Consider the following 57,635-nt stretch of genomic DNA (forward strand, 5'->3'; position numbering starts at 1 on the left):
GCTTAAAGTCGCCATAATATCATCTTCTGTGACAGGTGTTGGTTTACGTTTCACCTTGGTATCTGCCTTTTTGAGCAAGCTTGTCGCTAAAGCAAAATCGCCATCTAAAATGGCTTGGTCAGCAGGCGTCAACATCGCTGGCGCTTCTTTCTTAACTAAACTTTGCACGGTTGCACTGGCTTCATCCAGCAAATCAATAGCAGAATCAGGTAGGTTTTTGCTGGTCAAATAACGGTGAGCAGATTTAACAGCTGTCAAAACAGCGGCATCTGAAATGGTAACATTATGGAAGTCCTCATAAGATTTCTTCAAGCCCAACAAAATCTGATAAGCATCTTCAACACTTGGCTCTTCAATCGTGATTTTCGCAAAACGACGAGAAAGCGCAGCATCTTTTTCAAGGTGTTTTTGGTATTCTTCTTGTGTTGTTGCACCCACCATGTGCAAGGTACCACGCGCCAAGGCAGGTTTTAGGATATTTGCCGCATCTAAGGTGCTGTCAATGCCTGACCCTGACCCCATAATCGTGTGCACTTCATCAATAAACAAGATAATATGACCATCTGCTTCAATATCTGAAATGATTTGATTCATGCGCTCTTCAAAATCCCCACGAAAACGCGTGCCAGCAACCACACTCATCATGTCCAATTCCAAGACACGCATATCTTGCAATTCATATGGAATCGCTCCATTGATAATGCGTTGCGCCAAACCATAAGCCAAAGCTGTCTTACCAACACCAGCTTCTCCCACCAAGACAGGATTGTTCTTAGTTTTACGGCTAAGCACTTGCACCATTCGTGAAATTTCTTTGTCACGTCCGATAACGGGCTCAAGCTTTCCTTGACGTGCCATTTCCGTCAAATCACGCGTAAAATCAGACAGTTCTCCTGCAGTGGATTGCGGTTTAATCATGTCTGAAAAAGCACCGCCCATGCTTGCTTTTTTCGGTTTACAAAGCTCATGAATGGCTTTGATATTTTCCTTGGTAAAGCCCGCATAACGTGCCAAGCTCTTACGCAAATCAATCAAACGAACCGAATCGCCGTCTTCTTTCTGCTTGAAACCAGCCACTTCCAATAAACGTGTCGCAAACAAATCCAAGTTTAACAACATGGCATAAAGTACGTGCTCTGTCCCAACTTCAATGTCGTCCGTCACAACACTAATCTCTTGTGCAAAGTCAAGAACATCGCTAAGCGCTTTTGACTGTTCCACAAAACGCATCTGCTCAACACGTTCCAACGGTGACTTATTTAGTGCCAAAACAGCTGCTGCTTCGTATTCTTCATAAGGAATACGACTTTGGTATTCTGCAAAGGTAAGACCTGCTACTGAATCATGTACAGCTACCATGGCCAATAGCACATGCCAACTCTCTAAATAGGGGCTTTCAAAACGTGCTGCTTGATACTGCGCGACATTGAAAACCTCCTGCATTTTTAACGAGTACTCACTCATAAATGAAATCCTTTTCTATCTAATCTTTGTAAAATTCGGCGCAACATCCGCGCTCTAATCTCTGGGGCGTTTTCTCCGAGAACCTCATCTGAAGCCGTTGCCAAGATTAAATTCCCTTCACGCTCGCTGATAATCTTTTCTTCAAAAAGCTGCTGAATCAAGTCCGTAAAGATCTGTTCACTAATGCGCTCCCCAATATGTGCCATCAGATTACCAAACATTTGATGACGGTCTGAAAAACGCACCCTCGCGATGCGAATATAGCCACCCCCACCTCGCTTACTTTCAACCGTATAGCCACGACTTTCGGTAAAACGTGTCTTAATCACATAGTTAATTTGGCTAGGAACGACTTGAAAGGTATCAGCCAAGTTTGAGCGTTTGATTTCAGCAATACCTGATTGAGCTAATAGCTGCTTTATATATTCTTCAATACAGTCCGATGTATTTTTAGCCACTAGACTCCTCCTTTCAAGCAAAAGACCTCAAAGGTCTGTCTTTGACTATAATTGACTATTATTATATCAAAATTATGGTCTTTTATAAATGAAAAGCCCCCAAATATCATGAAACTCTTAGCAAACTTTCCAGGCTATTATTTTCATGCTATAATTATTCATTTTTAGTTGTGTTTGTTTCTAATATAAGATAAAATAAAATCTGAAACAAACGAAAGGTTATAAGTGACTAAATGAATTATCTCATTACATTTCTTATTGCTATGGTACCTCTTATCGAATTGCGTGGTGCCGTTCCTTACGCTATCGCAACTGGTATCCCAATGTGGCAAGCACTTATTATCGGGGTCTTTGGTAACATGATACCTGTGCCAATCATTTTTTTCTTTGCCCGTCGTGTGCTTGAATGGGGAGCAGATAAACCTGTTATCGGTGGTTTCTTTACATGGTGCTTGAAGAAAGGTCATAGCGGAGGTCAAAAATTAGAAGCAGCTGCTGGCGACCGTGGGGTCTTTATCGCTTTACTTTTATTTGTCGGTATTCCAATTCCTGGTACAGGAGCTTGGACAGGGACTCTAGCAGCCTCAATCCTTGACTGGAATTTCAAACAAAGTGTTATTGCCGTTATGCTTGGAGTTATCCTCGCAGGTATCATCATGGGAACACTAACCGTCTTTGGTCTAGGGGCAATCAGCTAAAAAATCAATCAAAAGAGCTTAGGGGCAACCTAAGTTCTTTTAAACGTCTTAACTTCTTATTTGAAAAATACTTTCTACCAAATAAAAAAAGTCTGAGCTACTAGCTCAGACTTTTTAGTTAGACACCGTTTCTTAGTTGTTAAGAGCGGCTGCCATTGTTGCTGCAACTTCTGATTCGAAGTCGTTAGCTGATTTTTCGATACCTTCCCCAACTTCGAAGCGTTCGAAAGTTGTCACTTTAGCACCTACTGAATCAAGGTATTGTTCAACAGTTTTGCTGTCGTCCATGATGTAAACTTGTGCAAGAAGTGTATATTGTTGGTCAACTTTAGTGTTGTCAAGCATGAAGCGGTCCATTTTACCTGGAATGATTTTATCCCAGATTTTTTCTGGTTTGCCTTCTGCTTTAAGTTCTGCTTTGATATCTTCTTCTGCTTGAGCGATTACCTCATCAGTCAATTGTGATTTAGAACCGAATTTCAAGTGTGGAAGAGCTGGCTTGTTAACCATTGCACGTGATTCGTTGTCTTGGTCGATTTTGTGGTTCATTTGAGCCAATTCATCGTGGATGAATTCTTGATCAAGTTCTTCGTATGAAAGAACTGTTGGTTTCATCGCTGCAACGTGCATTGATACTTGTTTAGCAAGAGCATCATCGCCACCTTCTACAACTGTGATAACACCGATACGTCCACCGTTGTGTTGGTAAGCACCAAAGTATTGGTCATCAGTTTTTTCAACAATAGCAAAACGACGGAATGAAATTTTTTCTCCGATAGTTGCTGTTGCGTTAACATAAGCAGCCTCCAAAGTTTCCCCTGAAGGTAAAGTCACCTTAAGAGCTTCTTCATTGTTAGCAGGTTTTTGTTCTGCGATAGCTTTAGCTGTTGCTTCAACTAATTCAACGAATTGAGCGTTTTTCGCAACGAAGTCTGTTTCAGCGTTAACTTCAACAACTGCTGCAACATTTCCGTCAACATAAATACCAGTCAAGCCTTCAGCAGCAACGCGGTCAGCTTTTTTAGCTGCTTTAGCCATCCCTTTTTCGCGAAGCAATTCAATTGCTTTTTCCATATCACCATCAGTTTCAACAAGGGCTTTTTTGGCGTCCATGACACCAGCACCTGATTTTTCGCGCAATTCTTTTACTTGAGCTGCAGTAATTGCCATTTCTTAAGTCCTCCAGGAAGTTTGTTTTTATAATAAAAACGAGACAGAGCGGTTTGCTTTCTGCCCCGTTTTAAAGCCTATTTAAGCCTATCTAAAGCCTTAAAAATTAGTCGTTGTCTCCTTCTACAACTTCAACGATTTCTTCGATTGAATCAGCTTGTGCTTCTGATGCAAAATCAACATCTGCATCTTCACCTTGACGTCCTTCGATGATAGCATCTGCCATTTTAGAAGTAATCAATTTAACCGCACGGATAGCGTCATCGTTTGCTGGGATGATAACATCGATATCATCTGGGTCAGCGTTTGTATCAACCATTGCAACAACAGGGATACCAAGTTTTTTAGCTTCTTTAACAGCGATTTGTTCTTTATGTGGGTCAACAACGTACATTACGTCTGGGATACGAGGCATATCTTCGATACCACCCAAGAATTTTTCAAGACGAGCACGTTGTTTGTTAAGAAGAGCAACTTCTTTCTTAGGAAGAACTTCAAAAGTTCCATCTTCTTCCATGCGTTTGATTTCTTTCAAACGAGCGATACGTTTTTGGATAGTGTCCCAGTTTGTAAGAGTTCCACCCAACCAACGGTGGTTGATGTAGTATTGACCAGCACGTTCTGCTTCTTCTTTAACAGCATCAGCAGCTTGTTTTTTAGTACCAACAAACAAGATAACAGCGTCGTTTGCAGCAGCGTCACGAACGAAGTCGTAAGCAGCGTCAGCCATTTTTACAGTTTGTTGAAGGTCGATAACGTGGATACCGTTACGTTCTGTGAAGATGTATTTAGCCATCTTAGGGTTCCAGCGACGAGTTTGGTGACCGAAGTGAACACCAGCCTCAAGAAGTTGTTTCATTGAAATTACTGCCATGAGTAGTTTCTCCTTTTTATAATGTTTTTTTCCTCTTCTAGACTTCATCTTGCAAATCCACTCGTGATGAGCAACAGAGTCACAATACATCTAGAATGAGTATTTGTTGCATAATACAACAAGCTGATTTTACCACATCTACCCTTTTTTGACAAGTCAAATATCCTATCACCAAGCGTTTATTTAGAGGGTGGGATTATTAGTCTAATTCGTTTTATTCAGACACTTTAACGATAACAAAAAACAGATGATTAACCACACAACTAACGTGATAATCTGACTAACTGAAATAACTTGATCTCCAAAAACACTATTCCTAACTAAATCGCCAGATGGAACAAATGGCAAAAATCTATATACCTTCAAAATGATCATCGGAATTCTTCTTGCTGGAAAAAGAATGGGGAAAATAGTAAACCAATCATCAAAATTAACTGTGTTGTCAGAGTCATTAAATTAGGACTTGAACAATGCTACAAAGAATGATTAGCGATTTATTCCTGATATAACTCCACGTCATTAAACTCATGATTGTTGTAGATTACTTTTCAGCCAACTCTCCATAACTATCGTTTAAAGTTTCAGTAGCCACACTGTAATACGAAATCAATTTCTTATCAATTCTATCTGCCATCCATTCAAATAGCTTAGAAACCTTTTGATTATCCAATTGACACTCCACTTCACCATTTATATTGATCGCATATTCAAATGGAAAATCCTCTAAAGTCCGCTTCGATTTAACTAAAAATCTTACGATACTTTTTGAATTAACCGATAATTCCCTTACATTTCCATATGTTTTAACTTTTCCATTTTCAAATAAGTAGTACTTATCTGCATACTTTTCAACTTCTAAGATATTATGCGTTACTATAACAACTATATGCCCTTTAGAAGCTAGCTCTTTTAGATATGACCATAGTTTATGCCTTCTTATTGGATCAACATCATTCGTTAGTTCATCCAATAAAATAATTTTAGGCGGAGAAATAACAGCCATCGCAAACGATGTTAGTCGTTTTAACCCACCGGAGAGCTTTTCCCCAGTTTTATTTTCCCTCTTTTTTATATCTAATTTTTGGAGTATCCCATTAACTTCCTGTTGTAGTACTCCATTAGAAAGTCCCCTTATTCTACCGATTGCAGTTACTGATTGTTTAATTGATATTCCTTTTAGTGGAGCATGCAATTGAGGCATCATCGAAATATTCATTCTGGATAAAACTGGATTTTGAGTAAGAGAAATATCTCCAAAATAGACTTCATGTTTCCTGTGTCGATGAACAGACAGCAATAAACTCAATTACGTATAAAAAAATAAAAAGCCCGACAAAATCGGACTTTTTATTTCGTATCTTAAAAGGCGGTAGACGGATTTGAACCGACGATCAAGCTTTTGCAGAGCCGTGCCTTACCACTTGGCTATACCGCCATAACAAATAATATTCTACCTTAAAATCTAAATGGCGTCAAGTAGATTTCTTAAATTCTGAACTTATCTTACCGATTCTATTTTCCTTGTAAAATACGGGATTTATGCTATAATACTAAAGATCTTTGGAGGCGTTTTATGAAAAAACTAAGTCCTAACAGTCACATTCGCGTACTCAGTCCGTCAGATTCAATTGCTCGCTTGGGTGGATTTGAAGCCAACCTTTCTGCCAAAGAAACGTTAGAAAATCTAGGATTTCGTGTGTCATTTTCAGAACATTACTTAGAGTCTGATATGCTCTATTCTTCTTCAATCAAGAGCCGTGTTGCTGATTTGCACGCTGCTTTTGCTGATGACTCTGTTGATGCTATTCTGGCTACGATTGGTGGTTTTAATTCTAACGAACTGTTGCCCTATCTTGACTACGACTTAATTGCCAAACACCCTAAAATCATCTGTGGCTATTCGGATTCGACAGCCTTTTTGAATGCTATTTTTGCTAAAACTGGAAACCTCACTTACATGGGACCGTCATATTCTAGTTTTAAAATGAAAGAAGGTCAAGATTACCAGAGCAAGGCTTGGTTAAACGCCACGACAAAATCAGCTTACGACCTTGTTCCAAGTCAAGAGTGGTCAAGCGACCCTTGGTATGACCCAACACAACCACGTCATTTTATGCCAACAGAATGGAAAATTTACAACGCAGGGAAAGCTTCTGGCACCATTATTGGTGGAAATTTATCTACTTTTGGACTTCTTCGCGGAACACCGTATGCCCCACAGGTAGAAGACTATGTCCTTTTTTTGGAACAATCCGAAGAAGACGGTTATTACGAATTCACGCGCAATTTGGCAGCAATTTTGCAGGCTTACCCTCAGCCCAAAGCCGTGCTTATCGGACGATTTCCTAAAGAATGCCAAATGACCCAAGATATCTTGATCTACATCTTGGACAAACACCCGATTTTGAAAACCATTCCTGTCATGTATGATCTTGACTTTGCCCACACCCAACCGCTTTTTACCATTACGATTGGAGCAAAAGCTAGCATTGACACGGACAGCTTCAGCATTTCCATTCGGGAATAGGCTTTTTCTCACCATTTGAAAGGGCTTGTGCTGTGGTATAATGGTCATACTGACTATTTTTACATATTGAGGAAAACAGGACTAATGGATACCGTCAACAAATACTTTTCCCTAAGCGTGCGTTATGCGATTCGGGGAATTTTTGCATTTGCTTTTTTAGTTGCCGTAGGATTTTTAGGATGGACTTCTCCGCTTGGGTTGATTATCATTCTAGTTAGCTTTTGGCTGTTTAGAAAAGCCATTCTAGCATTTGGTTCGACACTTTTTAAGTTCATCACGCAACATAAAAGGGCAGTTATGCTCGTGGCAATTGCTTTTCAAATACTCCTGCTATTCTCGGCGAGATTACTCATCCGAAGAGATGCGGCGGTGGTTTTCACAGGAGCCTTTCACTACCTTGCCGAAGATTTAACCGTGAACTACATCACGCGCAACCCCAATAACCTCTTTTTGTTCTTGTACGAACGGCTGTTTTTCAATCTTTTTCATGAAAATGGACTGTGGGGCATGATGGGGTTAAACATGCTTTATGTGAATGCCTCAGCCTATATTATCTATGCCACGGCCAAACGCTATGGCAATCAGAAGATAGCTGATCGTTGCTTTTTCTTCTTTACCTTCCTGTTTCTATTTTCGCCCTTTTTTATGAGCATGTACACGGACGTTTTAGCTTTGCCGCTGCTGTGTTTGCAGACTGCCTTGGCGCTTGCTTTACTACAAACAAACCAAAAGATACAACTCCTAAAAAACGCTACTCTTTTGGGAATCGTGACAGGAGTGACTTATTTCATTCGTCCGACTGCGCTTGTCTTAATCATTGCACTTTTTATGATACTTGGGCTAAACCGTTACTGGAAGAAAGGAATTATCATTTTCAGCCTTTTTCTCGTCAGCTTTGGTAGTATTTATGCTGGCGGCAAATACTTAGAGAGCCACCAAACCGAAATTCAACTGCTCAAAGGTAAAGGCTTAGCCAAATCAGCCCTGCTCTTTGTGGATTTGGGACTGACATTTTCAGGAACAGACCAAGCGGATATGAAAGCGGGATTGTTACAATACGTGGATGAAAGCGAACGGGACAACTACAACAATGGGATGTTTGCCACGGAAAATATCATCAAAGACATCAAGCGTCGCTTAAACGACTACACACCTGTCACTTTTGGGGCACATTTGGTGGTGAAATTGGGAGCAACACTCATGGATGGCAGCTTGGGGTGGACGTATTTTGAAAATCCTGACGATGAAAAAACGCCTTACGTTTCCCCTCTTTATTCCTACACCAAAAACAATGCCTTTTTAAAAGCTGTTCGGCGATTCTGGATTAGCTCAGACACGGTGGAATACCAGCTGTCCTTTCTCATCAGGCAAATCATTTGGTTAATCATGATTATCGGTATGATCAAAGCTACGCGCTTCTCATTTGAAAGCAATGATTTTTTGCTGCTGGCCTTACTTGGCGGCTTAGCCTTCCTCATGATTTTTGAAGGTGGGAAATCACGTTACCTCATTCAATTTATCCCACAAATTCTCCTGCTGGCAGGCAGAGGCTGGGAAAATAACGCTCTTTTTCCAAAAATAAAAGACCTCGACAGTTAATGTCGAGGCTTTTTTGTTAGCCATTACCAAATAATCACACGGTCTTCTGGAGCACGCCACATAGGGTCGCCAGCTTTAACATCAAATTCTTCATGGAAATCATCGAAGTTAGTTAAGGTGACGTTAGTACGAAGCTTGCCAGGAGCGTGAACGTCAATGCTTGCCAACATTTGCATGTACTCTGGACGAGCTTTCATGCGCCAAATGGTTGCAAAATTGATAAAGAAATCACGCGCAGAGAAATCGTCATCTTGTTTGGCTGCCTCAAGTGCGCAAGCCACACCGCCAAGGTCTGCCACGTTTTCAGAAACCGTCAATTTTCCGTTGACTTTCGCTCCGTAAGAATCCAAACCATCAAACTGCTCAACAATTTTATCCGTACGTTCCGTGAAAGCCTTGTAATCTGCTTCTTGCCACCAATTGTTCAAGCTACCATTTTCGTCAAATGAAGCTCCGTTGGTATCAAAGGCGTGAGAAATTTCGTGGGCAATCACTGCTCCGATACCACCATAGTTGGCAGATGAACTTTGTTCCAAACTGTAAAATGGTGCTTGTAAAATAGCAGCTGGAAAGACAATTTGGTTTTGTTGTGGGTCGTAGTAAGCATTGACCATGTGGGCTGGCATATGCCATTCGCTACGGTCAACAGGCTTGTTCCATTTGCTCCAACTATGAGCGATTGAAATCTTAGCAAGATTTTGAGCATTTTCAACCAATGACAACGATTCGTCAATGATTTTCTTGGTATAGGTTTCAGGCAATTTTTCAGGGTAACCAATATGTGGCGTAATCGTGTTGAGTTTGACGATGGCCTTATCACGCGTTTCTTGAGCCAACCAATCTGCTGACGCCAAGCGTTTTTTGTAAACATCAATCATGGTAGCCACTTTGTGTTCCACATCGGCTTTGGCTTCTGGTGAGAATTTTTGACCTGCATACCACAATCCTAGAGCTTGGTTGTAAGGTCCTGAAGCCAAATAATAAGCCGCTTTTTTCTTGTCTATGGCTTGTGGCGTTCCTGAAAGGGCTCGACCATAAGTGCCTGAAAGCACACGAATCTCATCAGTCAAATAGCCATTATAATTATCTGCAGCTGAAAGCACCAAATCAGCCTTTAACAAATCCCAATTGTCTTCTGAGTAATAGTCAGACGCAAACTCTGTCCAAAAACGTTCCTCAGGTACAATAACCTTGTCAGGCACCTCACCCAAAATACGTGTGAAAATCGCATCCAAAGGCAATTCTGGAGCAAGTTTGACAAAATCTGCCCAATCATAAGGGTGGTATAATTTGACGTATTCTGATGATTCTTCACGTGACAAAACGTACTTAGCTAGTTTGGCATCTAAGGCAATCACCTTGTCCAACAAATCGCTGATTTCTTCAGCTGAAAAACCAAATTTTGCCAACAATTCTTCTTGCATGTGACGCCAAATAGCCAGTAATTCTTTCCCTTTTTCGTTATCTTCTGCATAGTAAGTGGTGTCTGGCAAAATGGTTTCAGGAGCCTCAGCCCACAAAACATTTAATTGAGCGTTCATGAAATCAGGTGCCACACCAAATGGAAAGGCGTTTGGTTTGCCAGCCAATTCAAACTCCGCAATCTTACCTGAAAAGTCTGAAAAAGAACCCAAATCTTGGTATTCTTTGATTAAAGGAAGAACGGGTGCAACGCCCACTTCCTCACGTTTGTCGTAGTCTGCAGCCATGCGGTGCAACTTCACAAAGTTTTGCAAAATACTATCATCAGGCACATCCTTGCCACTAAGCCACTTGTCTGTGTTTTCTAACATAAGGTCTTCAATCTCATCTGACAAGTCTGAAAAACCACCTGTGCGAGGCTTATCATCAGGGATGACCGCTGTTTTTTCCCATTCGCCGTTGACGGCATCATAAAAATCATCTTGATATCGAGTCATAACAAATCTCCTTTATTCTGATTAGAACTATTTTATCAAAAAATGCACATAATAGCAGATTTAAAAACGCCTGACTCAAATAATAATAGCAGACATGATAGCGCTTTTTTGCTATACTAATTTTTAAGGAGGCTTTTATGACAACAAAACATTACAATTGGGCAACTTTAGGAACAGGGGTCATTGCTAATGAGTTAGCACAAGCCCTAGAACAACAAGGACGAAAGCTTTATTCTGTCGCTAATCGTACTTATGATAAAGGACTCGCTTTCGCTGAAAAATATGGCATTGACAAGGTTTATCAAAACATTGATGACGTTTTTGATGACCCTGAAGTTGACATTATTTACATCTCAACACCACACAATACCCATATCAATTTCTTGCGCAAAGCTTTGGCCAAAGGCAAACACGTTTTGTGTGAAAAATCAATCACTCTAAACGCTGACGAATTAAACGAAGCCATTAAACTGGCCGAAGACAATCATGTCGTGCTGGCAGAAGCCATGACTATTTTCCACATGCCAATTTACCGTCAATTATCTGAAATCATTGCCAGTGGAAAACTTGGAGAATTGAAAATCATCCAAATGAACTTTGGTAGCTACAAAGAATATGACATGACCAACCGTTTCTTCAATCGCAACCTCGCTGGTGGCGCTCTGCTTGATATCGGTGTTTACGCTCTTTCATTTGTTCGCTGGTTTATGACTTCAACACCCAACCAAATTGCTTCTCAAGTCAAACTTGCCCCAACAGGCGTTGACGAACAGGCAGGTATTTTGCTGACAAATGACCAAGGCGAAATGGCAACCTTGACCTTGAGCCTTCATGCGAAACAACCAAAACGTGGGACCATCGCCTATGATAAAGGCTACATCGAGCTTTACGAATACCCTCGCGGTCAAAAGGCTGTGATTACCTACACTGAAGATGGGCACCAAGAAGTCATCGAAGCTGGCAGCACGGCACTTGCCCTTTCTTACGAAGTCGCTGATATGGAAAAAGCCGTTTCTGGTCAAGAAAATGTCATGCACCTTGACTACACCAAAGATGTCATGGACATCATGACCAAACTCCGCCAAGATTGGAACCTCACTTACCCAGAAGAAGAATAAGCATAGTTATCCACAAATCCATCTCTGACAAGGTCAAATTCAAGTTACTTTTGCAGTAACTGTGTTTTGGCATCGTCAGGGATGCTTTTTTGTTCTTTTATCCACTTTTACACACAAGTTATGAACAACCTGTGGATAACCATGCTCATATTTTGGGGATAACTTGTTTATAATTGTGAAATCCGACTCTCAAAACCCTTGATAAAACAACATAAGGCGTGAATTGTCTTGTGGATAACACAAAAAAAGCAGCTCGTTTGAACTGCTCTTTTTAAATCAAATCATCGCGGCTAACTTGTTCAAAATTTTCCGTGCCATCATTTAATTTATCCCAAATAACCACTTCGCCAGCTTTCAAAGACTTCTGAACATCGATAATACGCTGATTTGAAGACCCACGAAATTGCAACATCAAATTCTTCCTGGTGATGTCAAAGCGACCATCCACCAAAATGTCAATCAAACTCAGCATTTCCAGCTTATCTGGGGTTTCTTGCATCATTTCTTCCCAAGTGTACCCTGTCCAAGACCAAATGTCTTTTTCTGGCAATTCACGGCGCACGCGCTTAATCAAGGGCAATAAAATCCCTGTATTCAAGAAGGGTTCACCGCCCAAAAGCGTCAAACCTTGGACATAAGGTTGTGCCAAATCCGCCATGATTTGCTCTTCTAGCTCCTTGGTATAAGGCATTCCTGCTTGAAATGACCAGGTCGCTGCGTTATAACACCCCTTGCAGTGAAACATACAACCCGACACATACAAGGAATTCCGCACACCTTCTCCATCAACAAAGTTAAATGCTTTGTAATCAATGATACGCCCTTGGCTTAATTCTTCTGATTTCCATTCACCAGGCTTGGGAGTATTCCAATTTGCTTCTTCCATCCTAGCCTTCTTTCTAATCTAATTATTTGACTTATCCAAAAGTTATTCTTCAGCCAGATTGATCCAATAACGCTCAGTTGACTCACGGACATCTTCTAAAACACCACCATTTGCTAAAATCACCTTTCGGCTGGCAATATTATCCGTGTGACAAGTCACCAAAGCTTGTTTGATGTTTTTCTTTTTAGCTTCTAGTAAACCTAGATGAAGCTGTTTCTTAGCCAATCCCTTATGACGCTCTGACGGACGAATCGAATACCCAATATGTCCCCCCTTATTTAAGAGATTATCATTTAGACGTAAACGTAAATGCAAAAATCCTAGAACCCTTCCGTTATCATCAAAAGAAACAAATTGAATCGCTGGAACAAACGTTGACGGCACATCAATACCCATTTCACTTAATTGATTTCTTTCAATCCAGTCCTCATAAACAAAGTTATCCACAGACCAAAAACCGCCGTCATGAGCAGATTGACTTGCCTCAAATTCTTTCATCATGTCAATAACAGCTGCTTTATCTGATAATTCAGGTCTTCGTAATTGCATAAACGGTACCTCTATTTACTTTTCTTTTTAGCTTTTTCTAAAAACTGCGCTTTCAACTGACTAACACGCGCTTTTTTGTCAGTTTTCACATTTGAATGTTTTTCATGAAAACGTTCCACTTGTTGCATCCCTTTATAATCTAACTGGTATTTTCCCATTTGCTAATATCCTTTCTAGTCAGACCTCTAACCTGACCCACCAAAATAATAAAGAAGCAGGGACGCATGGTCTCAGCTTCTCATCTTATCAATCAACGACGACTCCCAAAATTAAGCACGGTGTTTGCTATAACCCCCAGGATTTTTAATAGTAGAGCCATTCATGTGTTTAACACGAGCAGAAATTTCTTTGTGGCGACCATTAACCATTGGGCGAGCTTGCGGATTTCCTAGGTAACCACATGTTCGTTTGACAACATCAACGGTTTTAGGGTCGCTATTACCGCAGTTTGGGCAGACAAATCCGCGTTCTGTTGGCGTGAAATCTCCTTCAAAACCACATTGGTAACAACGGTCGATTGGGGTATTGGTACCAAGATAACCAATACGTGTATATGCATAATCCCAAACAGCTTCCAAGGCTTTTGGATTTTGTTGAAGCACTGGGTATTCACAATAATGAATGAAACCACCAGTTGCACCAGCTTCTGGATAAGCTTTTTCAAAATCTAATTTTTCAAATGGTGTTGGGTTCTTACGCACATCGTAGTGGAAAGAATTGGTGTAGTATTCCTTATCGGTAATGTCTTTCACAAGACCAAATTTCTCTGTATCCAAGCGGCAGAAACGGTCAGTCAAGCTTTCAGATGGTGTTGAATATACTGAGAAATGATAATCAAACTCATCTGACCACTCTTCACAGAATTGTTTCATTTTGCGAACGATATCAACCGTAAAGGCTTTAGCTTCAGCATTGCTTTCCCATTCAGGACCATAGAAAACGGTACCCACTTCGTAAAGACCAATGTAACCAAGTGAAACTGTTGCACGGCGATGACGGAAAAGTTCGTCCACATTGTCGTATTTGCCAAGACGTTGACCAAAGGCACCGTATTGATACAAAATAGGGGCATTGGCTGGCGTTGCTTCTTTGACGCGTTCGACTCGGTAAACCAAAGCATCTTTGGCAATACCCATGCGTTCATTGAAAATATCCCAGAATTTGTTCATATCGCCATTTGATTCCATAGCAATACGAGGAAGATTGACCGTCACAACCCCAAGATTCATACGACCTGAGTTGACTTCAACGCCATTTTCGTCTTTCCACCCTTGCAAGAATGAACGGCAACCCATTGGCGCTTTAAATGAACCTGTCAATTCAATGATTTTGTCATAAGACAAGACATCAGGATACATCCGTTTTGTCGCACATTCCAAGGCTAATTGCTTGATATCATAGTTTGGTGTGCCGACTTCTAGGTTAAGACCACTCTTCAACGTGAAAATTAATTTAGGGAAAATGGCTGTGCGGTGTTCGCTACCAAGCCCTTTGATGCGGATTTCAAGAATGGCTTTTTGAATTTCACGTTCAAACCAGTTAGTACCAAGACCAAAACCAAGTGAGGTAAACGGTGTTTGCCCATTTGACGTGAACAAGGTATTGATTTCGTATTCAAGGCTTTGCATCGCATCATAAATGTCTTTTTTCGTTTTGGTACGAGCATAGTCTTCACGAAGGTCTTCTGCTACCCAATCTTGAGCGTCTTTTAAGTGTTTTTTATAATTCAATTCAGCGTAAGGTGCCAAAAATTCATCAATGCGGTCTGCCGTACAACCACCGTATTGGCTAGAAGCTACGTTCGCGATGATTTGCGAAATTTGGGCTGTCGCTGTTTGAATTGATTTTGGACTTTCTACCTCAGCATTGCCAATCTTAAAGCCATTGGCCAACATCCCTTTAAAGTCAATTAAACAGCAGTTAGTCATTGGGGTATATGGGCTATAATCAAGGTCGTGGTAATGAATGTCCCCTTTTTGATGCGCATTAGCCACGTGTGATGGCAACATTTTAAGACCAATTGATTTGCCAACGATACCAGCCGTCAAATCACGTTGTGTGTTGAAAACTTCGCTATCTTTATTGGCGTTTTCATTGACAATGGTTTGATCCTTGTTCAACAATTTATCAATGGTAAAATTGATATCTGTTGCTTGCGAACGCGCAAAATCGCGCTTGGTACGGTAATTGATGTATTCTTGTGCGATGGCATATTCATTAGCTGCCAAAAGCTCATGCTCAACGATATTTTGAATTTCATAAATTTTAACATCGTCTTTAAAGCGGTCTATAATTTCCGCAATGATGTTATTTGAAATGGTTTCTAATTTTGCCTCAACAAGTGGGGATAATTTAGTCACATTATTACTTGCTTTTAGTAAGGCATTGTATATCTTTTCGGCTTCAAAATTAACAGAACGTCCATCACGTTTGATGACTTTGATTGCCGGTTGATCTGTTATTATTTCCTTTTCCAATGTAATCATAAGAATACTCCTTTGCCCGTCTATTATAACACGTTGACTCTAAAAAAATCAATATCTTGTGGCAAATCTTTTAGAAGAACACAAGATATTGATTTTATCGTTATTTATAGTTGTTTTTTACTTCTTACGATAAATCGTAAAGTCAGATACTTTTTTGACCGAAACGGTTTCGTAATTTGATTTTAAATCTTTTTGAACCACCTCAGGCAATTTCTCGTTTTTATGAACGATAACATAAGTCGCCACGTTTTGCAACAACTCATCTTCAAACACTTTTTGATTGTCATCTTTTGCTGTATTGACAAGCGGTGATGAAAATTGCGAACTACTTGGTAAGCCACTTTCTAAATAAATCTTAGAAGAACTATCCCAAACATAAATAGAATCTTCATCAGAAGTATTTGATGCCAAATAAGTAGCAATCGTTGAACGCTGGCTATTATCACCAAAAGTGATGATATTTGACACGATTGGACGTCCTATCCCAACAATCAAAACCAAAACAGGAAGGTAGAGGAACGTTTTCACATAAAACTCAAATGCACCTTTAGTGTTTCGAGAAGACTTTTGACGGCGATTTGAAGAACGAACCATATAGCGTTTGTAACGCTCGTCAAGTGCCACAGCAGTCAAAATCAAGCCAAAAGGCATCGCTGCCAACAAGTGATAGAACTCATACGTCTGTGATACCAAATCAAGCAGCAAAAAGCCGATAAATACCACGAAAATGAGGTATTTGACCATGCGGTCTTTGTTATCTTTAAGCACTTTGTTAAATGAAAGCAAGCCAAACAACAAGCCTGAAAAAAGCAGCAAGCCCACTTGGAAGAGCAAAGTCAAAAAGAAATTATGGTCACTTGTAGCAAAATAAGTAAATGGGTAAACAATGGCTTGTGAAATATAAGGCGATAAAATTTGCAAGTTCAACACAAAGTAACCAACAGTGTACAAAATGAGAATCATCCCAAAAATAATACACAGTAATTGGTAAAAGCCTCGCGCCAAATGTTTTTTTCTTGAGTTATAAACAATAATCGCAATAAAAGACAATAACCAAAAAACCAAGGTTCTTGGGTCTAAAAGCATTGACGCTGACCCTGCAAAGCCATACAAAATAAAGGCTTCATCTTTAATCAGACCTGCAAAGTATTTCGTCAAGAACCATAAAGACACCAATACAAACGGCATGGCAAATTGGACAGGATACAAGCCGCCAAAACCAAGAGCTACATTTAACAAGTAGAAAACACCACTCATACCCACGGCAAATCGTTGATTAGACGTGAAGTAATGGATGAGTTTGTAAAAATAAATCCCTGACACATAAAAAATGAGCACTTGAAGGGGAACCAGCCACAAGGTTGACCCTAGATAGTAAGCTAAGGCAATCAGGGTGTAATAAAGAAAACCACCTGTCGCAAACATATCTGTAAACGGCAACTGCCCTTTAGTAAACATGAAACCAACGTACAAATTTTGAGATTGCAAACTATTGGCCCAGTCCGTAAGTAAAGGATTGGCTACGGATAAGCATCCCACAATAATACTGATGATTAGCAGAAAAAACTTATGGCGTCTAGGAACCTTGGTGCTGATAGCCGCACCTTGCCTTTTAGGAGTAAAACCACTCGTACGTGACAAGCGACTATAAGACGGCACGCCATTTTGATTTAAATTCACTTCCTCTGATGTATTCACTTATTTTCTCCTTGAATTTCGTCCTTAATAAGTATAACAGAAACTAAACATTAGTCAATTTGATGATTATACCATAAAAAGCTAAAGGATGGCTAAAATAATTGAAAATAGGCTAAATCTCTGAACAAGAAAAAAGAACCGCACATCTTACGTGCAGTTCATCAGGAATCGCTTCATCCAGTATGATTAGTCTTCATCAATGAAGCTATTGAAAACTTCTTCAATCATATCCCACTCAGCGTCAGAGTCTTCAGGGATTGGTTGAAGGTCGCCTTCTGTTCCATCTTCATTTTCAGTGAAAGAATAAGCTTGGATTTCAATTTCACCTTGCTCATCTTCTTCAGCACCAGCAGGAACCAAAAGAACGTAATTCTTACCAAATTCTTCACGACCATCGATGGTCAAAAGAATTTCAAATAAGGTTTCATTTCCGTGCTCATCGACTAAGGTAATAACTTCATGTTCGTGTTCATGATTATGTGCCATGGGCTTTCTCCTTTAAAACATTCTATCCAAATAATTTTGTAAAATAAGCTGCGCAGCCAATTTGTCAATCACTTTTTTACGTTTGCCTCGACTCACATCAGCTTGTTCTACCAACATACGCTCTGCCTGTACGGTCGTCAAGCGTTCGTCTTGGTAATCCACAGGGATACCAAATAAATCCGCAATCTTGTCACCATATGACTTACTGACCTCAACACGAGGACCTTCGGTATTGTTCATATTTTTAGGCAGACCAACAACAAATTTATCGACTTTATATTCTTTAACCAGCTGACCTAATCGGTCAAAGCCAAATTCGCCAGCTTCTTCATCGATTTTGATAATCTCGACACCTTGAGCGGTAAAACCAAGTGGGTCACTAATGGCAACACCAACTGTTTTTGAACCGACATCTAGTCCCATTATTCTCATTTTAAATCAATTCCATTTCCTTTGAGATAATATCGAACAAGTTCTTCAACAATCTCATCACGTTCGTATTTGCGAATCTGATTTCTAGCATTGTTATAACGAGGAACATAAGCAGGGTCCCCACTCAAAACGTAACCTACAATCTGATTAATTGGATTGTATCCCTTTTCATCGAGAGAACGATACACTGTTGTCAAAGTCTCGCTGATTTCTTTTTTGTTTCTATCGTCTAAATTGAAGCGTACAGTTTCATCTGTAAATCCCATACTTACACCTTCTTTCTAAAACAGCTATCACTAACTATTATAGCCTATTCAAAAGGATTTCACAAGAATCTAACTTTATTTCAGTAAACTTTATCACCCTTTTTTCACACCATGCAAAAACACCTCAAACATCAGCCCACAAAGCCTACGTTTAAGGTGTTCTTATCAATCTGTTGCTGGCTAATCCTAACCATCAGCCCACTGTTATATGACCTTGAAAAACACCATCATAGTGCGGCACGAAGACGGGCTTCTGTGTTTTCTACATTACGAATAGAACGTGGTAGAAAAGCACGAATGTCATCTTCCTTGTAACCAACTTGAAGGCGTTTTTCATCAATCAAAATCGGACTTTTTAGGATACGTGGATTTTCTTGAATCAAGTCAATAACCTCACTCAAGCTCAATTCATCTAAATTGCAATCCAAGGCTTTGGCATAGCGGTTTTTAGAGGAAACAATACTCTCTATACCATTTTCTGTTTTTGTTAATATAGCTAAAATTTCTTCTCGGGTTAGCGGTTCTTTTCCTAAATTCTGTTCTTTATAAGGGAGCTGATGAGCGTTTAGCCAAGCTTTCGCTTTCTTACAGCTTGTACAACTAGAAATCGTATAAATTTTAATCATGTGTACTCTCACTTTCTATCCCATGATACTTGTATTATAGCACACTAATCTGAACGAAAACATGGGACCTAAGACCGATTTCTAACGAAAAACTGTTATTATTCTTCAATTTCGATCGTATCTTCGAGGTCAAGAACCACTTCGTCTGATGGTTCTTTTTGAGTTGGCTCTTCGTTGTCACTAGCAACTGGAGCATCAGGAGCATCAGGAGCATCAGGAGCATCAGCATCTTCAATTAAACCATAATGCACGCGCACTTTATGGTCAATTTCATCGAAGATTTCAGGGTGGTCACTCAAGTATTTCTTCGCATTCTCTGAACCTTGACCAATTTTGTCGTCATTGTAAGAGAACCAAGCACCAGCTTTCTTGATGATATTCAAATCACTGGCGATTTTAAGCAATTCACCCGTGCGTGAAATTCCTTCTCCGTACATGATTTCCACTTCAGCTGTTTTAAAGGGTGGAGCCACCTTGTTTTTAACGACTTTGATCTTGGTTTCTTTACCGATGCTGCTATCTTTTTGGTCACCTGTTCCCTTGATTTGTGTGTTACCACGCACATCTAGACGAATAGAAGAATAAAACTTCAAGGCACGTCCACCAGGAGTTGTCTCAGGGTTTCCAAACATCACACCAACTTTTTCACGCAACTGGTTAATGAAAATAGCGATGGTTTTTGTTTTGTTGATAGAAGCAGATAATTTACGCATGGCTTGGCTCATCATACGAGCTTGCAAACCAACGTGGTTATCACCAATATCACCATCAATTTCAGCACGCGGTACCAAAGCTGCCACTGAATCGACAACGACAAGGTCAACGGCACCAGAATCAATCAATTTCCCTGCAATCTCAAGTCCTTGTTCACCTGAATCAGGTTGTGATAACAAAAGTTCATCAATATTAACCCCAAGAGCTGCGGCATAAGATGGGTCCAAAGCGTGTTCAGCATCGATAAAGGCTGCCACACCACCTTCTTTTTGAGCTTGCGCAACGGCATGAAGGGCGACCGTTGTTTTACCTGAAGATTCAGGTCCGTAGATTTCAATGATACGTCCTTTAGGATAGCCACCAGCTCCAAGTGCAATATCAAGAGCTAAACTACCTGAGCTCATCACTTGAACTTTTTGTTCTGCACGCTCGCCAAGTCGCATCACAGCGCCTTTCCCGAAATCTTTTTCAATCATTTTCAAAGCATCATCTAGTGCTTTTTTACGCTCGTCACCAAATTTTTTAGTAACAGCTTCTGTTTTCTTTGTTTTTTTTGCCAAATTATTCCCTTTCTGATTATTCGAAATACGACTTTATTATACCAAAAATCAAATGTCTAATAAAGCTTGACGTACTAAGTTAAAAGCGTACAAAGTCGCGATATGACGGACATCTGAACGACTTTTACCACCGATATGAAGATGAATCGAACGGCAATCGTCTTTTGTCGAAATGCCAATAAAAATGGTTCCTGCTGGATGTCCTTCCAAACTATCTGGACCAGCAACGCCAGTCAAACCAATGCCGATATCTGCACCTGTCAACAAACGTGATTGTTCCGCCATTTTTTCAGCGGTAAAGTGACTAACCACACCATGTTCTTGCAAATCTTCTAATGGAATGTGCAACAATTTTGATTTTTCTTCCATGCTGTATGTCACAAAACCGCCGTTAAAGACGGAAGAGGCACCTGAAAAGTCTGCGATAGTGGATTGAAATAGCCCTGCGGTCAAACTTTCTGCTGCTGTAATGGTTTTATGGTGTTCTTTGAGCAATTGAAAGACCACACGCGCCAAACTATTATCATCACCATAACCGTAAAGCAATTCACTCAATGGGACATTATCCAAGGTTGATTTAGCCAAAATAGCTTGTTCCAATTGGTCTAATTTTACCTTAGCGGCAGCCTCATCTGCTGCTTTTGTTGACAAACGAAGTGTTACCTCACCTGTTTTAGCATAAGGAGCAATGGTTGGGTCTGTTTGATTGTCAATCAAGTCAGACAGAACGGTTACCAATTGGCTTTCCCCGATGCCAAAGAAACGCAAAACCCGTGAATATAGGCGTTCATTATGTCCTGACAAAAGAGGAACCAATTCATTTAAGACCATCGGTTTTAATTCACTTGGCGGACCTGGTAGCACGACGTAAGTAACGCCATCAACAGTTACCAAGTCACCCACAGCTAAACCTGTGATATTTTGCAAGGGCGTTGCCCCCTCAATTAACTGAGCTTGACGGTCATTGTTGGCCGTACGAACAAATTGGGGACGCGTTGCAAAATAGTCATTCAAACGTTGATTGGCTTCTTCGTTGATCACCAAATCGCGTTTGAGGTATTTTGCCAAAGTTTGTTTAGTTAAATCATCTTCCGTTGGTCCCAAGCCACCACACAAAACGATGAGGTCGCTTCTTTGACTGGCTAAATCAATAACCGACAACAGACGCTCTTCGTTATCACCTACGGTAGTTTGAAAAAAGACATCAATTCCCAATTTAGCAAATTCTTCTGAGAGAAATTGAGCATTGGTGTTGGTAATTTGACCTGTTAAAATTTCTGTTCCAACAGTAATCAGTTCAGCTTTCATAATGACCTCCTGCTTATTTATTCGTTTTTTAACTGTGTTTCACATGAAACATCAGCCCTTCATCAGCATCTTAAGACTTGATTTGATGTATTGTTCTGCTGTTTCATTGGTACCTTCAAAGAACTGGCGGATTTTCTTGAGTTCTGTGGCTTTATAGCCCAATGCCAAAAGAGCTTCCATGGCTTCTTCAAGCGGCTCGTTGCTTGCTGTTTTTGCCTGAGCAGCTCTGCCATTTTCCACAGGAACATCGACGAACTTCCCTGCCAAATCCAAAACCATCTGTTGCGCTGTTTTTTTCCCGATTTTTGGGAATTTCATCAAGTACTTGATGTCGCTCGTGTCAATCGCATGAACCAAGCCTTCGTTGTCATCTACGGCAATAATAGCTAGCGCCGTCGTTGGTCCAATCCCTGATACCGAAATCAAGTTCAAAAAGACGGACTTTTCATCTTCAGTATGAAAACCAAACAACAACTGAGCATCCTCACGAACAACTTGATGCACATAAATCTGCATCTCTTGATTAACTAAGTTTGAAAAACTGTAAGGGTTAGCCACATTCACGATGTATCCCAAACCGCCAGCCTCCACAACGATGTACTTGGCGGTGATTTTGGTTAATTTTCCTTTGATGTAATCATACATATCAATATTTTCCTAACTCTCTTAAACTAGTATGATTTTCTTGAATCCGACGGAACATTTTTTCCATATCTACTTTGGTGAAATGCACCAAGACAGGACGGCCATGCGGACAATTGTAGGGATTTTTACAGTGGGACAATTGAACCAATAAATGCCGAGCCGAGTAGTCGTCTAGTATATGATTGGCTTTAATTGAACGCTTGCAAGACATCATAATAGCCAATTCAGCACGGTACTTTTTCACCGATACATCATTAGTCAATAAAAGCATGTCGCACATTTCATAAACCGCCGACTCAATTTCTTCCTCCTTCATCCAAATCGGATGCTCACGTACGATAAAAGTATTGTTGCCATACGGCTCCAAATGGATACCGACTTGCTGCAACAAAGGCATTTTTTCTTGTAAAGCAATGAAATCAGCCCCTGAAAATTCAAAAAGATAGGGCATGAGCAGTTGCTGTAAAGAACTGTCAACCTCTCCGATTTTTTCGCGGTAATACTCGTATTTCACACGTTCTTGCGCAGCGTGTTGGTCGATGATGTACAAGCCATCTGTTCCCTGAGCAAAGAGATAAGTTCCATGCATTTGCCCAAAATAGTCCAACTCTGGGAAGGTTGACGACTCCTCCGTATCAAGGGTTTCAATCATCCTAGTAATTTTAGCTTTATTGGCAAAATCCAAAGCATCGTGTTCATCACCTGATGTTTCTGGCGTTAAACGTTGAGCGTATTTCACTGACGGTTGCTTGTCAACTTCCTTGACAATCTTGTCAACGTCATTAAACACCTGTCTTGGTTGCTCTTCGACGGTGTCAGATTTGACAAAAAAGTCTTGACGCTCCTTATCATAATACAAATCCGTTTGCTTTAAAGGAAGAGTGGTTTGTTCAGGTTTTGCTAACCCGCGTGTGCTTGATTTGGCAAGATTTTCAAGCGCATCTGGAATCAAATCCTGCTCTCGCAAGCTCTCTGAAATAGCCGAACTAATCAAAACCATTAACTCTTTTTCCTTAGAAATACGAACTTCCTGCTTTGTGGGATGGACATTGACATCCGCTAAATAAGGGTCAATTTGAATATCAATAACCGCAATAGGGAAACGCCCCACCATCAATTTCGAACCGTAGCCATCCAAAATAGCACGATTCAGCAAGAAATTTTTGATGTAACGGCCATTAATCAAAATGGTAATGTAATTCCGATTGGCACGTGTCAACTCAGGCAAACTAATGTATCCTGACACTTCAAAATCAAGGTCAGCATTAGAAATCTCAATCATTTTCTTCGCTGTATTGAGGCCGTAAATGCCTGCAATCGCCTGACGCAAATCCCCTGTTCCAGCAGTTATCGTCATCTGACGACCGTCATTTATCAATTTAAAAGCCACCTCAGGATGAGCCAAACTCAAACGATTGACCACATCCACAATGTGTGCCAATTCTGATTGAAGGCTTTTCATGTATTTGAGGCGAGCAGGTGTATTATAAAACAGATCCTCAACGGTGATTTTCGTGCCCACAGGGGTTGAAATGGGTTCTTGCTTTTCAATTTCGCCACCTTTAGCCACCAAAAGTGTCCCGTAATCTTCGTCCGCCGTTGCCGTCTTTAGCGTGAAATGACTGATTGACGCAATAGACGGTAGAGCTTCGCCGCGAAATCCTAGCGTTCGAATGCGAAAAAGATCAGCTTGACTTTTGATTTTACTCGTCGCATGACGTTGTAAACTAAGAGCAACATCTTCTTGGGCGATCCCTTCCCCATTGTCAGTCACTTGAATTTTCTTAAGGCCTGATTCCTCAACCTCTATCGTGATTTGACTACTCCCAGCATCAATCGCATTTTCCACTAATTCCTTGACAACGCTGGCTGGTCGCTCGATAACTTCACCCGCCGCAATCTGGTTAGCCAAAACTTCTGGTAACTCGATAATTTTACTCATATGATTCGTAGGGCTTTTCAAGCACCTTTATTCCTTTCGTTCTTGCTTGTTTAATTCTTATTATAACACAAACTAAAGAGGCCATCTCTTTTGAGATCACCTCTTGTGCTTACAGCATATTCTTCAGTTCATAAATAACATTCATGGCCTGCATGGGCGTCAAATTCATCAAATTAACTTTTCTGAGAGCCTCAATGACCTCTTGGTTAGCCGTGTCATCTGCAAAAAAATTAAGCTGCTCTACCTTAGGCTCTTCGTTATTGACTGGAGTTTCTTCAACCACCGAAGAATCCACTTCTGGCAGCAACTGCAGCTTGGCAGCACCAGATTCTAAGCGCGTCAAAATGCTGTCTGCACGTTGCAACAAGGATTTTGGTAAGCCCGCAATTTTAGCAACATGAATGCCGTAAGACTTGTCTGCAGGTCCTTCTGCAATTTTGTGAAGGAAAGTCACGTCACCACCTTTTTCAAGAGTCGCAACATGGACATTGACAAGTTGTGTCAAGGTTGTTGACAGAGTTGTCAATTCATGATAATGGGTCGCAAACATCGTCTTTGCTCCGATGTGGTCGTGAATGTATTCGATAATAGATTGGGCTAGAGCCATACCGTCGTAGGTCGCTGTCCCACGTCCCAATTCATCAAACAAAATCAAGGATTGCTGGCTGGCTCGCTTGATGGCTTGGTTGGCTTCCATCATTTCCACCATGAAAGTGGATTGCCCTGAAATCAAATCATCTGCGGCACCAATTCGCGTGAAAATCGCATCAAAAACAGGCAGATTCACTGCTTCCGCCGCAACGTAAGACCCCATTTGTGCCATGATAACCGTCAAAGCCAACTGACGCATATAAGTGGATTTACCACTCATATTTGGACCAGTAATCAATTGAATCGTCGTTTGCTCATCAAATGTAATGGTATTTGGAATGTATTCTTGGGTCCCCATGACTTTTTCAACCACCGCATGACGCCCTTTTTCAATATAGATTTCTTTCTGCTGGTTAAAACGCGGACGAACATAATGGTTATTTTCTGCGACAACGGCTAAACTTTGCAAGACATCAACCGTTGAAATGGCCTTTGCCAAATCCTGCAAACGTGTGATGTAACGCTCAACTTGCCCGCGCACGCGCATGAAAATATCGTATTCCAAGTTTGCTGATTCCTCGCGCGCCTCCAACATCTCCCCTTCGATTTTAGCTAATTCTGCCGTTCCAAAACGCTCTGAATTTTTCAGCGTTGCTTTACGGAAGAAATAATCAGGCACCAAAGACAGATTGGAATTGGTCACATGGAAATAGTAACCGTCTTTTTTGTTATAGTCGATTTTTAGATTGGCGATGCCACTTGCCGCTCGTTCTTTGGCCTCAATTTCAGCAATCCAGCTGGTTCCCTCACGCATGACTTTGCGGTATTTGTCCAAGGTTTCATCAAATCCCGTCCGAATAATACTGCCATCTGTAATAACCGCAGGCGCTTCTGGGTCAATCGCTGAGCGAATCAAGGATTCTAATTCTGGTAGGGTGTCAATATCCTTGACAAGCTTGTCAAGGTAAGGGCTGGCAAAGGATTCCAAAATAGCTTTGATTTTTGGAACTTGTGACAAGGTCTGACCCAGCTGCAACAAATCCTTGGGATTGGCTTTCCCAAAGGACACCCGACTGGCTAAACGTTCAATATCATAAACACCTTTGAGGCTGTCTGTCAAATCACTGCGCTCAAAGAAATGGTCCAAAAAGACTTGAACAATATTTTGCCGTTCGTCAATCTGCTCTTGGTTCACCAAGGGACGGTCAATCCACTGGCGCAACAGACGCATTCCCATCGCCGTCTTGGTTTCATCCAAGAGCCAGTAAAGACTGCCGTGTTTTTTGCCTGTGCGTGCATTTTCCAACAAATCAAGGCTTGATTTTGTCGTATAAGACATTTGCAAGTAGTCTTTGATGTCGTAGTGGACGAGCTTTTGCAGATGACTGAGTTCGCGTTTTTGTGTCGTATGAACATACTGCAATAATTTCTCTGCCGCAGAAATTTCCAAATCCGTCAAGGTTTGGTCCACCAAATGCACGTCTTCGTAGCGATCTTTTTCAAAAGATAAGAGCAAATTCAACTGTTTCACCAGATGGTGTTGCTCTGTTTCAGACAAATCATAGCCCACCACAATTTCACGAGCCTTAAGATTGAGGATTTCACTGCGAAGGCTTGAAAAATCAGACAAAATCGTCGAGAAAAATTCCCCTGTTGACAGGTCCATGTAGGCTAATCCAAGGGCTTTTCCGTCTGAATCAATTGCCACCAAAAAGTTATTGGCGCTGTCTGGTTTAGAAGAATCAACCGCCGTCCCTGGCGTGATAACTTGCACCACTTCACGTTTGACCACGCCAACCGCTTGTTTTGGGTCCTCCATCTGCTCAGCAATCGCAACCTTATACCCCATTTCAACCAAAACATCGATATACTGTTGGGCAGAATGGTAAGGCACACCAGCCATAGGAATTGGATTATCCGCATTTTTATTGCGACTAGTCAAACTAATCTCTAAAATCTGTGCAGCCTTGACGGCATCCTCGTAAAATAACTCGTAAAAGTCTCCCATGCGAAAAAGTAAAAAAGCATCTGGATAATCTTTTTTGATATCCAAATACTGTTGCATGCCTGGGGAAAGTTTATCTTTTGCCATTGCTTAACTCCTCGTTAATCTTTGTTTCCAAGCTATTTGTAATATATTGTACCAAATCACTGGCATCTTGCATTTTGTCCCGATAATCTTTGACAATCGGCAGTTCTGACAAGTCTTTTTGCAGCTGGTCCGCTTGTTCGCCAGCTTTTTCTTTGGCAACCTGTTTGTCAATCTTCTGATAAAGCACCGCTTCTTGCTGATAAGCCTTCATCTTATCGACTTGTTGCTCCAATTCTGGGAAAGCCTTAATTTTTTGCTCTGCTTTTTGAAAATACCGCACGCTATCATGCTGTTTTATCGCTTGAAGGAGGTTTTCTACTGCTTTATCGTAAGAACTCATACACCCGTCGCCAAATCTTTTTCAAAGGCTTTGGCCGTTTCTTCGTCTTTGCAAATAACCAACAAAGTATCCGCACCTGCCACCGTTCCGATAATTTCTGGAATCTCACTGTTATCAATCAAATTGGCTAAAACGTCAGCCTCCCCAAGATTGGTATGAAGGACCAGCATAAAACCAGCACGCGCAACTTTTAAAATGTAAGAGCGAACCGCAGCATCAAAAGTAGCTCCAACCACCTCAGCCAAGCTATAATACAATTTTCCAGACGCATCACGGAGCTTCAAAAGCCCAATTTCACGCAAATCACGCGACAAGGTCGCCTGCGTTACAGTAATACCTTCTTTTTGCAACAAATTTTTAATCTCTTCTTGCGTGCCAATATGACCCGTCTGAATCAAGTATTTAATACGGTTTTGTCGTTCTATTTTATTCATATAAGTTTCCCTTTATGTATATTTATCCTTAGAATTATACCAAAAAAAAAGAACTTTTTCATCACAATTGTAGGTATTATCTCTATTTTTATCCAGTTTTTAGACTTCAAGCATTTTCTTTTCTTCCATCTCGTTTATTTTTTATTTTTATGTTAAAATAATATGAACTAATGACTTTAGGAGAACATCATGGATACAAAACGTACTATTGCAGAACGCATTCACACTATTGTTCCAGAATTAGACCAAGAACAAGTTGTGAATCTGCTTGAAATTCCAAAAAATTCAGATATGGGAGATTTGGCTTTTCCTGCCTTTTCACTCGCTAAAATCCTCCGCAAAGCTCCTCAAATGATTGCAGCTGATATTGCAGGGCAATTGGATGCGACTGGATTTGAAAAAATTGAAGCGGTTGGACCATACATCAACTTCTTCCTTGACAAAAAAAGCATCTCTGCAGATGTTTTAGGAAAAGTTATCGCAGACGGTAGCCACTACGCTAGCCAGGACTTGGGACACGGACGCAACGTTGCTATTGATATGTCAAGCCCAAACATCGCAAAACCTTTCTCTATTGGGCACCTTCGCTCAACTGTTATCGGCGATAGCTTGGCTAATATTTTTGAAAAAATCGGTTATAAAGCTGTTAAAATCAATCACCTTGGTGACTGGGGTAAACAGTTTGGAATGTTGATTGTTGCCTACAAAAAATGGGGTGACGAAGCTGCCGTCAAGGCTCATCCAATCGATGAGCTGTTAAAACTCTATATTCGCATCAATGCTGAGGCAGAAACACAACCTGAGTTAGACGAAGAAGCACGCGAATGGTTCCGTAAATTGGAGGCAGGCGACGAAGAAGCTACTGCTCTTTGGCAATGGTTCCGTGACGAAAGCCTTGTTGAATTTAACCGCCTTTACAACGAACTTGGGGTTACCTTTGATAGTTATAACGGAGAAGCCTTCTATAACGATAAGATGGACGAAGTGGTGGACATCTTGACAGAAAAAGGCTTGCTTGAAGAATCGCAAGGTGCCCAAGTGGTTAACCTTGAAAAATACGGTATCGAACACCCAGCGCTTATCAAAAAATCAGACGGTGCCACGCTTTACATTACGCGTGACTTGGCGGCTGCCTTGTACCGCAAACGTGAGTACGATTTTGCCAAAGCCATTTACGTTGTAGGTAATGAACAATCAGCTCACTTCAAACAATTGAAAGCCGTTCTTAGCGAAATGGGATTTGAGTGGAGTGATGACATTACACACGTACCGTTTGGACTTGTGACCAAAGAAGGCAAAAAATTGTCAACACGTAAAGGTAACGTTATCCTACTTGAACCAACTATTGCAGAAGCAATCAAACGTGCCGAAGACCAAATCAATGCCAAAAATCCTAACCTTGCTAACAAGGAAGCCGTTGCCCACGCCGTTGGAGTTGGTGCTATTAAATTCTACGATTTGAAAACAGACCGCCTAAACGGATATGACTTTGACCTTGACGCAATGGTATCATTTGAAGGGGAAACAGGCCCTTACGTTCAATACGCTCACGCGCGTATCCAGTCTATCCTTCGTAAAGCTAACTTTACACCATCTGTCAACGATGTTTACAAACTTGACGATGCTGAAAGCTGGGAAATCATTAAACTCATTCAAGACTTCCCTCGTATTATCAAACGTGCCGCAGATAACTTTGAACCTTCTATCATTGCTAAATTTGCAATCAGCTTGGCACAAAGCTTCAACAAATACTACGCACACACACGTATTCTTGATGAAAGCCCAGAACGTGACAGCCGCCTAGCCCTCAGCTACGCTACGGCAACCGTTCTAAAAGAAGCCCTTCGTCTTCTTGGAGTTGAAGCACCTGATGAAATGTAAAACTAAAAAAAGCCGTTTATCACGGCTTTTTTTATGTCTTTAAAACGGTTTTTTCTGCACATTTAACCAGTCAAAAAGGTTGTGATAACATATGCCATTAACCTTCGCTTGGCTCCTTCCACCTTTGTCCGCATTATTTGGTGAAAATCCTGAAAGGTCTGTCGCCTTTTTAATATCAGCCATGGATTGCACACCAAACACCTCGTCATTGAAGAAATACAACCATGACCAGTGTCCTGGATAAGTCATCCCTTTGATGTCTGATCCTTCCACGCTTTCATAATAAGAAAACCATGCATTAGTCGCACCGCTATCTAACAGCGATTTGTAAATGGGAAGAGAATAGTTTTCAGGAGCAACAATCGTGTCATCTGCTGCATGGATAAACCAAATGGGAGTATCTTTGATAGCATTTAATTTTGCTTCATCAAAATAGACTTCGTCGGTCTGGATAAAGGTGCCATTATCAGTAGAAAGGGCATAAGTCCCATCAGACTGTCGTTGGTAGCAATGATAGGCATAAGCCGCAGCCTGCGGAATCAATGCCGCAAAATAATTAGGATTGTGAATGGCAAGATTTAAGGTCATGTAACCACCATTAGAGCAACCCGTCAGATACAGACGATTCTTGTCAATCTTAGGATTGCGGGATACAAAATCTTGAATGGCGTCCATAACGATGTCGGTATAACGAGAAACACCTGCCCCCACACCATTTTTTCCATCGCCTTCATCCATCCAGTAAGTCGGACATTGGAGAGCTAAGATATAAGCTCCCGTGCCGCCCTCACCCTCAAAATGAGCTTGAATCTTTGGTTGAGCCAGTGCCACAACCTTATTGCCCAACAAGGTGATGTCAACATCTGACCCACCTTCACCTTGCCCATGAAGCCAAATTAACAAAGGCAGTTTTTCTGCTGTTTTTGCAGTCTCAGGTTCATAAGCCACACACTGAAGCCTTAATGCTTCATCTTGCTTAGTCAAAGGATTGGTATAGGTTCCTGAGTACTCGCTATGATACTGGAAAGGAGCCACATCTGGTGATAAAAGGTTAGTAATAGCATTGTAATCCTCAATCTCAAGAGTTACAACCTCATGTCCCATAGTAACTAGCAAGCCCTTAATAGACACCTTGTAGTCACGAACCCACTCATGATGATAATTCGCACCATTGAAAAAGAAAGGGCTGGAAACATTCTTCATCTGCTTCTGGTCAAAAGTGACTGGCATCTCAATCGTCAGATAAACACTCTCATCACGCCCAATCAAGTGTCCCTCATTATCTGAAATATAAACCTGACTCACCTGACGGTTTTCACCAGCAGTGACCACAATCAAAGACTCCGTCGACACCGCCGAAATAGGATTTGCCAAAGTCAAAATGATTTTTGGAACTCCTGGCCCAAACTCATACCCCTTGATGTACAGTGCTATGCTATCAATACTATTTTTCATTTTAAATCTCTTTTCTTTTTGTTTGTAATCGGTTACATTTGCTGGTTAAAAATTAGAAATCATCCTACAACGTAGGTACATTTCTAATCGTGTTTTATTTCTTCCGTCTAATGTTAAAGTCTGACGATACAACTTCGTCAACGTCGATAATGGAGATGAAAGCATAGGGGTCTAATTCTGCCATAATGGCCTTGACTTCTCGGACTTCTGTTGGATTGAGAACAACGTACAAGACGTTTTTATCTTCGCCTGAATAAGCACCTTGACCATTTAGAAAAGTCACACCACGGTTGATTTCATTGAGGATAGCTGAGGCAGCTTCTTCTGATTTTTGGGTAATAATCAGCATACCACGTACAGTGTAGCCTCCATTTTGCACAATTGTCAAAACTTGACTATAAACAAAACTGGCAACCAAAGTGTAGAGCATGTGTTGTAAATCAATATAAACGAGGGAAGCTGTCAAAACAACGGCATCAATAAAGAGTAAGGTTTGCCCTAGTTTTAAGCCTAACTTTTCCTCAGCAATACGTCCAATGATATCTGTCCCACCAGTTGTAGCGCCGTAACGAAACACCAAACCACTTCCAGCACCTGAAAATAGCCCCGCAACAACAGCAACCAGCATCATATCATTTTCAAGAGTGACATGGATAGGAACCCGTTGCCAAAACCAAATGAAAAACGACAAGAGAACCGTTCCGTAAATGGTCAAAGCAAGCGAACGTTTTCCCAAAATCCTAGCCCCCAAAATAAACAAGGGGATGTTCAAAATCAAGGAAGAATAAGCAGGGTTAATGCCATAAAGAGCATGGACAATCAGCGTCACACCGGCAACACCACCTTCAGCAAGGGCATTGGCCATGTTAAATTTTACAAACCCGAAAGTGTAAATCGCTACACCAACGGCAATCAACAAGAGACGTTTGAGTTGTCCCAATCGTTCAAATGACATTTTCCCACCTCCAAAATCCTAATCAATCGTCCACAAAACGCCCAATAATATGGACATTTTCAGCAATTGATACAAAAGCTTTAGGGTCAGCTTTTTTCATCAAATATTTAAAATCATTGTATTCTTCACGCGTAATAATAGCAAGCAAAACTGCTTTCTTTTCGTGATTATAAGTCCCTTCTGCATCATTGATAGAAGTTACCCCGCGGTGTAATTTCGTGTGAATCATCGTAATCACTTTTTCGGGTCTGCTAGTCACAATCATGGCCTGCATTTTCTTTTGTTTCGTGAAAATCGCATCGGTAACGCGACTAGAAACGAAAATCGTCACCATTGAGTACAGAGCGTATTGCCAACCAAATAACAAGCCTGCAAAGAACATGATAATGGCATTGACAATGAGCGAGATACTGCCCACATCACGCCCCGTTTTTTTCCGAATGGTCAAGCTGACAATGTCCGTTCCACCACTTGAGATACGAGATCTAAGTCCAAAACCAACACCAGCTCCCATCACAAGCCCACCAAAAATAGCATTAATGAGCGGGTCTGTTGTCAAAGTAACTTCTGGAACAATCTGGATAAAGAAAGAACTCATGGTTACTGTGATTAGGGTAAAAACGGTAAATTTATGACCGATTTTGTACCAAGCCAATATCAGCAAAGGGAGATTTATCCCATAAAAGGCCAAGGAAATTGGAATTTTAAAACCAATCAACCGTTCACTAATTGCAGATAAAACCTGTGCAAAGCCAGTCGCACCACTAGAGTAAACATGCCCAGGTTGAAAAAAGAAATTCACCGCAATCGCAGACAATATCCCATAAAGAATAGATGCCGAAATTTTTTCGGCATACTTTTCTCTGGAAATACTCTGCATGGTTTTCAGTAGGCCATATTTTTCTGCCCACCGACTAACGACAAACTTTGTTTTCTTCTTGATAGGTGTTTTTCTAATCATCACTTTCAATAGCTAAAGCCAATTCGTCTAATTGCTTGTCTGAAACAAGGCTCGGTGCCTGTGTCATCGGGTCTGCTGCTTTATTATTTTTAGGAAAGGCAATCACTTCACGAATATTTTCTTCGCCAGCAAGAAGCATTACAAAACGGTCAAGACCAATAGCCAAACCACCGTGTGGTGGGAAACCGTAATTCATCGCTTCTAACAAGAAACCAAATTGGTCATTGGCTTCTTCTGCTGTAAAGCCAAGTGCTTTAAACATACGTTCTTGCAAGTCTTTGTGGTTAATACGCAAGCTACCACCACCAAGTTCGTAACCGTTAAGCACGATATCGTAGGCAACGGCACGCACTTTCGACAAATCACCTTCCAATTCATGTGCTGATTCTTCCGTTGGCAATGTGAATGGGTGGTGAGCTGACATATAGCGACCTTCTTCTTCTGACCATTCAAACATTGGCCAATCAACAATCCAAAGGAAATTGAATTGTGAAGTGTCAACCATGTCAAGTTCTTTGGCAATGCGTGTACGAAGAGCACCAAGTGTATTATTAGCCACTTCAAGCGTATCCGCAACAAAGAGCACCAAATCATTCTCTTCAAGTTGTAAACGTACTGTCAATTCGCTTTCAATACTTGTCAAGAATTTCGCAACTGGTCCACTGATAGCTCCATCTGTAAATTTGATCCAAGCAAGGCCTTTGGCACCAAATTGTTTTGCAAATTCTGTTAATTTATCAATGTGTTTGCGTGAATACTTGTCCGCATTTCCTTTAACCACGATAGCTTTGACTACTGGTGCTTGTGAAAATACTTTGAAGTCAACATCCTTGACAAGTTCTGTCAAGTCCCGTAAAAGCATTTCAAATCGTGTGTCAGGTTTGTCTGAACCATAATTGTTCATGGCATCATCATAAGACATACGTGGGAATGGTAGAGTTACGTCGATACCTTTGGTATCTTTCATAACTTTGGCAATCATTCCTTCAGTGATATCTTGGATATCTTTATCTGATAAGAATGACGTTTCCATATCCACTTGTGTAAACTCAGGTTGACGATCTCCACGCAAATCTTCATCACGGAAACATTTTACGATTTGGTAGTAACGGTCAAAACCAGCATTCATCAACAATTGTTTTGTGATTTGTGGGCTTTGTGGCAAAGCGTAAAAATGACCTTGGCTCACACGGCTTGGCACCAAATAATCACGCGCTCCTTCAGGCGTTGATTTTGTCAACATCGGTGTTTCAACGTCAATAAATTCAAGGTCGTCCAAGTAATTGCGGATAGAGTGTGTCACCTTCGCACGCAATTTAAAGTTGTTAAGCATTTTTGGACGGCGAAGATCCAAGTAACGGTATCGCAAACGATTGTCATCTGTCACATCAACATCATCTTTGATTTCAAATGGTGTTGTTTTAGCAGTGTTTAGGATGGTCAATGCTGACACTTTCAATTCAACCGCACCTGTTGGCAAGTTTGGATTTTCTTGTTCGCGTAAGGCAACTTCTCCTGTCACCTCGATAACGAATTCGTTACGAAGGCTTTCTGCTGTTGCCATAACGTCGCTTGAAACTGTTTCAGGATTGATGACCAATTGCATAATCCCTTCACGGTCACGAAGATCGATGAAAATAAGTCCACCTAAATCACGACGACGACCGACCCAACCTTTAAGAGTCACTTCTTGGCCAATATGTTCGCTACGAACACGACCCGCATACATTGTACGTTTCATTGCTATCTTTCTCCGTTTTTTAATTTATTCATTCCCACCTATTATAGCAAAAAGCACGAAAAAACCCCACCCATGCGGTAGAGTTTTTTTGCCTTTTCCCAATTAAGCCTTTTCACGTGCTTTCTTCATTGAAAAAGCAATTAGCTTAGTTTTCTGAAAATATCTGAAAAGTTTGTTTCAATTTCTTCAAAGCTTGCGGTCACTTCTTCGCGGGTTTGGTTGTTTTTGACCGTTACTTGACCTGCTTCCACTTCACTTTCTCCCAAAGTGATGATGGTTTTAGCATGGAAAGCATCCGCAGACTTGAATTGTGCTTTGATTTTACGTCCGAGGTAATCACGTTCTGCTGCAAAACCTTGATGACGAAGGGCTTGAACAAGTTCTAAAGCTTTAAGATTTGCACCTTCTCCCAAAACAGCAATGTAAACGTCCAAATCATTTTCAATCGGTAATGCAATGCCTTGTTTTTCCAAGATAAGAAGCAAACGTTCAAGACCAAGTCCAAAGCCAAAACCAGGGGTTTCTGGACCGTCAAAGTAATCTACAAGACTATCGTAACGCCCACCCGCACAAATGGTCAAATCAGATTTGTCAACGGTTGTGATAAACTCAAAAATCGTGTGGTTGTAATAATCTAAGCCACGCACCATATTAGTATCAATAACGTAAGGAATATGGAGGGCTTCAAGCATGTCACGAACCGCATCAAAGTGAGCTTGGCTTTCTTCATCGAGGTAATCTAAAATAGATGGCGCATTTTCAACAGCTTGCTTGTCCTCTTTTTCCTTCGAATCCAAGACACGAAGCGGATTTTCATCCAAACGGCGTTGGCTATCTTTTGACAATTCATCACGCATTGGTGTCAAGTAATCAATCAAGTCTTGGCGATAAGCCGCACGACTAGCCGCACTTCCTAGGGTATTTAAATGAAGAGTGACATCTTTGATCCCTAGGGTTTGGAACAATTGGTAAGCCATGGCAATGGTTTCCACATCTGTAGCTGGATTAGCAGAGCCAAAGCATTCCACACCAATTTGGTGGAACTCACGCAAACGACCAGCTTGTGGACGCTCGTAGCGGAACATTGACCCAATATAGTACATTTTCACAGGTTTTTGTACTTCTGGCGCAAATAATTTATTTTCCACAAATGAACGCACCACAGGAGCCGTACCTTCTGGACGCAAGGTAATGTGACGGTCACCCTTATCGTAGAAATCATACATTTCTTTTGTCACAATATCCGTTGTGTCACCAACTGAACGGCTAATCACCTCGTAATGCTCAAACATCGGTGTGCGGATTTCGCTGTAATGGTATTTCTTGAATGTTTCACGCGCAACAGCTTCGACATATTGCCAATTTGCGCTTTCGCTAGGTAAAATATCTTGGGTTCCTTTAGGTTTTTGCAGTTTCATAATAAGATACACTGGCACCAAATTTTCAAATTTAGCCCCTTCATTCCTTTCTACTATTGTAGCGATTCAATCATTTCTATTTTATCACAAAAACAAGTTCTAAAGAAGAAGCACAACCTTTTTTTAGGATTTCTTCAGCTATTTTTAAATTTTTTGTCAAGTAACTTTACTTTACAAAAAAGATATGGTATGATGTTAAAGTTGATTGAAAATCAAGAACTAAAAAATTATCGGAGGAAATAACAAATGGCAGTACCTGCACGTCACACTTCAAAAGCGAAGAAAAACAAACGTCGTACACACTACAAATTGACTGCTCCATCAGTAAAATTTGACGAAACTACTGGAGATTACTCACGTTCTCACCGTGTATCACTTAAAGGATACTACAAAGGACGTAAAATCGCTAAAGCAGCTAAATAATAGAAGGGAGATACCATGCGCGTAAATATCACACTTGAACACAAAGAATCTGGTGAACGCTTGTACCTTACTTCAAAAAACAAACGTAACACTCCAGACCGTCTTCAATTGAAAAAATACTCACCAAAATTGCGTAAACACGTAATCTTTACTGAAGTGAAATAAGGCATTCACTACAATTCAGTGAACGTCAAAAACCCTGATTTTACAGGGTTTTTTCTTTTTCCGAATTCACTGTAATGCAATAAAATGAATTTGGAACTCTACATTTTACTCTACATTTTTGCTTTTTCTAACTCAAAAAAGACAGTAGATTTATTACTACTGTCTTTTCATATTTCCGAAGAAAAATTCATATTTTTAGGAACGATAACAATTCCCAGTTAGGGTATGTTATTTTAGCATACATATTGTAAAATATATAAATCAAATTTTCTACTTAGGATTTCAACAATGAAAAAGTGTTTAGGTTAAACATATGTGATTGGACTTTGCTATGTATTATGGTAAAATTAAGTAAATAAGGATGTAAAAGGATGTAAAAATGAGATATATAGGTTCTAAGAAAATACTTCTTTCGGAAATAAAATCAATGTTAGACAAACACGTTACTGGCGAGGAAGAAATCTTCTTAGATTTATTTGCTGGAACAAACATTGTAGGTAACTATTTTAAACAGTTTTACACAGTATACTCTAACGATTTACTTTATTTTAGCTACGTAAATGCTAAAGCAACTATTGAAAATAATACTAAACCTAAATTTTCTAAACTTCAAAAAATAGGTATTGACAATCCAATGTCATTTCTACAAGACAGCCCAATTGATACTGAAAAAATAGGATATTACGAGAACGCTTATTCACCTACTGGAGAAGCAGGATATTTAACAGTTAAAAACGCAAAAAAATTAGATACTATTCGAGAACAGATAGAAAAATGGTATTGTTCAAATCTTCTCTCTGAGTATGAGTATTTTTTTCTAGTCTCTTCCTTAATTGAGGGTCTGCCCTTTGTTAGTAACATTACTGGAACATACGGTGCTTTTTTAAAGCACTGGGATAAGCGAGCGCTTAATGATTTAACTTTATTTGATTTTACCATTTTTGATAACGGAAAAAATAATCTTTCTTTTAACGAAGATGCTAATACATTAGTAAAAAGAATTAAAGCTGATATAGTTTATATTGATACCCCTTATAACTCTCGGCAATATGCCTCAAATTATCACTTACTCGAAAATGTAGCACGAAATAACAAACCTGAACTTAAAGGTGTTACAAAAATATTTGATTGGAAAAATTTAAAAAGTGATTACGCGACAAAAAGTAAGGCTCTTCAAGCTATGTCTGATCTTATAAGTAATATTAATGCTACACATATTATTCTAAGCTATAATAATGAGGGAATTATCTCAGAAAATGATTTGTTCAATATTCTAAAGCAAAATTCTCTTGATGGAAACGTAGAGGTTAAAAAAATACCTTATCGAAAATATCAATCAAAACAACCATCAAAAAATAAAGAAGTATATGAACTTTTGTTTTATATTCAAAAAAATAAAGTCGTAAAAAGAAAACAGCCACAATCATCTCCAAAAATCAAAGTCAGTTCAACACAAAAATATATAAAAAGTCCTTTAAACTATATTGGAGGAAAATTCAAGTTACTTAATCAGATACTACCTTACTTTCCAGATGAAATCGATACTTTCGTTGATTTATTCAGTGGAGGTGCTAATGTCGGGATAAACGTTAAAGCAAATAAGCATATTTTTAATGATATGAATTTTAGAATTAATGAGATGTTTCGTTATTTTCAAAATCAATCTCCTGTTGATTTAGTTCAGAATATAGAAAATAAAATCAGTGAGTGGAATTTGAGTAAAACAAACGAAGAAGCGTATAAGATATTTAGGGATCACTATAATCAAAATCCAAATCCTCTAGATTTATATGTTTTATCCTCATTTAGTTACAATTACCAGTTCAGATTTAACAATTCCTTACAATTTAATAATCCATTTGGTAGAAACCGTAGTCATTTTAGCGTAAATATGAAAAATAATCTACTAAACTTTGTATCTAAATTACAAACATTGAACGCAAGTTTTACCGATTCTTACTTCACTGATTTTGATTATTCAAGGTTAACATCTGATGATTTTGTGTATCTTGATCCACCATACCTAATTACAACAGGTAGTTATAATGATGGTAATCGAGGCTTTACAGATTGGGGAGAGTCACAGGAAGAGCAAATGTATAACGTCCTTAGAAATTTAAATGAACGTAATATTAAGTTTGCTCTTAGCAACGTTATTGTGCACAAAGGACGTCACAATACTTTGTTGGAAAAATTTATTTCTGATGAAAACTTAAATCTATACAAATTAGACTACCACTATAAAAATTCTTCCTATAATACTTCTAAACAAGATAGTCTTGAAGTTTTAGTAACCAATTATAAAAAAGAGGTATAATACCTCTTTTTTCATAGTCTTTTATATCAAGATTGAAATATAATTTCTTTATTTTCAAAATAGGTGTTTAATTTATCAGATTGAATCTCTCCTTTTTTTACTTTATCCGCACCAAGCAATAATTGTTCTACATTTAATGCTCCACCAATTGTTTCCGTTTGATCAGCGGTATACGTAAGTTGTTCAGGAAATTTACCAACGAACTTACTTGACACCCATAAGAAATAGTATGAGTCATCTTTAATTGAATTTGGGAAATCTTTCCACCATTCAATTGGATTTCGGTTAATATCTCGCCTCTTATTATCTTCAATATAACGAATCATCTCATCCGCTTGTTGAATAGATTTTGAGTAGCCTTCACCATATGCTTTTGTATCCACGATAATACCAAATTGATTACTATATACTAGTCCATCAGGTTTTCGTCCACCTCCCAATAATTTTGAATTTAATTTGTAAACATTTCTAAACAAATCCATCGTCAAGATTTCAAAATCACGGTTACGCTTACCATCATATGCAATATCTAATAACTCTATATATTTGGTAGGTAAATTGGTGTTTTTTAAGAAATAGGCACGTCGTTCTTCTGCAACCTCATTTCTTAATTCCTTTGTAATCTCAAGACTTGGAATCGAAAAATCAGCAATAATGTCTCTTAATATTATTTTATTTTCATTCATTTCAATCCTTAATCCAAAGTTGTTGAGACCTTCAATATCCGCTAATATTACTTCGTTCCCTTCCTTAAAACCTTTATCTTTCAGTTTATTGAGCAAAACAGGATATGAATTAGTTTCTTGTAGAAATTTCAAAATATATGCTCTTCTTGTTCTCACATAATCTCTATTTTCACAATTTGTTGCTAAAAATTCCCACATTAAAAATTTCGTACTTCTATTATTTTTAGAACTTCCATCAGATTGTCTTAGAGCATGCAACCCTCTAGCAGTTATTTTATAACCTTGAAAGCCGTCAGAATTACCATTATCAAAATTTCTTTTTACATTTTTCGACTCAACCAAACCTACATTTTTTAGCCAATTACATATTTGACGGGCATATTTATCACTACTACCTTCAACATCAGATTTTATTTTCTTTTTCTCTGCAGAATCGGCATCCCCTAGCCAGTCAAACATTAAATCTTCATCATAGGAAGTGAAGCCACGCTCACCTCTAAAACCTAAATGTCCACCCAAATAAAATTTAGTACAAAAATCATTTTTTTCAGCTAGTAAACGAAGTACCTGTACTGCTGGTGGATAAGACAATAATGCCTCTCTCAAAACATCTTTTTCAGTACTAGATTCATCAGGAGTACTAATAAATTTCTCTCCGAATGGAGTTAAAGAAAACATATCTGTTTCTCGATCTGTTGCAACAAAATTTAAACTTACTGCCCAACGTAAAAAACCGTCAGCAGTCCAATTATCTGTCCATGTTTTTCCAGTTTTTTTAGTCTGCTGTGGAAGGATACTTACCTGTATTAATCCATCTGCAACAGCTTCACTCCGTTTTTTAGGTGAATGTCCATTAGCATCCTTCGAAGTTCCTACTAATTCTAAATAAGAAAAAGTTGTTTCTTTATTTGCTAATTTGTTTTGCAAGTCTTCTCTTAAATCGCTAAAATATATCACGTTTAATAAATTATCACGCAAATTTATATAATGATCTGAATTGCTCGAGAATATTTTTACAACTTTTTTTAAATTACGAAAGGAAGATGGGTTTTGTATCCAACCATAAGTTCTTGTCTTCATTTTCTATCCTATATATTTTAGTTTTACATTTATTATACATTAAAATATCACTATCAGATCACTATTCAGTAATTATTTCTATGCAATTTTACTGCTACTCTTTGGGATTCTGTTCTTGTCATGCCTCCCTTCTTCCAAATAAAAGAAAGTTTTTTTCCTTTATCATAATATTGCCACACATCAACTGCCGGACTTGTCTTCTTCAACTTTTTACAGTAGTCCCAACTTATTAACTCCTCAAACTCGAGACTAGTAACAAATCCAGTCTCTTCAACTTTCTTAAGTATCATCTTTGTGACATCAATTTTGATTGCTTCGTATTTTGCAATAATTTTTTCTTTGATCTCATCGAAAAATTTAAGTACTCCATTGACTACGCCTCTTTGATAAGTGGAAATAGCTCTCGCTATTGCATCATATTTTTCATCCGTATAAAATCGAAAAATATCTAATAGTCTAAATTTGAGTGCTTCTGCTGATACAGACAAATCTTTCATTACCTTTTGAAAAGAATCATGTCTATAAAAAATTTTAGATAAGAGTACAATAGCAGGCATTAGGATTATGGCTGAGAAAATATTAGCCTCTGTTTCATGCTTTGAATCACTGCCACCTTTTAACTCAGTAAAGAGACTGCCTGAATGTCCCAATAAGAAATGTCCTAGTTCGTGACACTTAGTAAAGTTCTGCTTCACTTCTGGATTGTCCCGTTCATAGGAAAATGAGATTCCATAATCATCTATCAATGTTAAACCTTCTATTTGCTGGTTTGAAAAGTGATGCTCCATTAACTTGATATTATATTTGTTCAAACACTCATCAAAAAAATCACTGAAATGATAGCTTAATGGTGAAATCTCATTTTCTTTCATGAATCTATAAACCTGTTCATTAGCGAGTTGGTTTATTCTTGGATACATCTCATCCATCATGAACCTCCTTTGTCTCCAAACTAGTCTTTTCCTACTCGATTGTTAGTCTTCTCCCAACGTATTCATATTTTCTTACTGTCTTATTATCATTCTCAACGACTATTTTAAATATAAAATAGTGATCTCTCCCATCTTTAGCGTTCGCTTTATTCAATCGGAAATAATTTTTTTGGCTCATAGCCATTTCTCTAAGAATATCATCAATTAAAAACGTTAATGGAATATTCAAATTTGAGAACCTGTAAAAGTCTTCCTCAAACTTTAAATAAGAATCAGAAAAATAATCTAGTTGTAACTGATCTTTATATAATTCTTTTCTATTCATCTTCAAATTCACTTTCTAGAACAATATTAAGGATATGATCAATTTGAAGGAGCTGATAACCGTCTGTAGTTCTTATTGTTATCTCTTTGGAAGATAATTCCTCAACTTGACCAACTACCTGTTCTTTCTTTTTCTCTTTCTTAATAATAAATCGACCAGTTAATCTACTCGCATAGAGTTGACCTATCAATGTGAGCTTCTCAATTTTAGATAAGGGACTACTCAAATCCACCCTCTTTTTATCCTCATCAAGCGAGGTGGTATGCTCGGAAAGAAAGAATCCCATCCATTTAGCCATCCCTCTGTCTCTATGTTCTCTGGCAGACTTAAAGGGTAAATAAGAACGATCAATCATTTTAAACCATCTAATCCTCCAGCAGAATGACCACCAATCAACTTGCTACGTGCTAGACTTCTGGAAGCTTCCTGAAGTGCTGTCGCCTTTTGAAGTTTACTAAAACCAAATTGATTTCTGATAGTATCAATTACTGACTGGAGCCTCTCCTCTTTTTCTATTTTTTCAACATCGTCAAATAAGGAAATGAGACCATAAGACTCATCTACTAAGCCTGAATAAGAAACTGCAACACTTCTAACTGCTCCTTCATCGTATTTCTTTCTGAAAAGTGTCAGTACATAGTTGGTTAATAACCTAGTATTATTTGTTGGCTCAACTTTCATCTGAGTTTGAATATGACGTTTATTTTCAAACCTTGAAAATCCTATAGTAATGGAAACATTTGTTGTCTTTTTATGACGCTTTCTCAATCTGATAGCTACTTGCTCTGCCATTTCTCTCATAATCAGTTCTATCTCAGCTTGCTTGAAGTAATCTCTTGGTAATACTTGAGAATTACCTATCCCTTTTGCTTTTGGCTTATAAGGCTTATGGACATCACTCTCATCAATTCCGTTAGCATGGAAAAATAAATCCACTCCAACTACTCCTAGTTCTTTCTTCAGAATATCTGGATTACAATTTGCAAGTTCCTTGATTGAGAAAATTCCTAGGTTATTAAGACGCTTTTTCATCCTATTGCCAATTCCCCAAAAATCGGTCATTTCCTTTATGTTCCAGACTTTTGTTTCCACATCTTCATAAGACCAATTAGCTCTCATTGTGGGGGTTTTCTTAGCCTCATTATCTAGTGCCAATTTTGCTAGTAAGGGATTAGCATTTGACATGCCAACCGTTGAATAGATTCCCGTTTTTCTCCAAATGTCTCTTTGGATCTTGGAAGAAATCATATCAAGTTTTTCTTTGCGACTTAGCACTTTATTAGGAATAAAGTAATTAAGTGATGAGGTCAAGTCAATAAATCCTTCATCAATCGAATACGGTAAAATATCTTCAACACTAGCATAGTTCTGAAAGATATGTTGAATCTCCATATTTTTCTCAATATACAAATCCATCCTAGGTGGCACTATAAAAGTAGCTCTGGCCCAACTTTCAATATAACGAACATATTCTGGATTCGTTGGCAGTCCTTGTTTCTTGGCGTTATAATAAGAGAATTTACGTGTCTTTACATCAAAGGGTAGATCATATGATCGACTGACATTTGATTTTCCAAAGACTTGTTTAAACATTGGTGATGAAGCTAGAATTAAGCCACTTGAATTATCCGCATGACTCATGACACAAAGTGACGTTTTCAAGGGATGCAGGCCACGTTCCACACACTCTACACTGGCATAAAAGGACTTCATATCCACAAAGGCGATATCACTTCTAGGCTCTTTACTATAATCAAATATTCCCACGACTTAGTCCTCGATAGGTAAGAAATGGCCAACGATTTTCCCAACAATACGAGGTTCTTCGTCATAAGGAGCTATCAAATCACTATATTTGGTATTGATAGAGACTAGTCGCAAACCTTCTTCTTCACGATAAACCTTCTTAATATAGGTTTGCCCTCCCCATAGCACAGCATAAACTGCTCCGTCATAGTCAAAGCCATTTTCTTGAATCAGGGCTACGGAACCATTAGGATATTTAGGTTCCATAGAATCTCCTGAAACCCATGATGCAAAATCATGAGAGATTTCCCTGTCAAAGTAGACAGTATCATAATCACGATCGCCGTAGATTGTTGCCCCACGACCAGCAGACATTTTCTCATAGACATGATATTCAAATCTGGGCTCAGCAATAGAGATAACCTTCTCTTGTTGTTCCAATAGTTTTTCCATGAAGATCTTTACCTTTGTTTGATTGGGATGCGTCAATTTTTGATAGAGCATAGAAATATCATCAGTTGTAAAGTAACCAGATTCTACTTCTAATACCTTTTCTAGTTTTAAAAGATTCTTTTGATTAGGCTGTGTGATTCCTTTTTCCCAAGCAAAATAGGATTGCTTAGAAATCCCGATAGCCTCAGCAACATCTATTTGACGAAGGCCAAGCTCAGTACGCTTTCTTTTTAATTTCTCTGGTTGATACATCAGTCTCTCCTTTCTTAGTCAGTTTGTAAACTGACTATATTTTATAAAATCCATTAGAATTTGTCTAGAAAAAATTAGTTTTTAAACTTATTTTTGATGTTCATACCAATAGACAAAATAAAAAATGTCCGTTACGACAGACATTTCAATGCATCTTAGAAATCTTTTTGTAAATTTTATTTAGTAGAATAATGTTAGGAGGTATACTACATGAAAAAAGTAATTAGTTTAATTGTCTTAGGTATTTCACTTATCTTTCTTGCATCTTGTTCTAAACAAAATAACTTAGCTGGTAAATACTATAACGTTTATGATAGAAATGCTAAATTAATTTTAGAAATTAACGGTGATAGCGGTAAATTCTACAAAGAAGGTACTCACGCTATCACTGATGTAGATACAAAAAACCAGTCATTCACTTTCTCATCTAATGGCAGGGACTATGTTGTAACTTACACTCTTAGTAAAGATGGTACTCTTAAATATGATACTGGTAGCTTCATGACTGGTAGCAATAAATTTGTAGCATACAAGGAAGGTAGTGAAGCTTATAAAGAAGCAACTAAATAATTGTTAATACGAATAACACCTAGTGAGTTTATCTTCACTAGGTGTTTATTTTGTATTGTGATTTTTTGAAATTTTAATACTTCAAGGAGAGATCACCGTAAGTTGAGTTGATTGACAAAAATTAGAGAAGTCCCAATACGACATTATAAATCAATGCACCTACAACTCCACCTACAATAGGACCCAATACAGGAATCCAGCTGTATGACCAATCTGAATCTCCTTTATTTGGAATAGGTAACAATGCATGCATTATACGTGGTCCTAAATCACGAGCTGGATTAATGGCATATCCGGTTGTTGATCCCAATGAATAACCAACTGCAATAACTACCAGCCCTACAATAATTGGTCCAAATCCTGAAGCTACTTTATTTGGTCCAATTGACATCACAGTAATTACCAAAATTGCTGTACCTAATGCTTCCCCAAAAAAGTTTGAAGGTGTATGACGGATTGCTGGAGCTGTTGAGAAAGTTCCCAAAATAGCACCTTTATCCGTTGTTTCCTTAAAGTGTGGATAGTAATGAAGACATAATACACACGCTGCTAGCATAGCTCCAAGAAATTGACCTGCTAAGAAAACTGGCACTTGTGACCAAGCTAAATTACCAGTGGCTGCCATCGCAAAAGTCACAGCAGGATTTAGGTGAGCAGGACTAAGCATACCAGATACATAGACACCAATTGTACAAGCTACACCCCATCCGATAACAATGGCATTCCATCCTGTACCTTCTTCTTTAGTTCCTTTTAAAACATTACCTCCGACTACGCCATCACCAAGTAATACCAAAACAAAAGTTCCTAATAATTCCCCTATAAAATTGTTCATATTATCACCTACTTTTCAATTTGCATTTCTTTTAACTGTTCCAGGATTGCCTCTGAATCAGCACCTGCCTGCAATAAAGCTGCTGCAGTGTATGCACCTTCTACCACTGGAACATAGTTAATATGAATTTGTTTATCTGAAAAATCTGCAACCATTTCCAGATTCATCTTAGCACTTCCTAAATCAAAGAATGCAAATATCTCTTCTTTTGAATTATCCTCAACAGCTTGTTGTACTCGCTCAAAACTCGTCCCAATACCTCCATCCTCAGTCCCTCCAACATATGTAATTTCTACATCTTGAGCAACTTCTGAAATGAGGTCTACAACTCCTTGAGCGATATTTTTAGAGTGAGAGGCAATAACGATTCCTGCATCTGCCATTTAAACACCTGCTTCCACTAATGCTTCGAATAAATACCCTGACGAACATGTTCCTGGATCAATATGTCCAATTGAACGTTCACCAACATATGATGCTCGTCCTTTGGTTGCTTTAATATCTGCCGATTCTTGGACATATTGTTGAATTTTTTCAATAGATAATTGGTTATTTCGAAGGTCATCTAGGACTTTTGTCCAAATATCCACCATTGTTTTTTCACCAACTTCAGCTTTACCTCGTTTTTGAATCATTTCTAGACCAGCCGCAATAGCATCAGTAATAGAATCACTAGATTGCAACGATTTTGTAATCCCCATAAAAGCTGAACCATATAGAGGACCTGAAGCTCCACCAACTTTACTTAATAATTGCATAGATACTACTTTAAAAACATCCGCTGGTGTTTCAAAGTTTTTCTCATCTAAATTTTCGATAACGGCAGACATACCACGAGCCATATTACCGCCGTGATCACCATCTCCAATTGGGGTGTCTAGCTCAGACAAATAATCTTTATTAGCCTGAATTTTTTCGTTGAAGAGGTGCATCCATTTTAAAGATAATTCAGTATTCATATTATTCTCCCTACCAAGCAATAGTTGTCACAGGTGCATTTAGGGCATTTTTCCATTCTTTATCTTTCAAACGAATTAATGTTAGAGATAATCCCGCCATATCAATTGACGTCATGTAATTTCCTAGTTTTTTATAGACTACTGACACATTTTTTTCTGCTAGTATTTTTTCAACATCGTTTGCAAAAACATATAGTTCCATCAAAGGAGTTGCCCCCATACCGTTGACTAGGACACCATATTCTTCCCCCTCTTTCGGTTGGAAAGAGTCTACCAATTTCGTTACTAATTCTTCGGCCAATTCATGAGAAGATTTCATTTTTTCTCTTTTGTAACCTGGTTCACCGTGAATACCAATACCATATTCAATTTCATCATCAGCCAATTCAAAACCCGGTTTTCCAACTTCTGGAACTGTAGCACCACTTAAAGCTAAACCTACTGTGTGAATGTTTGGCACTAACTGTTCAGCAATCTCTTTAATTTCTTCTAGTGATTTTCCATTACGGGCTGCATCTCCAAGAATCTTATGAACTAATACTGTTCCTGCCACACCTCGACGACCTTGTGTATAGAGGCTATCTTCTACAGCAATATCATCATCAACAACAACACTTGCAACCTTAATATCTTCCATCTCAGCCATTTCTTGGGCCATTTCAAAGTTCATAATATCGCCAGAATAATTTTTTATGACCATAAATACTCCAGCTCCTTCATCTACTTCCTTGATAGCTTCCAAAACTTGGTCTGGTGTTGGTGAGGTAAATACTGGACCACATACCGCTGCAGATAGCATCCCTTCTCCAACAAATCCTGCATGAGAAGGTTCATGACCACTACCACCACCAGAGATAATAGCTACTTTTCCAGTTTTCTCTGCATTACGTGCAATGATTTCAAATCCATCAACACGATGAACCAAATCATCATGAGCGAATGCCATTCCATCTAGCATTTCCGTAACAACATTTTTGGGGTCATTAATAATTTTTTTCATGGATATGTCTCCTTTACTTTTCTTTTTTATAGTTTCATTATATGATAACGTTTTCAAAAAAAGAACGGACAATTTTTATTTTTTGTCCGTTCTCATTGATAACAAGTATTATTTCTGATAATATGCTACTGTAGTATGATAAAGTCAGGAATAAATTATGAGTAGTTCAATCATTACTAAAAAGAAAATTGCTAAGGCATTTAAGCAACTTTTAAAAACAGAGCAATTTGACAAGATTTCTGTTCGAAAAATTATGGAAGTAGCTGATATACGTAGGCAAACGTTCTATGATCATTTTTTAGATAAATATGATTTACTATCATGGATTTTCGTAACAGAACTGCAAGAACAAATTATTGATAATTTTACCTATAGCTCTGGAAAGAATATTTTAAAAGAATTATGTATCTTTTTTGACGATAATAAAGATTTTTATAGACAACTCTTTCTCATCGTAGGTCAGAATAATTTTTCATCCTCTCTTTTACTTTACTGTCAGCAATTACTTAACAAAATTGTTACTGAGGAAGGAGGAGTTACTACAGAACCACTGATGAAAGAACTGATTCACTATCACGCTCTCGCAATTTCCGACTCTATTCGAGAAAGAATACTAGCTTATCAAAATTTAGAAAATCAATATCCTGTCTTTGAACTTGCATTATTACAACTAACAAAAAGGAGATAAGTGTGGTATATATTAAAAATAGCACTCAATCTATTATTGATGATAACATCCAAGGTCTATTGCGAATAAATCCTAATTTATATCAACTTGGTAAGTCAAGAATACTATATAACTCATTACAAGATTCCTCAGTTATACCAATTTTATCAGGCGGTGGTAGTGGACATGACCCTGCTCATTATGGATATATTGGACAAGGCATGCTTTCTGCAGCAATTGCTGGAGATTTATTTACACCTCCCTCTTATTCTGAAATACTTGAAGCCATTCGATTTTTAAATAAAGGTAATGGTGTTTTCATCATAATAAAAAATTTTGAGGCAGATTTACAGGAATTTTCTAAAGCAATTAATATTGCCCGTGAAGAAGGCATACCCGTAAAATATATTGTTTCTTATGATGGCATCTCTGTTGAGACTACTAATTTTCATCTTCGTCATCGTGGTGTTGCTGGAACCATATTATTACATAAAATTTTAGGACATGCCACTCAAAATGGAGCAAGTTTAGATGAACTTGAGCAAATTGGCCTCAAACTTTCTTCTCATATAGCAACACTCGGTGTAGCTACAAAACCCGCTACTCTCCCAACCAATAATAAACCAATGTTCTCTCTAACAGAATCAAACATCTCATTTGGCATTGGAATTAATGGTGAACCTGGATACAAAGTTGAACCTTTTATATCCTCTGAGATATTAGCTAACGAGTTGATTAACAAGATAAAACGCTATTTTCGCTGGAAAGATGGGGACAGATATGCTGTTCTTATCAACAACCTTGGAGGGACAACTCAAATTGAGTTGAATATTTTCACTAATGATGTCTTACAACTTCTTGAAGTAGAAGGTATCAAAGTTGAGTTCCTAAAAGTAGGAACATTTATTACTAGTTTAGATATGTCAGGAGTATCTCTTACTTTATGTCAATTAGATGATGATTATTGGCTAAACGCATTAAATTCACCAACAACAGCTCAAGCATGGAATTAAAAAATTAAAAAGAAGCACTATAGTTCCGTTTCTAAGTGCTTCTTTTTTCTATTAGTTTTTCTCTTGCTCTTCAACTTTTAAAAGCAATAGAGCTAATGGTACTACTTCCATCACTTCAAAAACTCTGCGACAATTGGATAGACAATATATGCAAGTGAAAATTGATTTTGAAAATGGAGGAAGCACTCGAAAAGAAGTTGTTACGGTAGAAACCCTGTCTGATTTAGCAGAAGAATGGTTCAATAATTATAAAAATTGGGTAACATCAGAAAACACATTAAATCGTGTTCGAGGATATTTAGATACGTACATTATCCCACGCTTTGGCGATTATCTGCCAGCAAAAATTGAACCAGCAGAAATTCAAAGGTGGGTAAATGAGCTAGCCGAAAAATCTAAAAAATCTGTTGAATCTGGGATAAGGAGGTCTGAAAAAGGTAGCGCAAAGGACTTCGGAGCTGTAATTCATAAACTAAGCGATATTTTTAATTTTGGTATTACAAATTATGGACTGAAGAGAAATCCCGCTTCGACAATTACTATTCCTCCCAAACCAAAGGCAACGAAGAAAAAGATTATGGTGCTTCACGATGAAGAGTTACTATTTTAGCCTTGGGGGTTGCTCTTATTGCAACAGTACTTGCGCTTGCAGTTGCTTTTATTATTTCAGGATTTTATATGCTCTTTGACAGCTGGTCTTACCTCAGTGTTTCTTACTCAGCAACAGAACTTGGTTTTGGCTTAGGCTTACTATCACTTGGCTTGTCATTATTAGCCATTTTAGCAGCGGGAGCAGTCTTTAGAATGGCTGGGTGCAGCATTGTTCATTTGGCACAAAAAACAGTAAATAAAGGGAGAAAATGATGAAATCGTGGACAAAGATTATTTTAGGATTTGGGATTGGAGCGACCTTAATTGGTGCAGCACTTGCAGGATATGGATTTGAGACTGGTGGACTAGCTGATTTGGAGAAAAATGTAGAAACTTTAAGCACAACTCGTTATCACAAAGTAAGCCTTGACACCTTTAGCAAAGTAACTATCGATAGCTCTGCTTTTGATGTGGTAGTTGCTAAGGAAAACGTGGACAAACCTTTTATTTCTTACTCAGACAATAGCAAAACTTCTGTCAACTATGAGGTTAAGGATGATACATTAACGGTCAAACAAACAGGACATTTGAGCCAAGGGGAAAATACTGAGATCCATTTCTTTAGTCTCAGAGATTTAATCAATCTAGCAAAATCAGGTATCATTGAGAATTCACACACCATTGTCATCACCGTGCCGCAAAATACCAACCTCACCTCCCTCCAAGCCAATCTCAAGGCAGGGGATTTAGACATTAACAACCTTTCGCTTGATAATGCCAAATTAGATGTCAAAGCTGGGGATTTGACCATGTATAATGCTCACATCAATGCTGGAACTGTTACATTGACAGCTGGAGATGTCGATATTGAGCACAGCCAATTAAATCAGTTTGATTTTACCGTTACAACTGGTGACCTTGATTGCGACAATAGTCAAATCACTAATACTTCTTTCAAACTCCGCATGGGAGATTTCTCAGCTGAACATGCGACTTTCAAGGGTGAGGACAATAGCATCACCTCAACAGCTGGAGATGTCGATATTACACTGGCAGACAAAGATTTGAAGATTAATCCATCTTACTTTTTAGGAGATGCAGACATCGCTTCAGATTTAAACACATCTAGCCAAAATACATTAACTATTGACAACAAAGCCGGTGACATCACCATTCAATAAACGCAAAAAGCATCGTTTAAGCGATGCTTTTTTTGTCTTAAAATAAGAGCGTCAACAATGCCAAAATAGCAGGACCACCTTGTTTTAAGATAATCTTGCGGTCAGCTGTTAAGCTACCGTAAAGGGCTACTAAGATGACATTTAGTAAAAAGATAGTAACTACAGTTGTATTGCTTGTAAAGACACCGTAAAGCAAGAAAACACCAATCATTCCGTTATAAACCCCTTGATTTTTAAAAAGATTGGTAACTGAAGTCCGTTGCAACTCTTCTTTTGACATATTAAAGACACGGCTGGTCGCATCTGATTGTGTCGCAAAGGTTTCAAGATACATGATGTAAAAATGCTCTAAGGCAACTAAAACCGATAAAATAAGTGTGATAAGTGACATAATCTCCCCAATTCGTTAATCATAATGAATTCATTATATAAAATTTTCTGACATTTTTCAAATAATCTGCCCACAAAAAAAGCAGAGGTACACCCTCTTAGGCCTCTGCTTTTGGTTGTTTGTAAATGATCAGTCCCATAATCATGAAGGCGATTAAGAAACCGACTAAGACACCAACTTCTTGACCGATAGAGCCTGTCATTGAAATGGTTTCACGCAAGGCAGTTACAATGTAAGACATCGGTAAGTAAGGGTGAATAACTTGGAAGAATTTTGGACTCAATTCAATTGGGTAAGAACCACCGGCAGAACCTAATTGAAGAACCAAAATAATCAAGGAAATAAATGAGCCATAACGACGGTTCCAACCGATAAGCGCCGTTACAAGAGCCATGAGCGTCCAACCACCTAATAAAATAACAAAGATGGTACGCCATTCGTAATTGGCTTCAAAACCAAGGAATTGAATAGCTCCATATAGAATCAATGAACCAGCTGTTGAAATCAAACCATTGATAAAGATTTTTTGTTTAGCCCATTCCCAACGGTTTTTAACTGGAAGACCTGATAGAGAGCTTGCGAAGATAACGTTGGTTGAAAGTGCCACAACCATTAGAGATACGGAAATCATGTATGGTGCCATACCAATACCATTATTTTTAACGATGTCAATATCTTTGCATTTTGTTGTGACAGGGTCAGAAACTAATTTAGCATTTTTATTCTTAACAGAAACAACTGACAATTGTTTGCTTGCTTTAGAAAGTGATGAAGACAAGGTTGAGATACCGTCTGTCAAGGTTCCTAAACCAGTTGTCAAGGTTTCACTACCTACTGCCAATTGACCAGCACCAGAAGCTAATTGTTCAGCGCCGGATTGCAATTGGTCGACACCACTTGTCAATTTGCCGTTGTTAGCAACTAATTGGTCGGCGCCGGATTGTAATTTTGCTACACCACCAGTGATTTGACCATTGTTAGCAACTAGTTGATCTGCTCCAGATTGTAATTTCGCTGCACCACCAGTGATTTGACCGTTATTTGCTACTAATTGGTCGGCGCCGGATTGCAATTTCGCTGCGCCGCCTGTTAATTGGTCATTGTTTGATACCAATTGATCGGCGCCAGATTGCAATTTCGCTGCGCCGCCTGCTAATTGGTCATTATTTGATACCAATTGATCTGCGCCGGATTGTAATTTCGCTGCGCCACCGGTTAACTGGTCATTGTTTGATACCAATTGACTAGCACCGGATTGTAATTTAGCTGCACCGCCTGTTAAAGCATCATTGTTAGAAGCTAATTGTTCTGCACCGGATTGCAATTGTGACGCACCGCCAGTTAATTGATCGTTTTTCGCGACAATCGCATTAGCACCATCTGTCAATTGAGAAACAGCTGCTGTGTATTGAGAAATACCATCAACTAACTGAGGAATACCTGTTTCTGCTTCTAAACCTGACTTGAAGTCTGTCAAGCCATTGACAAGTTGTTGACTGCCACCACTTGCTGAAGCAACTCCTGATTGCAAGGCTGAAACGTTATTCAACAGTGTTGATAGATTTGCTAATTGACTTGATAGGGATTGAAGCGAACTCAATTGAGATTGAATTGCTGAAATTTGTGACGTTAACTGATTAGCAGTTGCTGCACCAGAACTATTAGAAATAGCTGAATCAATTTGTGCACGTTGGTCAGCACTCAAACTTTGATAAGCTGACGTTGCTTGAACAGCTGCCAAATCAGAACGATTGATAGATGAAATAGCGCTGCTCATTGTTGACAATTGCTGACTAAGTTGGCTTAGTGAGCTTAGACTAGATTGCAATTGTGACACATCAGGGATAGATATGCCGTTAACTTGAGATTGTAAACTCTGTAAACCATTGTTTAATTCAGTTGCACCTGACAACAATTGTTGCAAGTTTGAGCTGCTTTTTGATTGCAGTTGTGCAATACCATTTGTTAAGTCTTGTGATTTGCCATTTAATTCATTCAAACCACTTGACAATTGGTTGACACCATCAACATAAGCATTGATACCTGATGATAAGCTTGTTGTGCCTGAAGCTAATTGCGATACACCGTTGGTGTAAGTATTCAAGCCGCTTGATAAGCTATCAATTCCGCCTGAGAGTTGGCTAACACCATTGGTGTAGGTATTCAAACCACTTGAAAGGCTACCGATTCCACCTGAAAGTTGACTAACACCATTGGTGTAGGTATTCAAACCACTTGAAAGAGTACCAATTCCGCCTGATAATTGACCAACACCATTCGTGTAAGTCGTCAATCCATTTGAAAGAGTGCCAATTCCGCTTGATAATTGACCAACGCCATTCGTGTAAGTCGTCAATCCATTTGAAAGAGTACCAATTCCGCTTGATAATTGACCAACACCATTCGTGTAAGTCGTCAAACCACTTGAAAGCGTACCAATTCCGCTTGATAATTGACCAACACCATTTGTGTAAGTCGTCAAACCACTTGAAAGCGTTGATGCTCCGTCAGCCAAAGCCTGACTACCAGAAGCAGCCACATTCAAATTATCCGTAATCGTTTGACTACCTTCCTGCAATTTCTGGCTACCTGATAGAAGCTTATCGCCACCAGAGCTAGCTTCTTTCAAACCACTTTGCAAGCTTTTCATACTCTTGAAAACAGCTTTTGTGTAAGTTTCTGTAATGTTTTCAGAAACTGTTGCTTTTAGCTTACTCATAGCTGTTTCTGACATTTTAGAAGCGACAAAACTACGCCCAGCAGTTGTTTGATAAGGAATAGTTAATTGCTCTGGGTCATCTGTCAAGAGTGTTGATGCTTTTTCTGAAAGGTCTTCTGGCAAATCAATGACCATATAATAGTCACCATCTCGTAATCCTTTTTCAGCTTTTTCCTCACTAATAAAATGGTAATCCAACGCTTTATTTTTGGACATACTGTCCACCATGTTGTCGCCAATAGCAATTTTCTTATCGTTCAATGTTGCAGGCTTATCGTGATTGACCACCGCAACAGGCAAGTCATCTAATCGACCATAAGGATTCCACATAGAACCTAAGAAAGAGAGGTTATAAAGAGAAGGTATGAGGGCAACACCGATCATGGTTACCCAAAGCCTTGGTGTCTTTATAAGAGCTTTTAATTCTTCTAACATATTGTCTCCTATTTTATACACATTGTCCAAATTTGTGATATAATACATTATACTTATCTACGAGATTATTTCAAGTTTAACGGAGGAGTTTTTTGACACATATTCTAAAAATGTTCAAAAAGTAGGACTATGACAACTGACAATCGAAGAGCAAACACTAAAAAGGCTATTCAAAACGCCATGGTTACCCTGCTAAAGACCAAAAGTTTTGATGACATCACAACAACAAAGTTAGCCAAAGAAGCTGGCATTAGTCGTTCTAGCTTTTACACTCATTATAAGGATAAATTTGAGTTGATTGATTCCTGCCAGCAAACCTTATTTAATCAAATTGAGTACATTTTTGAAAAACACGTTGGGGATAAAGAGGCTGCTTTTCTGGAGATTTTTGAATTTCTAAAACGGGAGCAATTACTGTCTGCCCTCATCTCAGCAAATGGAACACGAGAATTTCAAACCTTTATTGTGAACAAAGTGAGATTATTTATCAACACCGATTTTCAACGCCGTTTCAAACGTGAGAAATTAACCCCAGTCGAAGCAGAATACAGCAGTATTTATCTGGCTTCTGCCTTTTTCGGATTATGTCAAGCCTGGATAGCCAACGGAAAAAAAGAATCACCACGTCAAATGACCAACCTCGTGCTCAAATTACTCCCAATGTAACATTAACCGTTAGATAACTATCTGACGGCTTTTTTCTGCAAACAAAAAAGCCCAACAAAGGGCTTTTTCAATACTTCTTTTAAAATTAAAGCATTTTGTTGTAGAATTCAACGATAAGTGCTTCGTTGATTTCTGGGTTGATTTCATCACGTTCTGGAAGACGAGTAAGTGTTCCTTCAAGTTTTTCAGCGTCGAATGATACGAATGCTGGACGTCCAAGAGTAGCTTCAACAGCTTCAAGGATAGCTGGTACTTTAGCTGATTTTTCACGAACTGAGATCACTTGACCTGGAGTTACGCGGTATGAAGGGATATCAACACGTTTACCGTCAACAAGGATGTGACCGTGGTTAACGAATTGACGAGCTTGACGACGAGTAGTTGCAAGACCTAAACGGTAAACAACGTTGTCAAGACGACGTTCAAGAAGAACCATGAAGTTGAAACCAAGAGTTCCACCTTTTACTTTAGTAGCTTGTACGAACAAGTTACGGAATTGTTTTTCACCTAGACCGTAAGTAAAACGAAGTTTTTGTTTTTCAGCCAATTGCAAACCGTATTCAGACAATTTGCTACGGTTGTTTGGACCGTGTTGACCTGGCACGTAGTTACGACGTGCTAATTCTTTACCTGTACCTGTAAGTGACAAGCCAAGGCGACGAGATTGTTTCCATGATGGACCAGTATAACGTGACATTAAAAATGTCCTCCTATAAAATAAAAATTTTGTAGGAAATAACAAATTAGAGAATCCTGATTCGTGCAGGTGACTTTCATCTAAACAGCCAAGATTACTTTTTCCGACTTCTAGGAGCTTTTCTATTGAAGAAAAACTGTAGAAGAGCCAACTGTTGACGAGCTTCATACTCTCCTGCTATTATTTCACACAAAATACATCTTAACATAAAAAAAAGGCCTTGTAAAGCCTTTTTAACTAAACCAGCAATAATATCCTATGCTATAAAGAAGCGCTAGACCTTCAGACTACCGCTTATAACCAATGTATTATAAAACAAGTAACCTTAGCTAATAATCGTAGATAGCATTGCATGCAATGGCTAGGGTGATGCTACTGACGAGCAAATGCCATGCTTAAAACAACACCCCAGTAGTATTTCCAACGAGTTCTTTCTAAATATTTTTGTAAAACGATTAACTCATCATTACGATTAGCTTTTTGATTCAATATCTCATCACAAACAAATGGATATAATCGATAGGCTAAATAAGCTATTCGGTCTCCTTTTTCAAGTCCTAAAGCGCTCTCTAAAAGAGCTTTGCGAAGATCTTTGCTAATCTTCAAACTAGGATTATTATAAACGAGCTCTATCTGATGATAAAAAGTAATACGCTTTCTTTTTCGTCGTTTAGAAAACATCATGGTCGTCTTCCCCAACTCGTCGCATAGCCATACGCACCACCTAGAGAGGATACCCACCCTGTCGCAATTACATCAGTTGCCGCTTGAAAGTTTCCTTTAGTGACCACATAGCCCCATTCACCATTACTATAACGGCATGAATATCCGTTAGCTCCAGTATACACGGGTTTACAAATCCCTTTACCACCACCTTTAATAGTTGCTAGCTGTTCAGAGGTCAATGTTTCAAATTGTTCTAACGTTTTTACCATCTGGATCATCTCCGTTTCTTTAGTTATTGTCATGGCCATGAATAATTTCAGTATATCCTACTTTGAGAAGAAATAACCGCCTAAGTCGTTAATTGTTGTTTTTTAGTCGTAAATGGCGAATTCTTTCTTGTCATATCTTTTCTTTCATATAATAGTAGTTCAATATCCATCATGAATTTCATTTTCAATTAGTCGCTTACTATCAGTTCTATCAATCAAAAACATACTAAGATTAGTAGTGAGAAAATCTCCGACGGGAGAAAGTACTCTCTACTTTTTCTTTTATGTTAAAGTAGTGGTGTCT

Annotated in this window: 56 protein-coding genes, 1 tRNA gene and 1 pseudogene; 15 read left to right on the forward strand and 43 right to left on the reverse strand. The window is 38.9% G+C overall.

Annotation, left to right across the window (positions count from 1 at the left end):
* Both ACFORE_RS03155 and ACFORE_RS03160 read right to left on the reverse strand, forming a co-directional pair.
* Positions 1–1,464, reverse strand: a 1,464-nt coding sequence (locus ACFORE_RS03155) for an AAA family ATPase (RefSeq protein ID WP_380434964.1), incomplete at its 3' end; no start/stop codon positions are given.
* Positions 1,461–1,922 carry a CtsR family transcriptional regulator gene (locus ACFORE_RS03160; protein ID WP_294009832.1) on the reverse strand — a complete coding sequence of 154 codons (462 nt, stop codon included), beginning with the start codon at positions 1,920–1,922 and terminating at the stop codon, positions 1,461–1,463. The genes ACFORE_RS03160 and ACFORE_RS03155, both read right to left, overlap by 4 nt.
* Before the next feature lie 233 nt (positions 1,923–2,155).
* On the opposite strand from ACFORE_RS03160, the gene ACFORE_RS03165 reads away from it, so the two are divergent.
* A complete protein-coding gene (locus ACFORE_RS03165) occupies positions 2,156–2,620 on the forward strand; it encodes a COG2426 family protein (RefSeq protein WP_154454914.1) in 465 nt (154 codons plus the stop codon).
* A gap of 132 nt (positions 2,621–2,752) precedes the next feature.
* Here the strand turns inward: ACFORE_RS03165 and tsf are convergent, their stop codons facing one another.
* From tsf to ACFORE_RS03185, 4 genes are all read right to left on the reverse strand, one after another.
* Positions 2,753–3,790 (reverse strand): translation elongation factor Ts, encoded by a 1,038-nt coding sequence (gene tsf / locus ACFORE_RS03170; RefSeq protein ID WP_154454913.1) that lies wholly within the window; start codon positions 3,788–3,790, stop codon positions 2,753–2,755.
* A gap of 106 nt (positions 3,791–3,896) precedes the next feature.
* Positions 3,897–4,664: a 30S ribosomal protein S2 gene (gene rpsB, locus ACFORE_RS03175; RefSeq protein WP_154454912.1), complete on the reverse strand. Its 768-nt coding sequence runs from the start codon at positions 4,662–4,664 to the stop codon at positions 3,897–3,899.
* A gap of 541 nt (positions 4,665–5,205) precedes the next feature.
* On the reverse strand, positions 5,206–5,970 hold the full coding sequence (locus tag ACFORE_RS03180; protein ID WP_380434965.1) for an ATP-binding cassette domain-containing protein: 765 nt from the start codon (positions 5,968–5,970) through the stop codon (positions 5,206–5,208).
* A 58-nt stretch (positions 5,971–6,028) separates the two neighbouring features.
* Positions 6,029–6,099: transfer RNA gene (locus tag ACFORE_RS03185), tRNA-Cys, on the reverse strand.
* A 138-nt stretch (positions 6,100–6,237) separates the two neighbouring features.
* On the opposite strand from ACFORE_RS03185, the gene ACFORE_RS03190 reads away from it, so the two are divergent.
* Together ACFORE_RS03190 and ACFORE_RS03195 are read left to right on the forward strand one after the other, a co-directional pair.
* Positions 6,238–7,191, forward strand: a complete 954-nt coding sequence (locus tag ACFORE_RS03190; RefSeq protein WP_154454910.1) for a S66 family peptidase — start codon at positions 6,238–6,240, stop codon at positions 7,189–7,191.
* Between the two features lie 84 nt (positions 7,192–7,275).
* Positions 7,276–8,790, forward strand: coding sequence for a glycosyltransferase family 39 protein (locus ACFORE_RS03195; RefSeq protein ID WP_235280794.1), 1,515 nt, complete (start codon positions 7,276–7,278; stop codon positions 8,788–8,790).
* Positions 8,791–8,813: 23 nt separating this feature from the next.
* Here the strand turns inward: ACFORE_RS03195 and ACFORE_RS03200 are convergent, their stop codons facing one another.
* Complete coding sequence (locus ACFORE_RS03200; protein ID WP_380434966.1) at positions 8,814–10,709, reverse strand: M13 family metallopeptidase; 1,896 nt, start codon at positions 10,707–10,709, stop codon at positions 8,814–8,816.
* Positions 10,710–10,846: 137 nt separating this feature from the next.
* Here ACFORE_RS03200 and ACFORE_RS03205 point away from each other — a divergent pair, with 137 nt between their 5' ends.
* Positions 10,847–11,827 carry a Gfo/Idh/MocA family protein gene (locus ACFORE_RS03205; protein WP_154454907.1) on the forward strand — a complete coding sequence of 327 codons (981 nt, stop codon included), beginning with the start codon at positions 10,847–10,849 and terminating at the stop codon, positions 11,825–11,827.
* A 271-nt stretch (positions 11,828–12,098) separates the two neighbouring features.
* On the opposite strand, the gene nrdG is transcribed toward ACFORE_RS03205, so the two are convergent.
* From nrdG to argR, 16 genes are all read right to left on the reverse strand, one after another.
* A complete protein-coding gene (nrdG, locus tag ACFORE_RS03210; RefSeq protein WP_154454906.1) occupies positions 12,099–12,713 on the reverse strand; it encodes an anaerobic ribonucleoside-triphosphate reductase activating protein in 615 nt (204 codons plus the stop codon).
* Positions 12,714–12,755: 42 nt separating this feature from the next.
* A complete protein-coding gene (locus ACFORE_RS03215) occupies positions 12,756–13,262 on the reverse strand; it encodes a GNAT family N-acetyltransferase (protein ID WP_293651043.1) in 507 nt (168 codons plus the stop codon).
* 11 nt (positions 13,263–13,273) lie between these two features.
* Positions 13,274–13,420 (reverse strand): hypothetical protein, encoded by a 147-nt coding sequence (locus tag ACFORE_RS03220; RefSeq protein ID WP_012962621.1) that lies wholly within the window; start codon positions 13,418–13,420, stop codon positions 13,274–13,276.
* Between the two features lie 111 nt (positions 13,421–13,531).
* Positions 13,532–15,748 (reverse strand): anaerobic ribonucleoside-triphosphate reductase, encoded by a 2,217-nt coding sequence (gene nrdD, locus ACFORE_RS03225; RefSeq protein ID WP_235280796.1) that lies wholly within the window; start codon positions 15,746–15,748, stop codon positions 13,532–13,534.
* 117 nt (positions 15,749–15,865) lie between these two features.
* Positions 15,866–17,446 carry a glycosyltransferase family protein gene (locus ACFORE_RS03230; RefSeq protein ID WP_167829292.1) on the reverse strand — a complete coding sequence of 527 codons (1,581 nt, stop codon included), beginning with the start codon at positions 17,444–17,446 and terminating at the stop codon, positions 15,866–15,868.
* A 186-nt stretch (positions 17,447–17,632) separates the two neighbouring features.
* Positions 17,633–17,932, reverse strand: coding sequence for a DUF1292 domain-containing protein (locus ACFORE_RS03235; protein ID WP_154454978.1), 300 nt, complete (start codon positions 17,930–17,932; stop codon positions 17,633–17,635).
* A gap of 12 nt (positions 17,933–17,944) precedes the next feature.
* Complete coding sequence (ruvX, locus tag ACFORE_RS03240; protein ID WP_154454977.1) at positions 17,945–18,364, reverse strand: Holliday junction resolvase RuvX; 420 nt, start codon at positions 18,362–18,364, stop codon at positions 17,945–17,947.
* Positions 18,361–18,630: an IreB family regulatory phosphoprotein gene (locus ACFORE_RS03245; RefSeq protein WP_154454976.1), complete on the reverse strand. Its 270-nt coding sequence runs from the start codon at positions 18,628–18,630 to the stop codon at positions 18,361–18,363. The genes ruvX and ACFORE_RS03245 overlap by 4 nt, the downstream gene beginning before the upstream one ends.
* A gap of 227 nt (positions 18,631–18,857) precedes the next feature.
* Complete coding sequence (spx, locus tag ACFORE_RS03250; RefSeq protein ID WP_154454975.1) at positions 18,858–19,256, reverse strand: transcriptional regulator Spx; 399 nt, start codon at positions 19,254–19,256, stop codon at positions 18,858–18,860.
* Positions 19,257–19,354: 98 nt separating this feature from the next.
* Positions 19,355–20,530 (reverse strand): recombinase RecA, encoded by a 1,176-nt coding sequence (gene recA / locus ACFORE_RS03255; protein WP_380434967.1) that lies wholly within the window; start codon positions 20,528–20,530, stop codon positions 19,355–19,357.
* 48 nt (positions 20,531–20,578) lie between these two features.
* A complete protein-coding gene (locus ACFORE_RS03260; RefSeq protein WP_294050055.1) occupies positions 20,579–21,838 on the reverse strand; it encodes a competence/damage-inducible protein A in 1,260 nt (419 codons plus the stop codon).
* 51 nt (positions 21,839–21,889) lie between these two features.
* A complete protein-coding gene (gene ruvA, locus ACFORE_RS03265) occupies positions 21,890–22,483 on the reverse strand; it encodes a Holliday junction branch migration protein RuvA (RefSeq protein WP_154454972.1) in 594 nt (197 codons plus the stop codon).
* 1 nt (position 22,484) lies between these two features.
* Positions 22,485–24,425, reverse strand: coding sequence for a DNA mismatch repair endonuclease MutL (mutL, locus tag ACFORE_RS03270; RefSeq protein WP_380434968.1), 1,941 nt, complete (start codon positions 24,423–24,425; stop codon positions 22,485–22,487).
* Between the two features lie 109 nt (positions 24,426–24,534).
* Entirely contained in the window at positions 24,535–27,108 is a 2,574-nt protein-coding gene (gene mutS / locus ACFORE_RS03275; protein ID WP_380434969.1) for a DNA mismatch repair protein MutS, read from the reverse strand.
* Positions 27,095–27,448, reverse strand: a complete 354-nt coding sequence (locus ACFORE_RS03280) for a YlbF family regulator (protein ID WP_154454969.1) — start codon at positions 27,446–27,448, stop codon at positions 27,095–27,097. Before ACFORE_RS03280 ends, mutS begins: the two co-directional genes overlap by 14 nt.
* Positions 27,445–27,882, reverse strand: coding sequence for an arginine repressor (gene argR, locus ACFORE_RS03285; RefSeq protein ID WP_154454968.1), 438 nt, complete (start codon positions 27,880–27,882; stop codon positions 27,445–27,447). Before argR ends, ACFORE_RS03280 begins: the two co-directional genes overlap by 4 nt.
* 189 nt (positions 27,883–28,071) lie before the next feature.
* Here argR and argS point away from each other — a divergent pair, with 189 nt between their 5' ends.
* Complete coding sequence (gene argS, locus ACFORE_RS03290) at positions 28,072–29,763, forward strand: arginine--tRNA ligase (RefSeq protein ID WP_154454967.1); 1,692 nt, start codon at positions 28,072–28,074, stop codon at positions 29,761–29,763.
* A gap of 39 nt (positions 29,764–29,802) precedes the next feature.
* On the opposite strand, the gene ACFORE_RS03295 is transcribed toward argS, so the two are convergent.
* The 5 genes from ACFORE_RS03295 to hisS form a co-directional block, all read right to left on the reverse strand.
* Positions 29,803–31,218, reverse strand: coding sequence for a prolyl oligopeptidase family serine peptidase (locus ACFORE_RS03295; RefSeq protein ID WP_154454966.1), 1,416 nt, complete (start codon positions 31,216–31,218; stop codon positions 29,803–29,805).
* A gap of 94 nt (positions 31,219–31,312) precedes the next feature.
* Entirely contained in the window at positions 31,313–32,173 is an 861-nt protein-coding gene (locus tag ACFORE_RS03300) for a YitT family protein (protein WP_154454965.1), read from the reverse strand.
* Positions 32,174–32,195: 22 nt separating this feature from the next.
* Positions 32,196–33,137, reverse strand: coding sequence for a YitT family protein (locus tag ACFORE_RS03305; protein WP_235281058.1), 942 nt, complete (start codon positions 33,135–33,137; stop codon positions 32,196–32,198).
* Positions 33,127–34,875, reverse strand: coding sequence for an aspartate--tRNA ligase (gene aspS, locus ACFORE_RS03310; RefSeq protein ID WP_235281059.1), 1,749 nt, complete (start codon positions 34,873–34,875; stop codon positions 33,127–33,129). Before aspS ends, ACFORE_RS03305 begins: the two co-directional genes overlap by 11 nt.
* A gap of 140 nt (positions 34,876–35,015) precedes the next feature.
* Positions 35,016–36,293 (reverse strand): histidine--tRNA ligase, encoded by a 1,278-nt coding sequence (gene hisS / locus ACFORE_RS03315; protein ID WP_235281060.1) that lies wholly within the window; start codon positions 36,291–36,293, stop codon positions 35,016–35,018.
* A 246-nt stretch (positions 36,294–36,539) separates the two neighbouring features.
* Between hisS and rpmF the strand changes: the two genes are divergently transcribed.
* The 3 genes from rpmF (at position 36,540) to ACFORE_RS03330 (ending at position 39,198) form a co-directional block, all read left to right on the forward strand.
* The gene (gene rpmF, locus ACFORE_RS03320) at positions 36,540–36,716 is read left to right on the forward strand and encodes a 50S ribosomal protein L32 (protein ID WP_003066947.1); all 177 of its coding nucleotides are present in this window, start codon (positions 36,540–36,542) and stop codon (positions 36,714–36,716) included.
* A gap of 15 nt (positions 36,717–36,731) precedes the next feature.
* Positions 36,732–36,881 carry a 50S ribosomal protein L33 gene (gene rpmG, locus ACFORE_RS03325; protein ID WP_002262412.1) on the forward strand — a complete coding sequence of 50 codons (150 nt, stop codon included), beginning with the start codon at positions 36,732–36,734 and terminating at the stop codon, positions 36,879–36,881.
* A 379-nt stretch (positions 36,882–37,260) separates the two neighbouring features.
* On the forward strand, positions 37,261–39,198 hold the full coding sequence (locus ACFORE_RS03330; protein ID WP_380434970.1) for a Dam family site-specific DNA-(adenine-N6)-methyltransferase: 1,938 nt from the start codon (positions 37,261–37,263) through the stop codon (positions 39,196–39,198).
* 26 nt (positions 39,199–39,224) lie between these two features.
* Here the strand turns inward: ACFORE_RS03330 and ACFORE_RS03335 are convergent, their stop codons facing one another.
* The 6 genes from ACFORE_RS03335 to ACFORE_RS03360 form a co-directional block, all read right to left on the reverse strand.
* The gene (locus ACFORE_RS03335; protein ID WP_380434971.1) at positions 39,225–40,964 is read right to left on the reverse strand and encodes a restriction endonuclease FokI recognition domain-containing protein; all 1,740 of its coding nucleotides are present in this window, start codon (positions 40,962–40,964) and stop codon (positions 39,225–39,227) included.
* Positions 40,965–41,029: 65 nt separating this feature from the next.
* Positions 41,030–41,896, reverse strand: a complete 867-nt coding sequence (locus tag ACFORE_RS03340; protein WP_380434972.1) for an ImmA/IrrE family metallo-endopeptidase — start codon at positions 41,894–41,896, stop codon at positions 41,030–41,032.
* Positions 41,897–41,927: 31 nt separating this feature from the next.
* Complete coding sequence (locus ACFORE_RS03345) at positions 41,928–42,221, reverse strand: DUF5960 family protein (RefSeq protein WP_380434973.1); 294 nt, start codon at positions 42,219–42,221, stop codon at positions 41,928–41,930.
* Positions 42,214–42,576: a hypothetical protein gene (locus ACFORE_RS03350; protein WP_380434974.1), complete on the reverse strand. Its 363-nt coding sequence runs from the start codon at positions 42,574–42,576 to the stop codon at positions 42,214–42,216. The genes ACFORE_RS03345 and ACFORE_RS03350 overlap by 8 nt, the downstream gene beginning before the upstream one ends.
* The gene (locus ACFORE_RS03355; RefSeq protein WP_380434975.1) at positions 42,573–43,988 is read right to left on the reverse strand and encodes a Y-family DNA polymerase; all 1,416 of its coding nucleotides are present in this window, start codon (positions 43,986–43,988) and stop codon (positions 42,573–42,575) included. The genes ACFORE_RS03350 and ACFORE_RS03355 overlap by 4 nt, the downstream gene beginning before the upstream one ends.
* 3 nt (positions 43,989–43,991) lie before the next feature.
* Positions 43,992–44,672, reverse strand: a complete 681-nt coding sequence (locus ACFORE_RS03360; RefSeq protein ID WP_380434976.1) for a LexA family transcriptional regulator — start codon at positions 44,670–44,672, stop codon at positions 43,992–43,994.
* 210 nt (positions 44,673–44,882) lie between these two features.
* Here ACFORE_RS03360 and ACFORE_RS03365 point away from each other — a divergent pair, with 210 nt between their 5' ends.
* A complete protein-coding gene (locus tag ACFORE_RS03365) occupies positions 44,883–45,242 on the forward strand; it encodes a hypothetical protein (RefSeq protein ID WP_380434977.1) in 360 nt (119 codons plus the stop codon).
* A gap of 121 nt (positions 45,243–45,363) precedes the next feature.
* Here ACFORE_RS03365 and ACFORE_RS03370 read toward each other — a convergent pair whose 3' ends face one another.
* From ACFORE_RS03370 to dhaK, 4 genes are read right to left on the reverse strand one after another with little or no spacing between them, the layout of a single operon-like run.
* The gene (locus ACFORE_RS03370; RefSeq protein ID WP_380434978.1) at positions 45,364–46,077 is read right to left on the reverse strand and encodes an MIP/aquaporin family protein; all 714 of its coding nucleotides are present in this window, start codon (positions 46,075–46,077) and stop codon (positions 45,364–45,366) included.
* Positions 46,078–46,085: 8 nt separating this feature from the next.
* Positions 46,086–46,460: a dihydroxyacetone kinase phosphoryl donor subunit DhaM gene (gene dhaM / locus ACFORE_RS03375; protein ID WP_380434979.1), complete on the reverse strand. Its 375-nt coding sequence runs from the start codon at positions 46,458–46,460 to the stop codon at positions 46,086–46,088.
* On the reverse strand, positions 46,461–47,036 hold the full coding sequence (gene dhaL, locus ACFORE_RS03380) for a dihydroxyacetone kinase subunit DhaL (protein ID WP_380434980.1): 576 nt from the start codon (positions 47,034–47,036) through the stop codon (positions 46,461–46,463).
* A 10-nt stretch (positions 47,037–47,046) separates the two neighbouring features.
* Entirely contained in the window at positions 47,047–48,036 is a 990-nt protein-coding gene (dhaK, locus tag ACFORE_RS03385; protein WP_380434981.1) for a dihydroxyacetone kinase subunit DhaK, read from the reverse strand.
* A gap of 157 nt (positions 48,037–48,193) precedes the next feature.
* On the opposite strand from dhaK, the gene dhaS reads away from it, so the two are divergent.
* The 5 genes and pseudogenes from dhaS (at position 48,194) to ACFORE_RS03410 (ending at position 51,488) form a co-directional block, all read left to right on the forward strand.
* A complete protein-coding gene (gene dhaS, locus ACFORE_RS03390; protein WP_380434982.1) occupies positions 48,194–48,724 on the forward strand; it encodes a dihydroxyacetone kinase transcriptional activator DhaS in 531 nt (176 codons plus the stop codon).
* A 2-nt stretch (positions 48,725–48,726) separates the two neighbouring features.
* Positions 48,727–49,716, forward strand: a complete 990-nt coding sequence (gene dhaQ, locus ACFORE_RS03395) for a DhaKLM operon coactivator DhaQ (protein WP_380434983.1) — start codon at positions 48,727–48,729, stop codon at positions 49,714–49,716.
* 100 nt (positions 49,717–49,816) lie between these two features.
* Positions 49,817–50,317, forward strand: a pseudogene (locus tag ACFORE_RS03400) (tyrosine-type recombinase/integrase); the annotation flags it as partial.
* A gap of 11 nt (positions 50,318–50,328) precedes the next feature.
* Positions 50,329–50,580, forward strand: coding sequence for a hypothetical protein (locus ACFORE_RS03405; protein ID WP_294917410.1), 252 nt, complete (start codon positions 50,329–50,331; stop codon positions 50,578–50,580).
* Positions 50,580–51,488 carry a DUF4097 family beta strand repeat-containing protein gene (locus tag ACFORE_RS03410; protein WP_235281090.1) on the forward strand — a complete coding sequence of 303 codons (909 nt, stop codon included), beginning with the start codon at positions 50,580–50,582 and terminating at the stop codon, positions 51,486–51,488. Before ACFORE_RS03405 ends, ACFORE_RS03410 begins: the two co-directional genes overlap by 1 nt.
* A 37-nt stretch (positions 51,489–51,525) precedes the next feature.
* Here ACFORE_RS03410 and ACFORE_RS03415 read toward each other — a convergent pair whose 3' ends face one another.
* Together ACFORE_RS03415 and ACFORE_RS03420 are read right to left on the reverse strand one after the other, a co-directional pair.
* Positions 51,526–51,879, reverse strand: a complete 354-nt coding sequence (locus ACFORE_RS03415) for a DUF1304 domain-containing protein (RefSeq protein ID WP_154454958.1) — start codon at positions 51,877–51,879, stop codon at positions 51,526–51,528.
* Between the two features lie 97 nt (positions 51,880–51,976).
* Positions 51,977–55,033, reverse strand: coding sequence for a YhgE/Pip family protein (locus ACFORE_RS03420; RefSeq protein ID WP_380434984.1), 3,057 nt, complete (start codon positions 55,031–55,033; stop codon positions 51,977–51,979).
* Between the two features lie 129 nt (positions 55,034–55,162).
* On the opposite strand from ACFORE_RS03420, the gene ACFORE_RS03425 reads away from it, so the two are divergent.
* Positions 55,163–55,699, forward strand: a complete 537-nt coding sequence (locus ACFORE_RS03425) for a TetR/AcrR family transcriptional regulator (RefSeq protein WP_148525134.1) — start codon at positions 55,163–55,165, stop codon at positions 55,697–55,699.
* Between the two features lie 85 nt (positions 55,700–55,784).
* Here ACFORE_RS03425 and rpsD read toward each other — a convergent pair whose 3' ends face one another.
* The 3 genes from rpsD to ACFORE_RS03440 all read right to left on the reverse strand — a co-directional run bounded on the left by rpsD (position 55,785) and on the right by ACFORE_RS03440 (position 57,331).
* Positions 55,785–56,396, reverse strand: coding sequence for a 30S ribosomal protein S4 (rpsD, locus tag ACFORE_RS03430; protein WP_154454956.1), 612 nt, complete (start codon positions 56,394–56,396; stop codon positions 55,785–55,787).
* A gap of 372 nt (positions 56,397–56,768) precedes the next feature.
* Positions 56,769–57,080, reverse strand: a complete 312-nt coding sequence (locus tag ACFORE_RS03435) for a bacteriocin immunity family protein (RefSeq protein ID WP_308526249.1) — start codon at positions 57,078–57,080, stop codon at positions 56,769–56,771.
* Complete coding sequence (locus ACFORE_RS03440; RefSeq protein ID WP_235281088.1) at positions 57,077–57,331, reverse strand: garvicin Q family class II bacteriocin; 255 nt, start codon at positions 57,329–57,331, stop codon at positions 57,077–57,079. Before ACFORE_RS03440 ends, ACFORE_RS03435 begins: the two co-directional genes overlap by 4 nt.
* Positions 57,332–57,635 lie beyond the last annotated feature (304 nt).

It is taken from the genome of Streptococcus alactolyticus (assembly GCF_042649785.1).
GTDB classification, from domain to species: domain Bacteria; phylum Bacillota; class Bacilli; order Lactobacillales; family Streptococcaceae; genus Streptococcus; species Streptococcus alactolyticus.

Coding starts and splice junctions, on each gene's coding strand:
- ACFORE_RS03235 (WP_154454978.1), bottom strand. CDS start 17,932: ATGGCACATAATCATGAACACGAACATGAAGTTATTACCTTAGTCGAT.
- dhaM (WP_380434979.1), bottom strand. CDS start 46,460: ATGGCAGATGCAGGAATCGTTATTGCCTCTCACTCTAAAAATATCGCT.
- ACFORE_RS03195 (WP_235280794.1), top strand. CDS start 7,276: ATGGATACCGTCAACAAATACTTTTCCCTAAGCGTGCGTTATGCGATT.
- argS (WP_154454967.1), top strand. CDS start 28,072: ATGGATACAAAACGTACTATTGCAGAACGCATTCACACTATTGTTCCA.
- ACFORE_RS03415 (WP_154454958.1), bottom strand. CDS start 51,879: ATGTCACTTATCACACTTATTTTATCGGTTTTAGTTGCCTTAGAGCAT.
- ACFORE_RS03220 (WP_012962621.1), bottom strand. CDS start 13,420: ATGGGAAAATACCAGTTAGATTATAAAGGGATGCAACAAGTGGAACGT.
- ACFORE_RS03205 (WP_154454907.1), top strand. CDS start 10,847: ATGACAACAAAACATTACAATTGGGCAACTTTAGGAACAGGGGTCATT.
- argR (WP_154454968.1), bottom strand. CDS start 27,882: ATGAATAAAATAGAACGACAAAACCGTATTAAATACTTGATTCAGACG.
- ACFORE_RS03215 (WP_293651043.1), bottom strand. CDS start 13,262: ATGCAATTACGAAGACCTGAATTATCAGATAAAGCAGCTGTTATTGAC.
- ruvA (WP_154454972.1), bottom strand. CDS start 22,483: ATGTATGATTACATCAAAGGAAAATTAACCAAAATCACCGCCAAGTAC.
- mutS (WP_380434969.1), bottom strand. CDS start 27,108: ATGGCAAAAGATAAACTTTCCCCAGGCATGCAACAGTATTTGGATATC.
- ACFORE_RS03280 (WP_154454969.1), bottom strand. CDS start 27,448: ATGAGTTCTTACGATAAAGCAGTAGAAAACCTCCTTCAAGCGATAAAA.
- rpmG (WP_002262412.1), top strand. CDS start 36,732: ATGCGCGTAAATATCACACTTGAACACAAAGAATCTGGTGAACGCTTG.
- ACFORE_RS03245 (WP_154454976.1), bottom strand. CDS start 18,630: ATGGGATTTACAGATGAAACTGTACGCTTCAATTTAGACGATAGAAAC.
- ACFORE_RS03425 (WP_148525134.1), top strand. CDS start 55,163: ATGACAACTGACAATCGAAGAGCAAACACTAAAAAGGCTATTCAAAAC.
- dhaS (WP_380434982.1), top strand. CDS start 48,194: ATGAGTAGTTCAATCATTACTAAAAAGAAAATTGCTAAGGCATTTAAG.
- rpmF (WP_003066947.1), top strand. CDS start 36,540: ATGGCAGTACCTGCACGTCACACTTCAAAAGCGAAGAAAAACAAACGT.
- ACFORE_RS03345 (WP_380434973.1), bottom strand. CDS start 42,221: ATGAATAGAAAAGAATTATATAAAGATCAGTTACAACTAGATTATTTT.
- ACFORE_RS03200 (WP_380434966.1), bottom strand. CDS start 10,709: ATGACTCGATATCAAGATGATTTTTATGATGCCGTCAACGGCGAATGG.
- ACFORE_RS03295 (WP_154454966.1), bottom strand. CDS start 31,218: ATGAAAAATAGTATTGATAGCATAGCACTGTACATCAAGGGGTATGAG.
- aspS (WP_235281059.1), bottom strand. CDS start 34,875: ATGAAACGTACAATGTATGCGGGTCGTGTTCGTAGCGAACATATTGGC.
- ACFORE_RS03360 (WP_380434976.1), bottom strand. CDS start 44,672: ATGTATCAACCAGAGAAATTAAAAAGAAAGCGTACTGAGCTTGGCCTT.
- ACFORE_RS03335 (WP_380434971.1), bottom strand. CDS start 40,964: ATGAAGACAAGAACTTATGGTTGGATACAAAACCCATCTTCCTTTCGT.
- ACFORE_RS03340 (WP_380434972.1), bottom strand. CDS start 41,896: ATGATGGATGAGATGTATCCAAGAATAAACCAACTCGCTAATGAACAG.
- ACFORE_RS03165 (WP_154454914.1), top strand. CDS start 2,156: ATGAATTATCTCATTACATTTCTTATTGCTATGGTACCTCTTATCGAA.
- dhaK (WP_380434981.1), bottom strand. CDS start 48,036: ATGAAAAAAATTATTAATGACCCCAAAAATGTTGTTACGGAAATGCTA.
- mutL (WP_380434968.1), bottom strand. CDS start 24,425: ATGAGTAAAATTATCGAGTTACCAGAAGTTTTGGCTAACCAGATTGCG.
- nrdD (WP_235280796.1), bottom strand. CDS start 15,748: ATGATTACATTGGAAAAGGAAATAATAACAGATCAACCGGCAATCAAA.
- ACFORE_RS03435 (WP_308526249.1), bottom strand. CDS start 57,080: ATGATGTTTTCTAAACGACGAAAAAGAAAGCGTATTACTTTTTATCAT.
- ruvX (WP_154454977.1), bottom strand. CDS start 18,364: ATGAGAATAATGGGACTAGATGTCGGTTCAAAAACAGTTGGTGTTGCC.
- dhaL (WP_380434980.1), bottom strand. CDS start 47,036: ATGAATACTGAATTATCTTTAAAATGGATGCACCTCTTCAACGAAAAA.
- rpsB (WP_154454912.1), bottom strand. CDS start 4,664: ATGGCAGTAATTTCAATGAAACAACTTCTTGAGGCTGGTGTTCACTTC.
- ACFORE_RS03330 (WP_380434970.1), top strand. CDS start 37,261: ATGAGATATATAGGTTCTAAGAAAATACTTCTTTCGGAAATAAAATCA.
- ACFORE_RS03300 (WP_154454965.1), bottom strand. CDS start 32,173: ATGTCATTTGAACGATTGGGACAACTCAAACGTCTCTTGTTGATTGCC.
- ACFORE_RS03260 (WP_294050055.1), bottom strand. CDS start 21,838: ATGAAAGCTGAACTGATTACTGTTGGAACAGAAATTTTAACAGGTCAA.
- ACFORE_RS03190 (WP_154454910.1), top strand. CDS start 6,238: ATGAAAAAACTAAGTCCTAACAGTCACATTCGCGTACTCAGTCCGTCA.
- ACFORE_RS03370 (WP_380434978.1), bottom strand. CDS start 46,077: ATGAACAATTTTATAGGGGAATTATTAGGAACTTTTGTTTTGGTATTA.
- tsf (WP_154454913.1), bottom strand. CDS start 3,790: ATGGCAATTACTGCAGCTCAAGTAAAAGAATTGCGCGAAAAATCAGGT.
- rpsD (WP_154454956.1), bottom strand. CDS start 56,396: ATGTCACGTTATACTGGTCCATCATGGAAACAATCTCGTCGCCTTGGC.
- ACFORE_RS03410 (WP_235281090.1), top strand. CDS start 50,580: ATGAAATCGTGGACAAAGATTATTTTAGGATTTGGGATTGGAGCGACC.
- hisS (WP_235281060.1), bottom strand. CDS start 36,293: ATGAAACTGCAAAAACCTAAAGGAACCCAAGATATTTTACCTAGCGAA.
- ACFORE_RS03440 (WP_235281088.1), bottom strand. CDS start 57,331: ATGGTAAAAACGTTAGAACAATTTGAAACATTGACCTCTGAACAGCTA.
- ACFORE_RS03365 (WP_380434977.1), top strand. CDS start 44,883: ATGAAAAAAGTAATTAGTTTAATTGTCTTAGGTATTTCACTTATCTTT.
- ACFORE_RS03350 (WP_380434974.1), bottom strand. CDS start 42,576: ATGATTGATCGTTCTTATTTACCCTTTAAGTCTGCCAGAGAACATAGA.
- nrdG (WP_154454906.1), bottom strand. CDS start 12,713: ATGGAAGAAGCAAATTGGAATACTCCCAAGCCTGGTGAATGGAAATCA.
- spx (WP_154454975.1), bottom strand. CDS start 19,256: ATGATTAAAATTTATACGATTTCTAGTTGTACAAGCTGTAAGAAAGCG.
- ACFORE_RS03420 (WP_380434984.1), bottom strand. CDS start 55,033: ATGTTAGAAGAATTAAAAGCTCTTATAAAGACACCAAGGCTTTGGGTA.